This window comes from Streptomyces sp. NPDC050625, from assembly GCF_040654755.1.
GTDB lineage: Bacteria > Actinomycetota > Actinomycetes > Streptomycetales > Streptomycetaceae > Streptomyces.
The window spans coordinates 1-57671 of sequence record NZ_JBFAIQ010000010.1 but is presented as its reverse complement, the minus strand read 5'-3'; the positions used below and the strand labels follow the sequence as shown (position 1 = coordinate 57671).

The 57671-nt window shown below is 72.0% G+C and carries 49 protein-coding genes and 2 pseudogenes (1 of these 51 running past the window's edge); 28 read left to right on the top strand and 23 right to left on the bottom strand.

What is annotated here, in order from left to right; all coding sequences use genetic code 11:
- A protein-coding gene (locus AB0I54_RS23270) for an ROK family transcriptional regulator (protein ID WP_363298021.1) crosses the window boundary here: on the top strand, positions 1-595 show its 3' portion. It extends 566 nt beyond the left edge of the window; only the last 595 of its 1161 coding nucleotides appear in the window; its start codon lies beyond the left edge, outside the window; it ends in the stop codon at positions 593-595.
- Positions 596-695: 100 nt separating this feature from the next.
- Positions 696-881, top strand: a complete 186-nt coding sequence (locus tag AB0I54_RS23265; RefSeq protein WP_363298020.1) for a hypothetical protein — start codon at positions 696-698, stop codon at positions 879-881.
- A 50-nt stretch (positions 882-931) separates the two neighbouring features.
- Here the strand turns inward: AB0I54_RS23265 and AB0I54_RS23260 are convergent, their stop codons facing one another.
- From AB0I54_RS23260 to AB0I54_RS23250, 3 genes are all read right to left on the bottom strand, one after another.
- Positions 932-1618: a class I SAM-dependent methyltransferase gene (locus tag AB0I54_RS23260; RefSeq protein WP_363298019.1), complete on the bottom strand. Its 687-nt coding sequence runs from the start codon at positions 1616-1618 to the stop codon at positions 932-934.
- Between the two features lie 127 nt (positions 1619-1745).
- Positions 1746-3128 (bottom strand): S1 family peptidase, encoded by a 1383-nt coding sequence (locus tag AB0I54_RS23255; protein WP_363298018.1) that lies wholly within the window; start codon positions 3126-3128, stop codon positions 1746-1748.
- A 117-nt stretch (positions 3129-3245) separates the two neighbouring features.
- Positions 3246-4076, bottom strand: a complete 831-nt coding sequence (locus AB0I54_RS23250) for an SAM-dependent methyltransferase (RefSeq protein WP_363298017.1) — start codon at positions 4074-4076, stop codon at positions 3246-3248.
- Positions 4077-4264: 188 nt separating this feature from the next.
- Between AB0I54_RS23250 and AB0I54_RS23245 the strand changes: the two genes are divergently transcribed.
- Genes AB0I54_RS23245 through AB0I54_RS23235 form a run of 3 tightly spaced genes read left to right on the top strand, consistent with a single transcriptional unit; the run spans position 4265 to position 6648 of the window.
- A complete protein-coding gene (locus AB0I54_RS23245; protein WP_363298016.1) occupies positions 4265-5443 on the top strand; it encodes an aminotransferase class I/II-fold pyridoxal phosphate-dependent enzyme in 1179 nt (392 codons plus the stop codon).
- A 49-nt stretch (positions 5444-5492) separates the two neighbouring features.
- Positions 5493-6251 carry a type 1 glutamine amidotransferase domain-containing protein gene (locus tag AB0I54_RS23240; RefSeq protein ID WP_363298015.1) on the top strand — a complete coding sequence of 253 codons (759 nt, stop codon included), beginning with the start codon at positions 5493-5495 and terminating at the stop codon, positions 6249-6251.
- 10 nt (positions 6252-6261) lie between these two features.
- Positions 6262-6648: a PPOX class F420-dependent oxidoreductase gene (locus AB0I54_RS23235; RefSeq protein WP_363298013.1), complete on the top strand. Its 387-nt coding sequence runs from the start codon at positions 6262-6264 to the stop codon at positions 6646-6648.
- 77 nt (positions 6649-6725) lie between these two features.
- Here AB0I54_RS23235 and AB0I54_RS23230 read toward each other — a convergent pair whose 3' ends face one another.
- The 5 genes from AB0I54_RS23230 to AB0I54_RS23210 form a co-directional block, all read right to left on the bottom strand.
- Positions 6726-9488 carry a hypothetical protein gene (locus AB0I54_RS23230; protein WP_363298012.1) on the bottom strand — a complete coding sequence of 921 codons (2763 nt, stop codon included), beginning with the start codon at positions 9486-9488 and terminating at the stop codon, positions 6726-6728.
- Between the two features lie 218 nt (positions 9489-9706).
- Positions 9707-10129: a zinc ribbon domain-containing protein gene (locus AB0I54_RS23225; RefSeq protein WP_363298203.1), complete on the bottom strand. Its 423-nt coding sequence runs from the start codon at positions 10127-10129 to the stop codon at positions 9707-9709.
- A 143-nt stretch (positions 10130-10272) separates the two neighbouring features.
- Complete coding sequence (locus tag AB0I54_RS23220) at positions 10273-11037, bottom strand: TetR family transcriptional regulator (protein WP_363298011.1); 765 nt, start codon at positions 11035-11037, stop codon at positions 10273-10275.
- A gap of 75 nt (positions 11038-11112) precedes the next feature.
- On the bottom strand, positions 11113-12399 hold the full coding sequence (locus AB0I54_RS23215) for a cytochrome P450 (RefSeq protein ID WP_363298010.1): 1287 nt from the start codon (positions 12397-12399) through the stop codon (positions 11113-11115).
- A gap of 113 nt (positions 12400-12512) precedes the next feature.
- Positions 12513-13862, bottom strand: a complete 1350-nt coding sequence (locus AB0I54_RS23210) for a glutamine synthetase family protein (RefSeq protein WP_363298009.1) — start codon at positions 13860-13862, stop codon at positions 12513-12515.
- A 369-nt stretch (positions 13863-14231) separates the two neighbouring features.
- Between AB0I54_RS23210 and AB0I54_RS23205 the strand changes: the two genes are divergently transcribed.
- The 10 genes from AB0I54_RS23205 (at position 14232) to AB0I54_RS23160 (ending at position 24330) form a co-directional block, all read left to right on the top strand.
- A complete protein-coding gene (locus tag AB0I54_RS23205; RefSeq protein ID WP_363298008.1) occupies positions 14232-14420 on the top strand; it encodes a ferredoxin in 189 nt (62 codons plus the stop codon).
- A 3-nt stretch (positions 14421-14423) separates the two neighbouring features.
- Positions 14424-15632, top strand: coding sequence for an FAD-dependent oxidoreductase (locus tag AB0I54_RS23200; RefSeq protein WP_363298007.1), 1209 nt, complete (start codon positions 14424-14426; stop codon positions 15630-15632).
- A gap of 10 nt (positions 15633-15642) precedes the next feature.
- Positions 15643-16455 (top strand): acetoacetate decarboxylase family protein, encoded by an 813-nt coding sequence (locus AB0I54_RS23195; protein ID WP_363298006.1) that lies wholly within the window; start codon positions 15643-15645, stop codon positions 16453-16455.
- 121 nt (positions 16456-16576) lie between these two features.
- Positions 16577-18037: an aldehyde dehydrogenase gene (locus AB0I54_RS23190; RefSeq protein ID WP_363298005.1), complete on the top strand. Its 1461-nt coding sequence runs from the start codon at positions 16577-16579 to the stop codon at positions 18035-18037.
- Positions 18030-18965 carry a 3,4-dihydroxyphenylacetate 2,3-dioxygenase gene (locus AB0I54_RS23185; RefSeq protein ID WP_363298004.1) on the top strand — a complete coding sequence of 312 codons (936 nt, stop codon included), beginning with the start codon at positions 18030-18032 and terminating at the stop codon, positions 18963-18965. Before AB0I54_RS23190 ends, AB0I54_RS23185 begins: the two co-directional genes overlap by 8 nt.
- A gap of 11 nt (positions 18966-18976) precedes the next feature.
- Positions 18977-19822: a fumarylacetoacetate hydrolase family protein gene (locus AB0I54_RS23180; RefSeq protein WP_363298003.1), complete on the top strand. Its 846-nt coding sequence runs from the start codon at positions 18977-18979 to the stop codon at positions 19820-19822.
- A 28-nt stretch (positions 19823-19850) separates the two neighbouring features.
- Positions 19851-20462: a TetR family transcriptional regulator gene (locus AB0I54_RS23175; RefSeq protein WP_363298002.1), complete on the top strand. Its 612-nt coding sequence runs from the start codon at positions 19851-19853 to the stop codon at positions 20460-20462.
- Positions 20463-20613: 151 nt separating this feature from the next.
- Positions 20614-22080, top strand: coding sequence for an APC family permease (locus AB0I54_RS23170; RefSeq protein ID WP_363298001.1), 1467 nt, complete (start codon positions 20614-20616; stop codon positions 22078-22080).
- Between the two features lie 61 nt (positions 22081-22141).
- Positions 22142-23632, top strand: a complete 1491-nt coding sequence (locus AB0I54_RS23165) for an aldehyde dehydrogenase (RefSeq protein WP_363298000.1) — start codon at positions 22142-22144, stop codon at positions 23630-23632.
- Positions 23629-24330: a gamma-glutamyl-gamma-aminobutyrate hydrolase family protein gene (locus AB0I54_RS23160; RefSeq protein WP_363297999.1), complete on the top strand. Its 702-nt coding sequence runs from the start codon at positions 23629-23631 to the stop codon at positions 24328-24330. The genes AB0I54_RS23165 and AB0I54_RS23160 overlap by 4 nt, the downstream gene beginning before the upstream one ends.
- Positions 24331-24353: 23 nt before the next feature.
- Here the strand turns inward: AB0I54_RS23160 and AB0I54_RS23155 are convergent, their stop codons facing one another.
- Positions 24354-24926, bottom strand: coding sequence for a MarR family transcriptional regulator (locus AB0I54_RS23155; RefSeq protein ID WP_363297998.1), 573 nt, complete (start codon positions 24924-24926; stop codon positions 24354-24356).
- Between the two features lie 186 nt (positions 24927-25112).
- Between AB0I54_RS23155 and AB0I54_RS23150 the strand changes: the two genes are divergently transcribed.
- Together AB0I54_RS23150 and AB0I54_RS23145 are read left to right on the top strand one after the other, a co-directional pair.
- Entirely contained in the window at positions 25113-25961 is an 849-nt protein-coding gene (locus AB0I54_RS23150) for a hypothetical protein (protein ID WP_363297997.1), read from the top strand.
- A 54-nt stretch (positions 25962-26015) separates the two neighbouring features.
- Complete coding sequence (locus tag AB0I54_RS23145; RefSeq protein WP_363297996.1) at positions 26016-26717, top strand: peptidoglycan-binding domain-containing protein; 702 nt, start codon at positions 26016-26018, stop codon at positions 26715-26717.
- A gap of 343 nt (positions 26718-27060) precedes the next feature.
- Here AB0I54_RS23145 and AB0I54_RS23140 read toward each other — a convergent pair.
- The 6 genes and pseudogenes from AB0I54_RS23140 to AB0I54_RS23115 form a co-directional block, all read right to left on the bottom strand.
- A pseudogene (locus tag AB0I54_RS23140) lies at positions 27061-27708 on the bottom strand (PP2C family protein-serine/threonine phosphatase); the annotation flags it as partial.
- A gap of 153 nt (positions 27709-27861) precedes the next feature.
- A complete protein-coding gene (locus AB0I54_RS23135; RefSeq protein WP_363297995.1) occupies positions 27862-28245 on the bottom strand; it encodes a hypothetical protein in 384 nt (127 codons plus the stop codon).
- Positions 28246-28647: 402 nt separating this feature from the next.
- Positions 28648-29571 carry a MurR/RpiR family transcriptional regulator gene (locus AB0I54_RS23130; RefSeq protein WP_363297994.1) on the bottom strand — a complete coding sequence of 308 codons (924 nt, stop codon included), beginning with the start codon at positions 29569-29571 and terminating at the stop codon, positions 28648-28650.
- A gap of 130 nt (positions 29572-29701) precedes the next feature.
- The gene (locus tag AB0I54_RS23125; protein ID WP_363298202.1) at positions 29702-31417 is read right to left on the bottom strand and encodes a phospholipid carrier-dependent glycosyltransferase; all 1716 of its coding nucleotides are present in this window, start codon (positions 31415-31417) and stop codon (positions 29702-29704) included.
- Positions 31418-31509: 92 nt separating this feature from the next.
- On the bottom strand, positions 31510-33444 hold the full coding sequence (locus tag AB0I54_RS23120) for a phosphatase PAP2 family protein (RefSeq protein WP_363297993.1): 1935 nt from the start codon (positions 33442-33444) through the stop codon (positions 31510-31512).
- A gap of 199 nt (positions 33445-33643) precedes the next feature.
- The gene (locus AB0I54_RS23115; protein ID WP_363297992.1) at positions 33644-34552 is read right to left on the bottom strand and encodes a BadF/BadG/BcrA/BcrD ATPase family protein; all 909 of its coding nucleotides are present in this window, start codon (positions 34550-34552) and stop codon (positions 33644-33646) included.
- A gap of 261 nt (positions 34553-34813) precedes the next feature.
- Here AB0I54_RS23115 and AB0I54_RS23110 point away from each other — a divergent pair, with 261 nt between their 5' ends.
- From AB0I54_RS23110 to AB0I54_RS23090, 5 genes are all read left to right on the top strand, one after another.
- Positions 34814-35944, top strand: coding sequence for an ROK family protein (locus AB0I54_RS23110; protein WP_363297991.1), 1131 nt, complete (start codon positions 34814-34816; stop codon positions 35942-35944).
- A 271-nt stretch (positions 35945-36215) separates the two neighbouring features.
- A complete protein-coding gene (locus AB0I54_RS23105; RefSeq protein ID WP_363297990.1) occupies positions 36216-37547 on the top strand; it encodes an extracellular solute-binding protein in 1332 nt (443 codons plus the stop codon).
- Between the two features lie 157 nt (positions 37548-37704).
- Positions 37705-38682: a sugar ABC transporter permease gene (locus AB0I54_RS23100; RefSeq protein ID WP_363297989.1), complete on the top strand. Its 978-nt coding sequence runs from the start codon at positions 37705-37707 to the stop codon at positions 38680-38682.
- Between the two features lie 15 nt (positions 38683-38697).
- Entirely contained in the window at positions 38698-39576 is an 879-nt protein-coding gene (locus AB0I54_RS23095) for a carbohydrate ABC transporter permease (RefSeq protein ID WP_363297988.1), read from the top strand.
- Positions 39577-39594: 18 nt separating this feature from the next.
- Positions 39595-41442: a hypothetical protein gene (locus tag AB0I54_RS23090; protein WP_363298201.1), complete on the top strand. Its 1848-nt coding sequence runs from the start codon at positions 39595-39597 to the stop codon at positions 41440-41442.
- A 6-nt stretch (positions 41443-41448) separates the two neighbouring features.
- Here the strand turns inward: AB0I54_RS23090 and AB0I54_RS23085 are convergent, their stop codons facing one another.
- Entirely contained in the window at positions 41449-42114 is a 666-nt protein-coding gene (locus AB0I54_RS23085) for a nucleoside/nucleotide kinase family protein (RefSeq protein ID WP_363297987.1), read from the bottom strand.
- A gap of 94 nt (positions 42115-42208) precedes the next feature.
- On the opposite strand from AB0I54_RS23085, the gene AB0I54_RS23080 reads away from it, so the two are divergent.
- Both AB0I54_RS23080 and AB0I54_RS23075 read left to right on the top strand, forming a co-directional pair.
- Positions 42209-42949 (top strand): beta-phosphoglucomutase family hydrolase, encoded by a 741-nt coding sequence (locus AB0I54_RS23080; protein ID WP_363297986.1) that lies wholly within the window; start codon positions 42209-42211, stop codon positions 42947-42949.
- Positions 42946-45288 (top strand): glycosyl hydrolase family 65 protein, encoded by a 2343-nt coding sequence (locus AB0I54_RS23075; RefSeq protein WP_363297985.1) that lies wholly within the window; start codon positions 42946-42948, stop codon positions 45286-45288. Before AB0I54_RS23080 ends, AB0I54_RS23075 begins: the two co-directional genes overlap by 4 nt.
- A gap of 41 nt (positions 45289-45329) precedes the next feature.
- Here the strand turns inward: AB0I54_RS23075 and AB0I54_RS23070 are convergent, their stop codons facing one another.
- Together AB0I54_RS23070 and AB0I54_RS23065 are read right to left on the bottom strand one after the other, a co-directional pair.
- Positions 45330-46223: a M48 family metalloprotease gene (locus tag AB0I54_RS23070; RefSeq protein ID WP_363297984.1), complete on the bottom strand. Its 894-nt coding sequence runs from the start codon at positions 46221-46223 to the stop codon at positions 45330-45332.
- On the bottom strand, positions 46220-46603 hold the full coding sequence (locus AB0I54_RS23065; protein ID WP_363297983.1) for a BlaI/MecI/CopY family transcriptional regulator: 384 nt from the start codon (positions 46601-46603) through the stop codon (positions 46220-46222). The genes AB0I54_RS23070 and AB0I54_RS23065 overlap by 4 nt, the downstream gene beginning before the upstream one ends.
- A gap of 214 nt (positions 46604-46817) precedes the next feature.
- On the opposite strand from AB0I54_RS23065, the gene AB0I54_RS23060 reads away from it, so the two are divergent.
- Positions 46818-48305: a hypothetical protein gene (locus tag AB0I54_RS23060; RefSeq protein ID WP_363297982.1), complete on the top strand. Its 1488-nt coding sequence runs from the start codon at positions 46818-46820 to the stop codon at positions 48303-48305.
- The gene (locus tag AB0I54_RS23055; protein WP_363297981.1) at positions 48302-49249 is read left to right on the top strand and encodes a lysylphosphatidylglycerol synthase domain-containing protein; all 948 of its coding nucleotides are present in this window, start codon (positions 48302-48304) and stop codon (positions 49247-49249) included. The genes AB0I54_RS23060 and AB0I54_RS23055 overlap by 4 nt, the downstream gene beginning before the upstream one ends.
- Before the next feature lie 3 nt (positions 49250-49252).
- On the opposite strand, the gene AB0I54_RS23050 is transcribed toward AB0I54_RS23055, so the two are convergent.
- The 3 genes from AB0I54_RS23050 to AB0I54_RS23040 all read right to left on the bottom strand — a co-directional run bounded on the left by AB0I54_RS23050 (position 49253) and on the right by AB0I54_RS23040 (position 52215).
- A complete protein-coding gene (locus AB0I54_RS23050) occupies positions 49253-50467 on the bottom strand; it encodes a protein kinase (RefSeq protein ID WP_363297980.1) in 1215 nt (404 codons plus the stop codon).
- Between the two features lie 272 nt (positions 50468-50739).
- Entirely contained in the window at positions 50740-51480 is a 741-nt protein-coding gene (locus AB0I54_RS23045) for a phosphatase PAP2 family protein (RefSeq protein WP_363297979.1), read from the bottom strand.
- Between the two features lie 72 nt (positions 51481-51552).
- On the bottom strand, positions 51553-52215 hold the full coding sequence (locus AB0I54_RS23040; RefSeq protein ID WP_363297978.1) for a DedA family protein: 663 nt from the start codon (positions 52213-52215) through the stop codon (positions 51553-51555).
- Positions 52216-52466: 251 nt separating this feature from the next.
- On the opposite strand from AB0I54_RS23040, the gene efeU reads away from it, so the two are divergent.
- Positions 52467-54776: an iron uptake transporter permease EfeU gene (gene efeU, locus AB0I54_RS23035; protein ID WP_363297977.1), complete on the top strand. Its 2310-nt coding sequence runs from the start codon at positions 52467-52469 to the stop codon at positions 54774-54776.
- Between the two features lie 65 nt (positions 54777-54841).
- Positions 54842-56113: an iron uptake transporter deferrochelatase/peroxidase subunit gene (efeB, locus tag AB0I54_RS23030; RefSeq protein WP_363298200.1), complete on the top strand. Its 1272-nt coding sequence runs from the start codon at positions 54842-54844 to the stop codon at positions 56111-56113.
- A 224-nt stretch (positions 56114-56337) separates the two neighbouring features.
- Here the strand turns inward: efeB and AB0I54_RS23025 are convergent, their stop codons facing one another.
- Both AB0I54_RS23025 and AB0I54_RS23020 read right to left on the bottom strand, forming a co-directional pair.
- Entirely contained in the window at positions 56338-57297 is a 960-nt protein-coding gene (locus AB0I54_RS23025; RefSeq protein WP_363297976.1) for a hypothetical protein, read from the bottom strand.
- 11 nt (positions 57298-57308) lie between these two features.
- Positions 57309-57671 (bottom strand): annotated as a pseudogene (locus tag AB0I54_RS23020) (APC family permease); the annotation flags it as partial.

Here is a 57671-nt window from a genome sequence, read left to right as displayed (position 1 = left end):
CGTCGCCGCCCTGGTCGAGGCCGAGACCTGGTTCGGCGCCGGGCGTGGGCTCGACCGCTTCGCCGTGCTGACCGTCGGGGCGGGCATCGGATACGGGCTGGTGCTGGGCGGCAGACGGGTGCCGTTCGCCGAACAGGACCGTGGCTTCGCCCACCACTGGATCATCGACCCGAGCGGCCCCCTGACCCCCGACGGTGAACGCGGCAGCGCCGTGTCGCTCCTCGCGATCCCCAGCATCCGCTATCAGGTCCGGGCCGCCACCGGCCGCGACGCGTCGTACGAGGAGATTCTCGCGGCCGCCGCCGCGGGCGAGCCCATGGCCTCCCGGGTGATCGACGAGGCGGCGCGGGCGCTGGGCACGCTGGTCGCCCAGATCGCCAACTTCGCGATGCCGCAGCGCATCCTGCTCGCCGGGGAGGGGGTCGGCCTGATGAGTGTGGCCGGCGCCGTCGTGGACGAGGCCGTGCGGGCCCGCCGCCATCCGCTGGCCGCGCCGGTCGACCTGGAGACCAAGGTCTCCGACTTCCACGACTGGGCCCGCGGGGCGGCCGTACTCGCCATCCAGGTCCTGGTGCTCGGTTCAGCCGAGGGGTGAACTCACCTGTGCTCCTTGACAGATGGACGTGATGAGCAACACGGTCTGAAATGTCCGGATAGCTCGTACTTACTCACATCGCCTTCACGTTCACCGGCATATGCTTCACATCATGTCCACCACTGTTGAAGCCGCCTCCGAGCGATCGGCCGCGGAGGTCAACGAGGAGATCAGAGCCCTGTGGCTCCGGTCGGGCGGGACACTGACCGTCGAGCAGCGCGAGGAGTACCGGCGCCTGGTCCTGGAGTGGTCCGCAGCGGCCCCGTCCCCGTCGCGGGCGGCCTGAGCGCCGCCCCTTCCCGCTGCCGGGGCGCTCGGGGGCTCCGATCTGCTTCGTCACCCGTGTTGCCTCCGTTTGCAGCGCAGGAAGATCTGCTCCTCGGGCTGCACGTCCCCGCTCGCCGGCGCGTAGCTGTACGAGGTCTCCCCGACGATCTCGAAGCCCGCCGTCACGACCACCTCGCGCAGTTCCTCCCGCAGATAGCCGGACACCCGGATGGTGCTCCCGATGAACGGGATCGTGAAGTCGTCCACGTCCGCCTCCACCATCGACAACGCCAGGAGCCCGCCGGGAGCCAGCAGATGGTGGATGGTCCGCAGTGCGAGGGGGATCTCCGCGCGCGGCAGCATGAGCAGGGAGAAGAAGGCCGCGACCGCGTCGAAGCGGCCGAGGTCGCGGGGGCCGCCGGGCCGCAGGTCCGCGAGGTCGAGCTGGTGGAACCGAGCCTCGGGCACGTTCCGGCGGGCCAGGTCGAGCATCCCCGCCGACAGGTCGACGCCGACGACCTCCAAGCCGGCGCCCACCAGTTGACCCGCGGTGGGAAGCCCGGTGCCGCAGCCCAGGTCCAGCGTGCGGGACCCGGCCGGCAGGGACTCGATGAGCCACTCGGTGGCGGCGATCTGTCCGTCCTTGTGCGGGAACGCCTCGTCGTAGCGGTTGCCGATGGCGTCGAAGGCCTCTGCCTGACCCGTGCGGTCGACGTCTATGTCCGCGTAACCGTGCTCGTCGGTGGGGCTGTTCACGAATAATCTCCCCTTTGGGGACCTCTTGAGATGATTTTTCACAAGTCGCAGGGCCGTGAAACGTCTGACCCGGCCGGAGCGGCTCGTGCCGGAGCGATCACCAAGAGTATTAGCCCGCCGGGGTGGATCAACCCCAGGTCGCCGAGTAATACCGCTGATACGCCCGGCGGTCCGCCTCCGCGCGGAAGTACCGGGTCGCCACCAGGGCGATCAGACTGCCCGCGATGACCAGCAGACCGGGACCGACGTTGCGGGTGTCGGTGAGCCGGGACAGCAGCGTCGCGCCGTCCGTGGTGCCGGTGACCGGGGCCGCGGACCCCGGTGAGGCCGCGCTGGGCGCCACCGAGCCCTGGCCGGCCGCGGTGGACGGCGCGCCGGACGGTGCGGCGTTCTGGCCGCCGTTGGCGTTCTGCTTGGAGACGATCAGCTGGACGCCGAGCGCGGACATCGCCTTCGTCACCGGCTGGAAGAACGTCGTACCGCCGGTGGTGCAGTCGCCGCTGCCGCCCGAGGTCACACCGAGCGCGATGCCCTCGGAGAAGAGCGGGCCGCCGCTGTCGCCCGGCTCCGCGCACACGTTGGTCTGGATGAGTCCGGTGACCGTGCCCTCGGGATAGTTCACGGTCGCGTTGAGCGCGGTCACCTGGCCGTCGTGCAGCCCGCTGGTGCTTCCGCTGCGGAACACCCGCTGGCCGACCGTCGGATCGGCCGCCCCGGTGATCAGCACGCCCTTCCCGCCGCCGACGGCGACCACGTCGGCCCCCTGGCCGGCCTTGCCGGACGCGTACTGGATGAGCGAGAAGTCGCTGCCCGGGAAATTGGTGTTGACCGTCGTGCCCAGCTGCTGGTTGCCCTGGTTGTCCCCGAACCAGATGGTGTTGGGGGGACCGCAGTGCCCGGCGGTGAGGATGAAGTCGCTGCGCCCGTTGGTGACATTGAAGCCCAGGGAACAGCGCCCACCGGTCGACAGGATGGGCTGCGCCCCGTTCAGGCGCGTGGTGAACCTGCCCTCGGTGCGGTTCATCTCCACGAAGCTGCCGATGCCCGTGGCGACCCGGGTCATCCGGGACCAGTCCGCGGCGGAGACGGTCCGGTCCGCCTCGACCACCACCCGGTTCGTCCGGTAGTCCACCGCCCAGGCCGTGCCCGCCACCCGGGGCGCCGAACGCAGCGTGGCGGTGGCCGACTTGAGCTCGTTCATGCTGTGCGACACGATCTTCGCCTCGGCCCCCGCCCGCTTCACCTCCGCCGCCGCCCGCTCGTCGGTGACCGCGACGACCGGGCGGCCGTCGGCGCCGACCCAGCTGCCCGCCGTACGGGCGGTGCCCAGCCTGGACACCAGGGCGGCGCCGGTGTTCCCGGCCGTATCGGCCGAGCTGAGCGGGAGGGCGGACGTACCGGGAGTCTCGCTCGCCATGGCCGTGGTGACCATCGCGCCTCCCAGAAGGAGTCCGCCGACCGCCGCCAGCTGCGTCACCCGCCGGACGACCCGTCGTCGTGCGTGCCTCATGCATGGCTCCCGAACCGTGAACGCGCGGTGTCAACACCGCGGGGCCCTCCGGTCGTTGAGCGCCCTTCCATGCATACGTGGCCCGGCGCGACGGTGTTCACCCCATGGGTGATCTTCTCAGGCCTTGCGGGCCACCCCGCTGAACATGGCCACTTCCTCCGGCTCGGTACCGTCCGTGTTCTCAGGCCGCCAGCGCGAGCAGGACACCACGCCCGGCTCCAGCAGTTCGAGGCCGTCGAAGAACCGGGCGACGTCCTCGGGGGTGCGCTGGGTGAGCTTGGGCGTGCCGTGCTCGTTCCAGAACTTGACCGCCTCGTCCACGTCCGGCATCGACGGGCTGGTGATGGTGTGCGACAGCACGAGGTGGCTGCCGGACGGCAGCCGGTCCACCAGCCCGCGCACCAGGCCGTACGGGTCCTCGTCGTCGCCGACGAAGATGACCACGCCGAGCAGCATCAGCGCGACGGGCTTGCTGAAGTCCAGCGTGCTGGACGCGTGCTCCAGGATCGCGTCGACATTGCGGAGGTCCTCGTCCAGGTAGTCGGTACGGCCCTCGGGCGTGCTGGTGAGCAGGGCACGCGCATGGGCGAGGACGAGCGGGTCGTTGTCGACGTACACGATCCGGGACTCCGGGGCGACGCTCTGGGCGACCTCGTGCGTGTTGTCGGCGGTGGGCAGCCCGGTGCCGATGTCGAGGAACTGGCGTATGCCGACGTCGCCGACCAGATGCCGCACGGCGCGCCCGAGGAAGAGCCGGTCCGCGCGGGCGTACTCGCCGATGCCGGGGTGCAGCTGACGGATCTGGTCGCCGGCCGCGCGGTCGACCTCGTAGTTGTCCTTGCCGCCGAGCCAGTAGTTCCAGATCCGGGCGGTGTGCGGCTGGTCGGTGTGGATGCGGGCGCGCAGCGAGGCGGCGACTTCGTTCGTGGCTGCCGGGTTGTCGGTCACGGGGTCAGCTCCTGGGGCCTGGTGCGAGTACAGCGTCAACACGCAATCTAGACGCCCGAGTTGATCTCCGTCGTACGTCCGGGGTTTTCCACCCTCGGCAGGGGGCCGCGCGGAGCGGCGCCGCGGCCGGCCGCGGCGGGCTGTGCGCCCGATTCCGGCTCACCCCGCAGCCCCCTATCTTGAGCCCCATGACCAGCATCCCGCACGAGACGACAGGTGAACCGAATCCCCTGCGCGCACTGACCCTCGACCGCCTCCGACGTCGTACGAGCATGAAATGGCGCACCTACCCCGAGGACGTGCTGCCGCTGTGGGTCGCCGAGATGGACGTGCCGCTCGCCGCACCCGTCGTCCGCGCGCTCACCGAAGCGCTGGAACTCGGGGACACCGGCTACCCGGCGGGCACCGCCTACGCCGAGGCGCTGGCCGCCTTCGCCGCCAAACGGTGGGGCTGGGACGGTCTGGCCGTGGAGCGCACCGCGATCGTGCCGGACGTGATGCTGGGCGTCGTCGAGATGCTCAGGCTGGTCACCGGGCCAGGCGACCCGGTGGTCGTCAACTCGCCGGTCTATCCGCCGTTCTTCCAGTTCGTCGAGCACATGGACCGGCAAGTCCTTCAGGCCCCGCTCGGCGCCGACCTGCGCATCGACCTCGACGGGCTGGAGGAGGCGTTCCGGCGGGCCGTCGCCGGGGGCGGGCGGGCCGCGTATCTGCTGTGCAGCCCGCACAACCCGACCGGAACCGTGCACACCGCCGATGAGCTGGCCGCCGTCGCCGCCCTCGCCGAACACCACGGTGTGCGCGTCGTGGCGGACGAGATCCACGCCCCGCTGACCGCCGCGGGCGCCGCCTTCGTGCCGTATCTGAGCGTGCCGGGCGGCGAGAGCGGTCTGTCACTGATGTCGGCGTCGAAGGCCTGGAACCTGGCCGGCCTGAAGGCCGCGCTCGCGATCGCCGGACCCCGGGCCGCCGCCGATCTGGCCCGGCTGCCCGAGGAGGTGAGCCATGGCCCCAGTCATCTCGGCATCATCGCCCACACCGCCGCACTGGCCGAGGGTGGCGCCTGGCTGGACGCGCTGCTGGCCGGCCTCGACGACAACCGGCGGCTGCTCGCCGCGTTGCTGGCCGAGCACCTGCCCGCCGTCCGCCACCGCCCGGCTCAGGCCACCTACCTCGCCTGGCTCGACTGCCGGGCACTCGGTCTGGGCGACGATCCGGCCGAGGTCTTCCTGGAGCGCGGCCGGGTCGCCCTCACCTCCGGGATCCCGTTCGGCACCGGCGGCGCCGGACACGTACGCCTGAATCTGGCCACATCGCCGGAGCTGATCACGGACGGCGTGCGCAGGATGGCGGCCGCCCTCCGGTGAGACCGACCGGCGTGTCATCGACACCTGGCGCGGCTGCCATCATGGGCGCATGCGCGTGCTGATGCCGGTCCCCGACCGGGACTTCGACGTGACCGAGGTGGCCGTGCCCTGGCGGCTGCTCACCGAGGCGGGACACGAAGTGGTCCTCGCCACCGAACACGCCGGGACCCGGCCCGCCGCCGATCCCCGGCTGCTCACCGGAGTCCTCTTCGGACAGCTCGGAGCGGCCGACGAGCCCAAGCGGTGGTACGAACAGCTCACCGCGGCACCGGAGTTCACGGCCACGGCCGCCTGGGCCGAGGTGACGGTGGACGACTTCGACGGGCTGCTGCTGCCGGGCGGACACGCGCCCGGTATGCGGCAGTACCTCGGTTCGCCCGAACTCCAGCGGCAGGTGGCCCGGTTCTGGGCGCTCGGCAGACCCGTCGGCGCCATCTGCCACGGGGTGCTGGTCCTGGCCCGGGCCCAGGACCCGGCCACCGGCCGCAGCGTGCTGGCCGGGCGCCGTACGACCTGTCTGCCCAAGTACATGGAACGCAGCGCCTATCTGACCACCGCCTGGCGCCTCGGCCGCTACTACCGCACCTACCCGGCGTACGTGGAGGACGAGGTGCGCTCCGCGCTCGCCGACCCGGGCACCCAGTTCGAGCGGGGGCCCAGAGTGCTCACCCGACGGGGAACCGCCGCCGACGACACGCACGCCTTCGTCGTCCAGGACGGCACCTATCTGTCGGCACGCTGGCCGGGAGACGCCTATCTCTTCGCCCGGCGCTATCTCGAACTCCTCGGCCGGCGGGCCTCCGCCTAGACTGCCGCCCATGGACGACACGTCGCTGGACCGGCTCGCCTCGGGCAAGTACCTGCTGGTCACCAGTTACCGCAAGGACGGAACACCGGTCGCCACCCCGGTCTGGGTGGTGCGGGACGGGGATGCGCTCGGCGTGTGGACGGCGGCCGGTTCCTGGAAGGTCAAGCGGATCCGCCGCCGCGCGGACGTCCTCGTCGGGGCCTGCGACGTGCGCGGGAACCCGAGCGGGGAGCAGCTCCCCGCGACCGCCGAGATCGGCGACGCGGCCATGACCGACCGCTATCGCGACCTCATCGCCCGCAAGTACGGCGTCATCGGCCGCCTCACCCTGCTGGGCAGCCGGCTGCGCAACGGGCGGGAAGGCACCGTCGGGATCCGGGTGACCCTGACACCCTGAGGGAGCTTCGGCTCCCTCAGGGCGGGGGGCTGCCAGGACTGTCAGAACTGCCAGAACTGCCAAGACCGCTAGGACTGCTAGGACGCGTTCAGCACCGTCCCGTTCAGCGTCACCCCGTCGGGCAGCGGCGTGCCGCTGTCGTCCATCTGCTTCAGGCTCACGGACTCATCGGGCTCGGTGACCCGGTCCTTGATCGTGGGCAGGTCGACCTCGGTGCTGGTCCGGCCTGCCGGGACGTTCACCCACAGATAGACGGACGCCTTGGACAGCGGGCGTTCCGGGTCGGGATCCGCGACGGAGGCCTCCGCGAGCCAGTGCGGGTCCACGTCCTTGGTGGACAGCTCCGTTCCGGTGACCGGGACCGCGGTGAACACCGTCGAGAGGTCGACGTCGGCGGCCTCGGACAGCGACAGCCGCCACTTCAGGGTCTTGCCCTCCTTCACCTTGTCGGCGACCGGGGTCACGGTGACCTTGGGCGCGGGGTCGTCGTTGCGCACGGTGATCCCGCCCCGGTAGGAGCCGACGACCGCACTGTGGATCGCCTTCACCACGATGTCGTGCTGGACGTCCGCGCCGTAGCGCGTGTCGCCCTTCACCTCGACCGGTACGTCGATGTCGTGGCCGCCGGGCCGCACGGTCACGACCCGGTTCTTGGCGGTGCCGGTCGCGGGGTCGAAGACATACACCCGGACCTGGCCGCTGCCCTGCCCGGACACCTGGACCGGCACCCGGTAGGTACGGACGCCCGAGTCACCCTCGTCCACCGTCGCACGGCCCACGTCGACGCGCGGCAGCGCGGCCGTCCGTACCGCGGGAGTGCCGGGGCGCCAGCCCCAGGCGTCCATCAGCCAGGCCTGCCCCTTGCGTGAACGCGCCGTCAGCTCCATCGACTTGATGTGCCGCAGATCGAGCCCGGCCCGGGTGGCCGCCGTGAGCGGCACCCGCACCTCGCGGGCCCAGTACGACGCGGTCCTCTCGCTGCCCGGCAGGCCGTCCGCATGGGCGCGGCCGAGCGTCGCCCGGCGGCCGTTGGTGTCGGTGACGGACACGTCCAGCTGCGTCCCGGTGGAGTTCGGCGGCACGAACAGCCGCAGCGCCAGCGCCTTGGATCCGCTGAGGGACAGCGGCTCGGCCGTCTTCACCCGCGCGACGGAACCGGCGGACGTCCAGCGCAGCGCGATCGCGTGCCGCCCTGCCTCCTTGTCCGTCTCCCACATCGCGAAGTGCGGCGAGGCACCCTTGGCGCCCCGGCCCAGGCAGGCCACGGCCGGGCTGGGATCGACCGCGGAGCACAGTTTGCCGCCGGTCACGGACACCTTGCCGTCCGGGAGGAACCCGGCACCCCGGTGGGCGCCGACCGCGTGGCTGAGGACCCGCGCGGGATCCGCGGACGGGGCCCGCCGTCCCGAGCCGTCGAGCAGCGGACGCACCCGGTCGTCACCGGCTACGAACAGCCGGGCCGCGGCCGCGATGTACGTGGCACCGGCCTTGTGCTGCTGGTCGGGGGTCAGCCGGGTGGCGGCGCGCTTCGAGCACACCGGGTCCCGGTGGTCCGGGTCGTCCCAGAAGTCGTCCTCCGCGGGGGCCTGTGCCTTGCCCGGAGTCCACTCGGTGTTGAAGTAGTTGTGGTTGGCGCCGATGACATAGACCGCGCTGTGCAGGGCGGTGCCGCTGCTGACCGCGCGGGTGCCGTCGACGTACACCTCGCCCTGAAGGTCGGAGACATCGCCGTCACAGCCCGGCAGGATCGTCGTCGACGGCACGTCGGGCACCGGGTTCTGGCCGAAGACGGTGGGGCCGATGAGGACGGTGCCGCTGATGTGCCAGCGCACCTTGCCGTGGTAGCCGTCCTGGTCGGCGGGCGGCGGGTACAGGCTGTCCAGCGCGGCCCGGTTCACGCCCTCGCCGCCGCGGGAGTGCCCGATCAGCAGCACCCGGGACAGGTCGGCGCGCGGCGCGTTCCGTACGACGGCCGGTGCCGCTTCGGGGTGGTCGGCCCAGTTCGCCCACTGGGCCAGGTGCAGCCGCACCAGCGACGAACGGGCCTGCGCTCCGCCGTCCTCGGCGGCGAAGTCCTGGCCGTTGATGCCGTTGGCCGCGATCGACACCGTCACATAGCCCTGCGAGGCCAGCAGCTTCTGGTCGCTCAGATAGCCGCGGTGGCTCGGCACCGGCTTGCTGCCTCGCGGGCAGGGCCACTCGCCGGTGACCTCGCCGTGCGGGACGTAGCAGGTGGAGTGGCGGCCGTGCAGGAACAGCGCGAGCGGGCGGCGGCCGGTGGCACCGGTCGGCGCCACCACCACGGCACGCATCTCGACCGGGGCCGAAAACCCGGGCAGGCGCACGGACTTGAGGCTGTACTCACCGGTCGCCGTACGGTACGAACCCGGCTTGCCGGGGTCCACGGCATTGGCGGGCAACGGGGCGGGAGGCCTCGCCGCCGACCGGGCACTGCTTGCTCCGGTGGCTCCCGCGGCGTCCAGCCGCCGTCCGCCGGACCAGACTTCGAGGCTCTTCAGATCGGCCGGCCGGACGCCGTCGATGCCGAGCCGGAACGTGTGCTCGTCCTTCCCCGGTGCCGGGACTCCCAACAACCGGCCTCCGGAACGGAATTCCACCCGGGCGTCGCCCATCGGCACCGGAGCCGAGGACCGCCACACCAACTGGGGTGCCGTGGGCTTCCCTGCGATGCGCCAGCCGGGGGGCAGACTCCCGTCGGTCACGGCCGCCAGGGGCTTGCTCTCAGGCGGCTGTTGAGCCTGCGCCGACCATCCCGAGGATCCTCCTGCCACCGCGAGCACCGCGGCGGCGGTGACCCATATTCGCCGGGCACGGACCACTGTTTCCCCTCCTCGCACGGCGAGTTCGGACGCCCCGGCCGTCCCGGGGGTCCCTCGCGCCCCGGAGGACGGAGAGGAGAGGCTGTGGGTTGCCTGTGCGGAGAGGGTGATCGCGACAATGGCCGAGACTGGTGGGGAGCCGGTGCGCAGCCCGGGGCGAGAGCCTTCGGGAAGCGGCCCTCACGCGCCTCGCATGCCAGGCGTCGCCCGCCCGGCCGTCAGGTCCAGGCGCGGTACGGCTCGTCGAGGAGCTGGAAGACCGGCTCGCCGCGGACGGGATCCTTGGCCGTGGACAGCCGGACGCGGTCCCCGCTGTGTATGCCCACCGGATGACCCATGACCCGGCCCCGAACGACGAACCCCTCGGCCATCTCGATCAGCGACACATTGCGCGCGGCGGGCGTGTTGCGGTGCACCACCGTGGAGTGCCGGACCGTGCCCGCGCCCTCGCTGCGCTCGGTACGCAGCTCGCTGCCCTGGCACACCGGACACAGCAGCCGTTGGTACATCGCGGTGCCGCACCAGGTGCAGCGCTGGTAGACGAGGGCGTCCGTGGTGTCGGCGGACGCGGATGCGGGGTCGAGGACGCTCGTCGCGGAGCCGGCCGCCGGATGAAAGACGCTTCCTGAGTGGTGGTACACGCTGGTCAACTCCCTGCGCTCGGCCGGAATCCCGCGTGCCGGCGCGGACCGTGCACGCATGTGCGCGGCTCACCGTGCCACCGTGCACGCCCACAGAGTATGGCACTGAGTGTCACTCGTAAAGGTACTCGGTACCCAGAATTTCAGTCGCGGCCCAGGGCCGACTCGATTTCCTGCACCATGCGCCACAGCGGGGCCCCGCGCCGGGAGACGAGCACGACCACGTCCTCGGGACTCCCGGAGCGCTCCGCCCGCACGGAAACGACAGGGCGTTCCTGACGTACCGGGAGCTTCTCGTCGGACTCCGCCGCACCCGGCCGGACGAAGGCGGACTGCACATAGCCGAGCGCGTGGTCCACCGTGGCACCGGGGTCGTCCTGGCCGTCCGAACGCAGCCAGGAGCGCAGTGCGTTGTTGTGCGCGGCGACCACCGCGGCCGCGATCACGTCGGCCTGGAGGGTCCCGCCGGGCCGCCCTGCGAAGCGCCCGCGGAGGTACTCCGCGAGCGCCCGCTCGTAGCGCCACACCACCGACAGCTCATAGGCCCGCAGTCCCGGCACCTTCTTGGTGAGCCGGTAGCGCTGCACGGAGAAGGTGGGGTTCTCGGCGTACATCCGCAGCACCACCCGGGCCGCGTCGCAGACCCGCCGCACCGGCTCCGCGTCCGCCTCGCTCCCGGCGAGAAACGCGGTCATGTCGGCCAGGCAGCGCTCGTGGTCGGGGAAGACCACGTCCTCCTTGGAGGGGAAGTAGCGGAAGAACGAGCGCCGGCCCACTCCGGCGAGTGCCACGATGTCGTCGATGGTGGTCTGCTCGTACCCGCGTTCCAGGAACAGCTGGAAGGCCGCCGCGACCAGGGCGTCCCGCATGGGCGGCTTCGCGGACGCTGCCGCGCTGCTGGAGCTCATGGACGCGAACGTAGCACTCGCTCGCAGCATATGGCACTCAGTGCAGGCTGGAGGGGGAACTGAGTGTCGGACGACTCAGGCCAGGGTCACCTCCACCGGCAGCTTCTTGATGCCGTTCACGAAGTTCGAGCGGACCCGCGGCACCTCACCGGTGAGACGGATGCCCGCGAGCCGGGGGATGAGCTCTTCGAACATGATGCGGATCTCGGTGCGGGCGAGCAGATTGCCCAGGCACAGATGGGGGCTGCCCTTGCCGAAGGTGACGTGGTCGTTGTGCTGCCGGGCGACGTCGAAGTCGTACGGATTGCCGAACACCTCCTCGTCCCGGTTGCCGGAGGCGTACCACATGACGACCTTGTCGCCCTCCTTGATCCGTTTGCCACCGAGCTCGACGTCGCGGGTCGCGGTGCGGCGGAAGTGGTAGACGGGGGAGGCCCAGCGCAGGAACTCCTCCACGGCGGTGGGGATCAGGGAGGGGTCCTCCTGGAGGCGGGCGAGCTGCTCGGGGTGCTGGAGCAGGGCCAGCATGGAGTGGGTGATGGTGTGCCGGGTGGTCTCGTTGCCGGCGACCACCAGCAGCAGGAAGTAGTTGTCGAAGTCCCGCGCGGAGAGCGGGACACCGTCGCGCGGGGTGGTGTTGACCAGCTTCGACACCAGGTCCGTGCCGTCCTTGCCGCGCCGCTGCCGGGCCAGCTCCCGCCCGTAGGCGAACACCTCCAGCGAGGCGGGGGAGCGGAACGGCAGGTCGCGGTACTGCTCGCTCTCCTCGCTGTGCAGCAGTACGTCCGCGTACTCCGGGTCGGTGTTGCCGATGATCCGGTTGCCCCAGTCGATGAGCTGCTGGTTGTCCTCCGGCGGCACGTCCAGCAACCGCGCCAGCACATTGATGGGGAAGTCGGCCGAGATCTCCTTGACGAAGTCGAAGCGGCCCTTGGCGAGGGCGGCGTCCAGCGTGGTCGCGGTCAGACCGCGCAGGAAGTCCGTGTAGCTGCTGATCACGCTCGCGCCGAACTGGCGCTGGATCACGCTGCGCAGCGCGCGGTGGCGGACGCCGTCGAGCTCCAGGATGGAGGCGCGCTTCTTGATCTGGTCGTCGTCGAGCTCCTCCAGGTTGACGAACCGGGACGAGGTGAACGTCTCGGCGTCCCGGTCGACCCGGGCGATGTCCGCGTGCCGGGTGACCGCCCAGAAGCCGGAGCCGGGCGCCTCCTCCGGCTGCCAGTGCACCGGGTCCTCGTGGCGCAGCGTGTGGAACATCCGCCAGGGGGTGACCCCGTCGGTGAAGTTGTCGAGGTCGGCGAGGTCGACGTCCGACAGGGGCATCGGGTCGCTCGCGGCGGCGGTCGGGGTCTCGATGGTCATGAAATGGCTCCTCGGCGTCGGGGACGGCGGCACGGACGGCGGCACGGACGGCGGCACGGACGGCGACGCGGGCGGTGCCGCGGAAGGTGTCACGGACGGCGTCGCGGGCGGTGTCACAGGTGGTAGGCGTACTCGGTGAACTCCCAGTCGGTGACGTGTCGTTGGAAGCGTTCGACCTCGTCGCGCTTGTAGGAGAGGAAGGACGTGGTGAAGTCCTTGCCGAGGACGTCGGCCAGGGCGGTGTCCGCCTCCAGCGCGTCCAGGGCGGCGGACAGGGTCGTCGGCAGCATGGCCGACCTGGCGGTGTCGTAGCCGTATCCCTCCAGCGGGGCCGGGGGTTCCTCGCCCGCCAGCACGCCGAGCAGCGTGGCGGCCGCGGTCCCGGCGATGGCGAGGTACGGATTGGCGCTCGCGTCGCCCAGCCGCAGCTCGAAGCGGGCGCCGGAACCGCGCTCCGGCGGGATGCGGACCATGGCGCTGCGGTTGTCCAGGCCCCAGTCGATCAGCCAGGGGGCGAGGGTGTCGGGCCCGAACCGCTTGTACGAGTTCACCGTCGGGTTGAGCAGCGCGGCCAGCGCCGGAGCGTGTGCGAGGACGCCGGCGACCGCGTGGCGAGCGGTGCGCGAGAGGCCGTACGCCCCCGTCTCGTCGTCGAACGCGTTGCGGTCGTCGGGGCCGTCGCAGGACAGGTGCAGATGGAAGCCGGAGCCGCCGCAGTCGTTGAACGGCTTGGCCATGAAGGTGGCGAGCCTGCCCTCGCGGCGGGCCAGCTCCTTGATCGCGGCCTTGAAACGGAAGGAGCGGTCGGCGGCCGACAGCGCGTCCGAGTGATCGAGGTTGATCTCGAACTGCCCGCCGTCGAACTCGTGGTTGCCGCTGATCACGCCGATGCCGAGGTCGCGCGCCTGGCGCAGGGTGCGCAGCAGGTGGTTGTCGGGGTCGGCGCGCAGTCCGGCGGTGTAGACGACCCCCGGATTCCGGGCGTACCGGCGCCAGCCGCCGGCCGGGTCCGGTTCGCACAGGTAGTACTCCAGCTCCGGCCCGACGACCGGGTGCAGCCCGTGCTCGGCACAGCGGTCGAGGACCGTGCGCAGCAGGTCGCGGGGGGATTCGGGCGCCGGTGACCCGGTGGCCGGGTCGACGACCTCGGCGAGACAGGAGGCGACTCCGGGCTCCCAGGGCAGCGCGACCAGGGTGTCGAGGTCGGGTCGTACGGCGATGTCGGGCAGCCCGGCGTCCAGGCCGCCGCTGACCGGGACCACATCGCCCTGGGGGCTGGTGTGGTACACGGCCCGGCAGAAGGCGAGGCCGTGCTCCATGGCCCGGGGGAGTTCCTCGACCAGGAGGTCGCGCGCCCGGTCGGTGCCGAGCAGGTCGGGATAGGTCACCCGGACCACGTCGGTGCCGTCGGCGGCGAGCCGTTCCATGTGGCGGCGGACTACCTGGATGTCGTGAGCGCTCACCGTTGTCTCCTGGGGCGGACGTCGGGCACCTCCGGGACATGCGGTCCGGGAGGTGGGTGGCGTGTGGCGGCAGGGTCGGGGCGCGGTGGGGGAGAGTTGGCTCCCAGGCGGCTCCCGGCATGCCGTTTGAAGCCAAACGGTATGGAGGGGCGGTCCGCGCCGCAAGGGGTTCGGGCCAAGAATTTATCCATCCGGATAGGTATTGACCAGGGGGTGGCGGCTCCCTACCTTGTTTGAAGCCAAACGAGTTCGGGGCGCGGTCACCGCACCCCGTTGGCAGGGGCCCCTCCTGAGCCGGAGGGGCCCCACCCCCTTCCCTTGCTTTTCCTTCACCCCGCTCCGACGCCCTCACCCTCAGGAGGACCGGCCATGAAGGTCGTCGTCGACATGAACAAGTGCCAGGACCACGGCCAGTGCGTCTTCGCCGCGCCCGACGTCTTCCGGCTCGACGCCGACGGACACCTCGGCTACGTCGCCGACCCCGACGACGCCCTGCGCGACGAGGTCGAAGAGGCCGCCGACGTCTGCCCGCTGCAGGCCATCCGGATCGAGGACTGACCCATGAGCGGTCGCATCGTCGTCGCCGGCGCCTCCATGGCCGGCCTGCGTGCCGCCGAACAACTGCGTGCCGCGGGCTGGACCGGAGCCGTCACCGTCATCGGGGACGAGCCCCACATGCCGTACAACCGCCCTCCGCTCTCCAAGGAGGTCCTCGCCGGAAAGGCGCCCTTCGCGTCTCTGGCTCTCCGCCCCCGCGCGAGCGTCGCCGACGTGGAGTGGCGCCTCGGCCGCGGGGTCGTCGCGGCCCGGCTCGCCGAACACACCGTCGAACTCGACGGCGGCGAGGTGCTCCCGTACGACGGTCTCGTCGTCGCCACCGGTATGCGGCCCCGGCGGCTGCGCTGCCCCGGTCCGCTCGCGGGCCGGCACACGGTCCGCACCCTCGCTGACGCCCAGGGCCTGCGCGAGGCGCTGACCCGGCCCGGCGCACGGGTGGTCGTGGTCGGCGCCGGCTTCATCGGCTGCGAGGTCGCCGCCACCGCCGTGGGACTCGGCGCCGCCGAGGTGACCGTCGTGGATCCGCTGCCCCTGCCGATGGTGGGCCCGCTCGGCGACCTCCTCGCCCGCGCGCTGCTCGCGCGCCACGAGGAGCGCGGGGTGCGCTTCGCGCTCGGCACGGGCGTCGCGGGCTTCGAGGGCGACGACCGGGTCACCGGTGTCGTGCTGAGCGACGGCTCGGTCCGGCCGGCCGACGTGGTGGTCGAATCGGTCGGTTCGGTCGCCAACACCGAGTGGCTGGACGGCAACGGCCTCGACCTCACCGACGGCGTCCTCACCGACGAACTGCTGCGGGTCGGCGGCCGCCCGGAGGTCGTCGCGGTCGGCGACGTCGCCCGCTTCCCCAACGCCCGCTACGACGGCGTGCCCCGCCGGGTGGAGCACTGGTCCATCCCCACCGACACCGCGAAGCAGGCCGCGAAGGCCCTCGTCGCCCATCTCGTCGACGGTGAGCCGGAGCCGGCGCCGTTCGCGCCGCTGCCCACCTTCTGGAGCGACCAGCACGACTTCCGCCTCCAGTCCTTCGGCGCGCCCGCGCTCGGCCTCGCCGACGTCCGGGTCCTCGACGGCGCCACCGACGGCGACCTCCTCGCCGGCTACCACCGCGACGGCCGCCTGGTCGGCGTCGTCGCGCTCGGCGGACCCGGCGTCGCGTCCGCCGCCGCCCGCTACCGCGCCGAACTGCTGAAGCAGCCCGCCCTCACCGCGTAAGGAGCCTCAAGTGACCAGTGTCCGCGGTTACTTCCACCCCAAGACGGCGACGGGTGCCTCCTCGCTGATCCCCTCGCCGCCCTGGCACTACTCCGGCGACCTGCTCACCGTCGAATACCGCACGGATCCCTCGCGGGTGCGTGAACTGCTCCCCGAACCACTGGAGTTGGCCGACGAGGACCCCGGTGCGGTCGCCCTGATCTGGGCCGACTGGCAGTCCTGCTCCCAGTCGGGCGCGGAGCTGCTCGATCCGGTGCTGTCGCAGTACAAGGAGGCCTTCGCGGTCGTCCGGTGCAAGTACCGGGGGCAGACGTACTCGCGGTGCGTGTACATCTGGGTGGACAAGGACTTCGCGATCGCGCGGGGGCTGCACCAGGGGTATCCGAAGAAGCTCGGGTCCATCCACCAGACACGGCCGCATCCGTACGGGCCCGCTCCGCGGATCGAGGCGGGGGCGCGGTTCGGGGCGACGCTCGCGGCTGCCGACCGGCGGTTGGCTCAGGTGGTTGTGACCCTGAGGGAGCCTGCCGACACCAACGGGTTCGTCAACGGGCACCCCATGGCCCACCATCGCTGGCTGCCCTCGATCGAGAAGGGCAAGGGGCTTGCACTGGATGAGCTGATCGAGTCGGGGGCGGATTCCTTCCAGGGGGGTCAACCGTGGGTCGGTGACGCCGAGTTGGAGTTGTTCGCGGCGCCGACCGAGGAGTTGGCGCGGCTGGAGGTTCGTGAGCCGATCGCCGCGTACTACCGGCAGGTGGGCGTCGTATGGGACGGCGGGCGCTTGCTGGAGTCGGGGACGTCGGGATCGTCTGCCGAGTGAGGTCCGTGGCCGGCTGCGGGTCGTCGGTGGCTGGTCGCGCCCACGCGGCGGAGCCGCATATCGATACAGCCCCGCGCCCCTAGGTACGTCATCCCTCCCTTGTCCCCAAGGAGCCCTTCTCATGTCTGACAAAGTCACCGTCGCCGGAGTCACCGTCGACACCCGGCACTGGATCGGCGGCCGGCGCGTCGCCTCCGAAGACACCTTCACCGACCACTCGCCCATCGACGGAACCGCCCTCGGCCGGATCGCCCGCGGCGGTCCCGCCGAGGCCGAAGCCGCCGTCGCCGCCGCCAAGGCCGCCTTCCCCGCCTGGGCCGCCACCCCCCGCGCCGAACGCGCCCGCGTCCTGCACGCCATCGCCGACGGTGTCGAGAAGCGGATCGAGGACCTCGCGATCGTCGAGACCACGGACAACGGGGCCCTGCTCCGCTCGCACCGGCGCGGTGTGATGCCCCGCGTCGCCCACAACTTCCGCTTCTTCGCCGACTGGCTGCTCCAGCTCGACCACGAGGACTTCGAGACGCGCGGCCACACCAACCACGTCAGCTGGGACCCGGCCGGGCCGTGCGTGCTGATCACCCCGTGGAACGCGCCGCTGATGCTGGCCACCTGGAAGGTCGCCCCGGCCCTCGCCGCGGGGAACACCGTGGTTCTCAAGCCCGCCGAGTGGTCCCCGCTGACCGCCTCGCTGCTGGCCGACATCGCCGCCGAGGCCGGACTGCCCGCCGGTGTCCTGAACGTCGTGCAGGGCTATGGTGCCGAGATCGGCGACGCCCTCACCGCGCACCCGGACGTCCGCCGCATCAGCTTCACCGGCTCGGTGCCGACCGCCCGGCGCATCGCCGCCTCGGCCGCCGCCCACCTCACCCCGCTGAGCCTCGAACTGGGCGGCAAGTCACCGCTGCTGGTCTTCGCCGACGCCGACCTGGATCTGGCCGTCGACCTCGCGGTGGAGCAGTACGACAACGCCGGTCAGGTGTGTCTGGCGGCCACCCGCATCCTGGTCGAGGAGTCGATCGCCGGCGAGTTCACCCGGCGCTTCACCGAGAAGGCCGCGCGGCTGAGGCAGGGCGACCCGCGCGACGAGGCCACCGACATCGGCCCGAACATCCACCCCCGTCAGCTGGAGAAGATCGACGGGTTCGTGCGGCGCGCGATCGAGGCGGGCGCCCGTGCCGTCATCGGCGGCCACCCCAAGGACGGTCAGTACTACGCGCCGACGCTCCTCGCCGATGTCGCCCAGGACTCGGAGATCGTCCAGGAGGAGGTCTTCGGCCCGGTCCTCACCCTGCAGACCTTCGCCACCGAGGAGGAGGCCGTCCGCCTCGCCGACGACACCCGCTTCGGACTGGCCGCCACCGTCGCCACCGGCGACCGCGCACGCGCCGAACGCGTCACCGCGAGGCTGGTCGCGGGCACCGTCTGGGTCAACTGCTTCTTCGTACGCGACCTTCAGGCACCCTTCGGCGGCTCCCGCCTCTCCGGCGTCGGCCGCGAGGGCGGCACCTGGAGCTTCGACTTCTACTGCGACCTGAAGAACACCGTCATCGCCCCGAAGGGATGGAAGGACCATGGGTGAGATCGTCGGGGCGGGACTGCTCGCCCATGTGCCCACCATCGTGCTGCCCGAGGCCGACCGGCTGGAGCTCAACGGGGGCAAGGAGATCACCCTCGTCACCGGCCTCGAGCAGCTGCGCCGGGACGTCTTCGCACGGGACGACTACGACACCGTCGTCGTCCTCGACTCCCACTGGGCGACCACCGTCGAGTTCGTCGTCACCGCCCAGCACCGGCGCGCGGGCCTGTTCACCTCCGAGGAACTGCCGCGCGGCATGTGCCGGATGCCGTACGACTTCCCCGGCGACCCCGAACTCGCCCACAACGTGGCGCAGTTCGCCGACAAGCACGGCACCTGGATCACCCCGATCGACGACGACTACCTGCCGATCTACTACGCCACCATCAACCTCTGGAAGTTCCTCGGCGAGGGCCTCGCGGACAAGCGGTGGGTGACCATCGGCGTCTGCCAGACCGGCGACATGGAGGACCATCTGCGCCTCGGCCGGGCCCTCGCGGACGGCATCGCCGCCACCCCGGGGCGCCGGGTGCTGCTGATCGCCTCCGGTGCGCTCTCGCACACCTTCTGGCCCCTGCGGGAGCTGCGCGACCACGAGGCCAGCGACCCCGTCCACATCTTCACGCCCGAGGCGCGCGCGGCGGACGAGGAGCGGATCGCCTGGTTCAAGGAGGGCCGCCACGACAAGGTCCTCGACACCATGGACGAGTTCTGGAGGTTCAGGCCGGAGGCGAAGTTCTTCCACTACCTGATGATGGCGGGCGCGCTCGGCGAGCAGGCCTGCGTGGCCAGGGCCCGTCAGTACGGCGCGTACGAGAACTCCGTCGGCACCGGCCAGGTGCACCTCTGGTTCGACCGCCCCGCCGAGGGCTGGACCGGCACCGGTCCGTCCGTGCCGCCGTCCCCCCGCACCCCGCACAGCCGCGTCTGAGGAGCCCGACCATGCCCGAATACCGCCGCATCCTCCTCGACGGCGCCGCCGTCGAGGTCACCGTCGACGGCGAGGAACTCGTCGCCGGGGACGGCCGCCGCGTCAAGGCCGAGGACGCCCGGCACCTTCCCCCGGTCGTTCCGTCCAAGGTGATCGCCGTCCACCTCAACCACCGCAGCCGGGTCGAGGAGTTCCGGATCGACCTCCCGGACACCCCGACCTACTTCCACAAGCCGACCTCGTCCCTCAACTCCCACCGGGGCGCGATCGTCCGGCCCGAGGGCTGCAAGTGGCTGAACTACGAGGGCGAGGTCGCCATCGTCATCGGGCGGACCGCGCGGAACGTCTCCCCGGCCGAGGCGGGCGAGTACATCGCCGGCTACACCGTCGCCAACGACTACGGACTGCACGACTTCCGCGACACCGACGCCGGCTCGATGCTCCGGGTCAAGGGCTCCGACACCCTGTGCCCGCTCGGCCCTGGCCTGGTCACCGACTGGGACTTCCACGGCAAGCGGCTGCGCACCTATGTCAACGGCGAGGTGGTGCAGGACGGTTCCACCGACGAGATGAAGTGGGACATGCACTATCTCGTCGCCGACATCGCCCGGACGATCACCCTGTACCCCGGTGACGTGCTGCTGTCCGGCACCCCGGCCAACTCCCGCCCCGTCCGGCCGGGCGACGTGGTGGAGGTGGAGGTCGAGGGCCTGGGCAGGCTCACCAACCACGTCGTCACCGGGCCCACCCCGGTCCGCTCCGACGTCGGCGCCCAGCCCACCGAGTCCGAGGAAGTGCTGTCCACGGCGCTCGGCGGGGACTGGGAGTTCCGCGGCATCCGGCCGCCGCGGCGATGAGGTGAACGGCGCGGGTAGGGTCACGTCCATGAGCGAGCCCGCCCGTGAGCAGCGCCCCCGCAAGCGCGTGAGGAACTACGGAGCCGGCCGGGAGGCCCTGCTCGACGCCGCCGTGCGCGTGGTGGCCCGGGGCGGGCTGCGCAGGCTGACGTACCGGGCCGTCGCGGAGGAGGCCGGGGTCACCCACGGGCTCGTCGTGCACCACTTCGGTTCCCGGGACGCGTTGATCGAGGAGGCGCTGGCACACGCCGTGCGCTCCTCCCTGAGCAGCAGCGCCCTCGAACCCGGCACGGGTGAGATCGCCGACTTCTCCGTCGGCCTGGCGGACATGGTGGAGTCCGGTCCCGACCTCCAGGCGTTCCAGTACGAGCTGCTGCTGGAGGCGCGCCGCCGCCCGGAGCTGCTGCCGCATCTGCGGGGCCTGTACGAGGAGTACTTCGAGGCCACCCGGCGCGAGCTGTCCCAGATGCTGGCCCGGCCGGTCGAGCGGGGTCTGTCCCGGCTGGTCTTCGCCGCGCTGGAGGGCCTGGTGCTGCACCAGCTCGTCTTCGGCGAGCGGGACGTCACCGAGGAGGCCCTGGCCGAGCTGCGCGCCCTGCTGCGTGACCTGGGCGAACGGTCGTCCGGGGCCGACGGCTGAGAGTGGTCCGGCAGGGAACCCCCGTCGCGCCCGCGGCGGGGGTCTCCGCTGCGTAAATTCCTCCCTCGACCCCTTGCCATATGGATAGTTCCAGCCCAACATGAGGCAACTCGTTTGGCTCAAAACGAAACCTCCCTCCCCTCCTCAGCAGGTGATCCGAGTGGACAGTCAGACGGTCGACGCAGCACCCCGGGCCAAAGAGGCCTCCCAGGCAACGGGCACACTCAAGCGCAACGCCCTGGGAGTCCTGGGCATCCTCTTCTTCGTCCTCTCCGCCCAGGCGCCGCTCACCGGCATCGCGGGCGCCGTCCCGATCGCCGTCGCGGTCGGCAACGGCCCCGGGGCCCCGGCCGCCTACGCCGTCGCCGGCGCGGTGATCCTGCTGTTCTCCGTGGGCTTCGTGGCCATGGGCCGGCACGTGGTGAACGCGGGCGCCTTCTACACCTACATCGGCAAGGGCCTCGGCCGGACCACGGGCAGCGGCAGCGCCGCCGTGGCCCTGTTCGCCTACTGCACGGTCCAGGCCGCGATGTACGGCCTGTACGGCTTCACGGTCGGCGGCCTGGTCCAGCACTACGGCGGGGTGCAGATCTCCTGGTGGGTGTGGGCCCTCGTGACCATGGTCGTCGTGCAGGCGCTGGGCGCCGCGGGCATCGAGATCGGCGCCAAGGTGCTCGCCGTGTTCGTCCTGGCCGAGTTCAGCATCCTGCTCGCCTTCGCCGTGGTCACCCTGGTCAAGGGCGGCGGCCCCGAGGGCCTCGGCGTCGCCCACACCTTCTCACCGGGTGCCGTACTGCAGGGCGCCCCGGGCGTGGCGCTGATGTTCGCCGTCGCGTCGATGTTCGGCTTCGAGGCCACCGCCATCTACGGCGAGGAGGCACGCGAACCGCACCGGACCGTGCCCCGGGCCACCTATCTCTCGGTCGCCGTGGTCACCGGCTTCTTCGCCTTCACCTCCTGGATGCTCGTCTCCTCCTACGGCCCCTCGAAGGTCACCGAGGCCGCGGGCAAGGCGCTGGCGGGCGGCGACTCCACGGTGTTCGTCTTCGCGCCCATCGCCGACCAGTTCGGCGGCTGGGTCAACGACGTGCTGCCCGTCCTGCTGGCCACCTCGCTGTTCGCCGGCATCCTCGCCTTCCACAACTCCGCCAACCGCTATCTGTTCTCCCTGAGCCGCGAGGGCCTGCTGCCCGGCCGGCTGCGCTCCCTCAACCAGCGCCACTCGCCAGGGGCCGCGGGCGCGGTGCAGACCGCGATCGCGGTGCTGCTGGTCATGCCGTTCGCCGTCGCGGGCAAGGACCCGGTCCTCACCCTCTTCTCCTGGTTCAGCGGGGTCGGGGTCCTCGCCTGCATGCTCCTGTACTTCCTGACCTCGGTCTCCGTGATCGTCTTCTTCCGCCGTGAGCGCCTCGACACCCGGCGCTGGAACACCCTGATCGCGCCCGCCCTCGGCGCCTTCGGCATCGCCGCCGTGATCTGGGTGGTCCTGGCGAACTTCACCACCCTCATCGGCGGCGACGCCACCACGGCCACCTGGCTCGTCCTCGCCGTACCCGCGGTGCTGCTCCTGGGCGCCGCCGCCGCGCGCCTGGTCCACGCCCGGACCGCCGGCCACTGACGCACCCCCGCCGGGCCCGGCTCCCCCGGGAGCCGGGCCCCCTATCCCCGAACGGAACACCATGCTGGACGTCACCCATGACGAACTGCTGCGCCGGGCCAAGGCACTCGACCTGCCCGCGCGGCACCACATCGACGGGAGGGACGAAGCCGGGTCGGGGGTGACGTTCGCGGTCGTCTCGCCCCGCGACGGGCAGATCCTCACCCATGTCCCCGACGCGGGGACGGCCGAGGTCGACCACGCCGTCGCCGCCGCCCGCCGGGCCTTCGACTCAGGCCCCTGGCCGCACCTCGCCCCCGCCGAGCGCGGCCGGGTGCTGCTCCGGATCGCCGAACTCCTCGAAGAGCAGCGGGAGAGGCTCGCACTCACCGTCAGCCTGGAGATGGGTAAGCCGATCACCGACGCGTACGACATCGAACTGCGCGCCGCCATCACCACCTTCCGCTGGTACGGCCAGCTCGCCGACAAGCTCACCGACGAGTCCCCGCACACCGCCCCCGACGCCCTCGCCCTCGTCACCCGCGAGCCTGCCGGAGTCGTCGGCGCCGTCGTCCCCTGGAACTTCCCCCTCACCCTGGCGAGCTGGAAGGTCGCCCCGGCCCTCGCCGCCGGCTGCACCGTCGTACTGAAGCCGTCCGAGTCCTCCCCGCTGTCCGCCCTGCTGCTCGGCCGGATCGGCACTCAGGCCGGTCTGCCGCCGGGCGTGCTCAACGTCGTCACCGGCGACGGCCCCACCGCGGGCCGGGCGATCGGCCTGCACCCCGACGTGGACGTCCTCGCCTTCACCGGCTCCACCGCCGTGGGCCGCCACTTCCTGCGCTACTCCGCCGACTCCAACCTCAAGCGCGTCTGGCTCGAACTCGGCGGCAAGTCACCGAACATCGTCCTGCCCGACGCCCCCGACCTGGACCGGGCCGCCGCCACCGCCGCCTGGGGCATCTTCTTCAACCAGGGCGAGATGTGCACGGCACCCTCCCGGCTCCTGGTCCACTCCTCGATCGCCGAACGCGTCACCGAGGCCGTCGTACGAAGGGCCCGGGAACTGCGCGTCGGCGACCCGCTCGACCCGGCCACCGAGATGGGAGCCCTGGTCGGCGAGGCCCACCTGGGCCGCGTCCTCGACCACATCGCCACCGCCGAGAGCGAGGGCGCCCGGCTGCGCACCGGCGGCGAGCGCACCCTGACCGGGACCGGCGGCAGCTACCTCGGCCCCACCGTCTTCGACGCGGTCACCCCCGGGATGCGCCTGGCCCGCGAGGAGGTCTTCGGCCCGGTGCTGTCGGTCCTCGCCTTCGACGACCTCGACGAGGCGGTACGGCTCGCCAACGCGACCGAGTACGGACTCGCGGCCGGCCTGTGGACCTCCGACCTGTCCACCGCGCACCGGGTCTCGCGGCAGCTGAAGGCGGGCACGGTCTGGGTCAACTGCTACGAGGAGGGTGACCTGACCGTTCCCTTCGGCGGCATGAAGCAGTCCGGCAACGGCCGGGACAAGTCCGTCCACGCCCTGGAGAAGTACACCGAGCTCAAGACGACCTGGATCCAGCTGTGACCCGCCCCCTGATCGCGATCCCCGCCCGCTTCAGCGCGACCACCTCCGCCCTGCGGTACGCGGCCGAGGTCAACGCCCGCGCCCTGATCGAGGCCGTGTGGCGGGCCGGCGGCGAACCCCTGAGCCTGCACCCCGCGGACACCGGCGTGGCCGACCGGCTCGCCCGCTTCGACGGCGTCCTGCTCCCCGGCGGCGGCGACCTCGCCCCGCACCGCTACGGCGCGACCGACACCCACGACACCGTCTACGACGTCGACGACCTCCAGGACGCCTTCGACCTCGAACTCGCCCGCCACGCGCTGGAGTCGGGCCTGCCCCTGCTCGCCGTCTGCCGCGGTCTGCAGGCGGTCAACGTGGCCCTCGGCGGCAGCCTGGAGCAGGACATGGGCGGCCCGGACCGGGAGCACCGCCACCTCGCCCACCCGGTACGGATACGGTGCGGCACCCTGCTGGAGCGGGCCACCGGCGCGGAGAAGGCAGACGCGTCCTGCTACCACCACCAGCGTGTCGACCGGCTCGGCACGGGACTGACGGTCACGGCCACCGCCGAGGACGGAACCGTCGAGGGCCTCGAACTCCCGGCTGCCCCGGGCTGGTTCACGGCCGTGCAGTGGCACCCGGAGGACACGGCGCACCGGGACCCGGCCCAGCAGGCACTCTTCGACGCCCTGGTACGAGCCGCCCGGAGCCGCGCCTGAGCACGGCCCCCGAGTTCACGAGCTCACGCCTTGGGGCGCCGCCCGCTGCGCCGGGGCGCGGGCTCGGCACCGTCCAGCAGCTGCCGGCGCCGCTCCTCGCCGTGCTCCTCCACCTGGAGGACGACCTGCCGCAGCCCCTCTGCGAGGCTGCGGCACCCGTCGGCGTCCAGCCGCGCGGTGACGAACGCCTCCTCGTCGTTGAACTCCGGGAACACCCGCCGCATCAGGTCCTCGCCCTTGTCGGTCAGGCTCAGCAGGACCAGCCGGCCGTCCTGCGGATGCCCGGCCCGGCGCAGCAGCCCGCGCGACTCCAGGGTGCGCGCCACGCCCGTGAGCGTGCCCTTGGAGATCCCGGCCTCCTCCGCCACGTGCCGGGTCTCCGACTCGCCCCACACCCAGACCACCCACAGGACCACGAACGCCGTCCAGGTCAGGTCCGAGCCGCGCAGCACGGAGTTCTCCAGGTGCTGGCGCACCGCCGAGGCGGCCCGGTAGATGTTGGCCACGGCCGCCATCTGTTCCCGGCGGATCGGGATGCCGCCGAGCTTCTCCGAGACGAGCCTCTCGGCTTCGGTGATGGATCGCTGGCCGGGCACGGGCGCTCCTTCGCGTCGCTGAGCGGACACCGCACGGCCGGAACCGGCCGTGGATGATCGTTCGGACTCAAATTGTACGGATCTCTCCCGCGTGGCCAATGCCCCGGGGCCAGGGCCGGAGCCGCCCGCGCGGCAACGTACCCTTTCGGCACCTGCCCGCCCCATGCCCATGCCCGAGGAGCCCCCATGCCCGCCGCCGGCCCCCGTCTCCTCTACGTCACCGACCTGGCGTACCCGGCCCGCGGGCGGCGCTACTGCGACGAGGACATCTTCCTGACCTCCCGGCTGCGCGAGCACTTCGACCTGGCGCTCTGCCATCCGCTCGACGCGGCGGCGCTGATGGACGGCTTCGACGCCGTGGTGATCCGCAACAGCGGTCCGGTCCTCGGGTACCAGGAGGCGTACGACGCCTTCCGCGCGCGGGCGCTGAGCGAGGGGACACGGGTCTACAACCCGCTCACCGGCCGGGCGGACATGGCGGGAAAGCAGTATCTGCTCGAGCTCACCGCGGCCGGCTTCCCCGTCATCCCCACCGTGGACCGGGCCGAGGACCTGCACCTGCTGCCGGCCGCCGAACGCTATGTGGTCAAGCCCAGGCTCGGCGCGGACTCGATAGGCCTGGAGATCGTCCCCGCCGACCGGCTGCGCGACCTGGCCGACGGGACCGTGCTCGTCCAGCCGTGCGTGGACTTCGCCTACGAGGTGTCGTTCTACTTCGTCGACCACGACTTCCAGTACGCCCTGTACGCGCCGGACGCCACGCAGCGCTGGCGGCTGGAGCCCTACGAACCCACGCCCGAGGACCTGGAGTTCGCCCGGCGCTTCATCGACTGGAACGGCCTCGAACACGGCATCCAGCGCGTCGACGCCTGCCGCGCCCCGGACGGCGGTCTCCTGCTGGTCGAGCTGGAGGACCTCAACCCGTATCTGTCCCTGGACGCCCTCACGGACGGCACCCGGGAGGCCTTCGTCGCCGCGATGACGAAGTCCCTGCGCCGCTTCGTCGGGAGCGGGCCCGGCCCGGCCCGGGACTGAACCGGCGCGCCGCCCCTTCCGTATCTCCTCACGGGGATCGCGGAAGGAGAGAGTGTGTCGACACCGCCCGACCCTGAACAGCCGCCCCACGGCCCGGTCCTGGAACCCGTCCGCGTCCTGCGCCTGCGGCGCTTCGACGCCCTCGCGGAGCTGATGCGGGAGATGCGGCAAGACGCTGAGGACGCTGCGGGCGCGCAGGGCGCCGAGAGCTACGAAGCCGTCGCGAACCCGCGGTGGCGCAACGTCGCCGAGGACGAGACCCAGGAACTGCCGCCCCTCGGCGACGCGCGGCACGCGACACCGGTCGGCGGCCGTTTCGGCTTCGGCACCGGTCTGCGCCGGGCCGGCGTCGTGGTCGCTGTGTCCGCGGCCGCACTGGTCGGCTTCGGCTGCGCGTTGCTGCTGCCCGGCCGAGGAGACGCGGCCACCGCCGCACCGCCCACGACAGCACCCGCCGCACCCAGTACCGCCACGGCCACCGCCACCGCCACCGCCACCTCGGCCACCGACCCGGACGGTCCGGGCACTCTGCGCCAGGGCGACAGCGGCCCCGAGGTCACCGAACTCCAGCAGCGCCTGCTGGCCGTCCCGGACGTCTACCGCGGCGGCTCCACCGACGGCCACTACGACACCGTCCTCACCGAGGCCGTGGCCCGCTTCCAGCTCTGGTACGGCATCTCCGGGGACGAGACCGGGGTCTACGGCAACGACACCCGCCGGGCGCTGGAGTCCCGCACGAGCCTCGACGGCGGCTGACGGGCGGACGAGGGCGTCGTACCGGGTCACCCGGTGGAATGACATCACCGCCGGATACTCGAACGCCCGGCAACGACTGCGGAAAACCGCGGTGACCGAAATCCCCCTGTACGTCACCATGGGGCACCTGACGTACGGCTTTCTGCCGCCCTGATCCGAAGGCGTCCCCGATGAGCGGCTCCCGCATCCCGGGCCTCGTGCTGCCCGCCGTTTTCCTGATCGCCCTCGTGGTGGGCCTGTGCTGGTACTGGTGGCACCGCGACGAGGACTGACGACCGCGCCTACGTCTCCGCCGGAGGCACCCGGATGTCCAGGAGCGGGCCAGGCCCGTGTCGAGATGCTAGCCCGGCCGCTCGACCAGACCGTCGGCGAACAGCAGCAGCCGGTCCCCGGGTTCCAGACGGCACTCCGCGGCATCGAACTCCGGGGACGTGCTCGCCCCGAGCAGAATGCCGTCGGGCCGGTCCAGACAGCGCGCTTCGCCCCGGCGCACGAGCAGCGGCGGCAGGCGCCCCGCCTGAGCCCACTTCAGCCGGTGCTCCTCCGGTGCGTACCGGGCGAGGACCATGGTGGCGGTCGTGTCGCTGGCCCTGGAGTGCAGCAGCAGGGCGTTCAGCCGGGCGAGCGCCCCGGTCAGCGAGGAGCCCGTGATGACCATGCCTTTGGCGGTGAAGCGGAGCTGGGCCATGGTGGCCACGGCGTCGATGCCGTGGCCCGTCACGTCGCCGATCACGAACAGCGCGTCCTCGTCGGGCAGTTCGATGGCGCTGAACCAGTCGCCGCCGACATGGATCTCCGACTGCGCGGACAGACAGGCGACTTCGACGCGCAGTCCCGCCAGTCGCACGGGTGCCTTCGGCAGCGGCAGCAGCGCGTGCTGGAGCCGTGTGGCCGGCGCCCGTTCGGCGTGCAGGATCCCGCGCTGCACCAGGATGGCCCGCTCGCTCTCCACCAGCGCGAGTTCGGCGCTGCGCTGCGCGGTGAGGCCCTGTCGCGGTGTCCGGGGAGCGGCCCGTCATGGCCATCAGCGCACCCTTGGCGCGCTCCGGTACCGCCGAGGTCGCCGTCTGCTCCCGCGGCAGGTCCATCTCGGCCCGCCGTCTGGCCGGCATCCGGCTTCGCGCCGCCGCCCGGTGACGGCAGGTCAGCGGCCGGTGCTGTGGCCGACGAGGGCCTCGGTGACCGCCCGGACGCTGCGCGCGATGTGCTGCAGTTGCATGACCTCGGCCGCGTACAGCTTGATCGTGTGCTCGATGACCGACTCGGGTATCCCCAGCACGGGCAGCTCGGCCCGCGCGGTCTGCAGCGCCGTCCGTGCCACCCGGATCTCGTGCTGGACCTGGATCTGCGCGTGCCGGGCGAGCAGTACGGGATGACGGATGAGCGCCGGATAGCTGGCGTAGCGGGCCGGTACCAGCTCGCGCAGCCACTTGGCAGCCGAGCGCTCCCAGTCATAGCTGCCGGGGGTCTTGACCTGGCAGGGCCAGTCCTGGCTGATGCGCGTGGTGGTCGTCAGGGTCATGATCATCGCTTCCGGGTGTGCGGTGTGCGGCGTCGTGAGGGGTGGTCCGACGGATTCTGGGGCGGCCCCGGTCTAGGGGATGACCGGGGCCGCCACCACGGGCGAGCCGCGCAGGCGTCGCCCGACCGAACACCCCTGGCACCGACGTGGGTAGGGACGGCGGCTGAGGGTGTCCGTTCTGGGGCCCCGGGCGTCGGGCGCCGGCGCGGCGGGTGGTGCTGCGTGCGCATGGGCGGTCCGTCGGCTTTCTCGGGGCGGGTGCGATCCGTGAGCAGTATTTATATATGCCGTCGCCTTTGCAAGACGTATGAAAACATTCATGCGCGATATGAGGTGAATGATCCCCGTACAAGGCCTTGTGGGCGAAAGGGGAGGGGAACCGCCGGGTCGGTGGCGGTCGGACCGGTGTCAGTCCTTGAGGAAGAACTGGTGCTGCTCGGCGACCTGCTCGTAGTCCTCCAGGCGGGCCTGGGTGCGCTCCGGGTCGGCGTCGGTCATGGCCTGGAGCAGCGCGGCGGACATCACGTTGGGTGCCGCATACGAGTCGAAGACCAGGCGGGAGCCGGTGCCGGTGGTGAAGGTGACGTCGGCCTCGTCGGCCAGCGGCCCGAGCGCCAGGTCGGTGATCAGGGCGACCCGCAGGCCCGCGCCGCGCGCGACCTGGATCGCGGTCAGCGTCTCCTGCGCGTGCCGCGGCATCCCGAACGCCAGCACCCAGGTGCCGCCCGCCTCGCGCGACTGCAGCAGCGCGTCGTAGGCGACGGTGCCGCCCCGGGTCACCAGCCGTACGTCGGGGTGGATGCGGCGGGCGGCGTAGGCGAAGTACTCGGCCAGCGACACGGAGATGCGCAGCCCGAGCACGGTCAGCGGGGTCGACCGGGACAGCTCGCGGCCGAGCCAGATGACCCGGTCGGGGTCGGCGAAGTCGCGCCGCAGGTTCTCCAGGTTCTGGATCTCGGCGTCGACGGCGGCCTGGAGTTCGTTGCTGCGGTCCTCGTCGGCCGTGCCGGGGCCGCCGGCCAGGGTGCGCAGGGCGATCGACTGGAGCTTCTCCCGTAGCGCGGGGTAACCGCTGAAGCCGACCGCGGCGGCGAACCGGGTCACCGACGGCTGGCTGACGCCCACCCGCTCGGCGAGATCGGTGATCGACAGGAACGCGGCCTCGGTGATGTGCTCGATCAGGTACTGGGCGATACGGCGCTGCCCCGGGGACAGCCGTGGGCCGTCGAAGAGCTCCCTGAGCTGGGAGGTCGGTGCAGCTACCGCCTCCGGAACGGTCTTGCCCGAGGTGATCGCGGACGCCTGCGCGCGTGCCTGCTGCGGCGATGACACCGGTGCGCCTCCTTTGTCTCCCACGAAACCTCAACATAGCTCACGGACCGTGGTGACCAGGGGTTGTGCGAGAGCTCAGGATCGGCTCCGAGTAGGACGCACACGGTGCGGGTGCGGACCTGCCCCCGGGTCAGCGTCGGTAGATCGTGATCGAGTGACCGACTTCGTCGATCGGATGAGCAGTCTTGATCAATTCGGCCAGTTTTCCGTGTGCCTTGGCGACCGATGAGTCCGACACCACCAGCAGTCCGTGCACGTCGTCCTCCGGCACCTTGCGCGGATCGGCCGCGTGGACACCGTAGTACGACGGCACGGCACTGCCCTTGTACACGAGCCAGACCCGCTCGCCCCGGTACCGCCGCTCCAGCCGGTCGGCGAGCCGGCCCAGGTCCTGGCCCCAGTCCACATTGGAATCGTGCAGCCGCAGATGGGTCTTCGCCGGTCCGCCGAAGGCCTCGTTGGAGTACGGCAGGTAATACGGGTACGTGCGCAGCGAACTGACGGCGACGAAGGCCACCAGCGCCCCGGCCGCCACCGGCGCCCACCGCCACCGCACCGCGAACACGCAGCCGCCCGCGACCGCGAGGAACATCGGCATGAACAGCGCGTACCGCGTGCCGAAGTCCCGCGACCCGGTCATCGCCGCGGCCAGCAGCACGGCGGGCGGGACGAGCAGATACGGTGCGGCGGGCCGCAGCCGCCGTACCGCGACGACCACCACGGCGCCCGCCGCCCACAGCGCGAGCATGCCCAGCGGGGTCTTCACCAGCAGGGCGGCCGGGAGGTAGTACCAGAGCGAGCCGGTGTAGAGACGGCCGAACAGATAGCCCTGCCAAGGAAGGTTCTCCAGGCCGAACTGGGCACGCATCCCGGCCCGGAACGCCCCCGGGAACGGCATGAGTTCGACCAGGCGCTCGTGCAGCCCGCGGATGACCGGCACCGGCTCGGCGGGGGAGAACCGCAGTCGCGGGTCGACCGCGAGATACGTCGCCCATACGACGGCGACCGCGGTCAGCGCCACCACGGCAGCGCCCGCCAGACCGAGTGCGAGAGCCCTGCGGCGCTCGGCACGACCCTGCGGACGGCGGGCGTGCCGCACGGACACGACGGCCAGTGCCATCAGCACCGGGATCGCGGGCAGCGCGCTCATCTTGGTGGCCACCGCCGCTCCGAGCGCCGCACCCGCGAGCGGCAGACACGGTCCGGGTCCGCGGCGGGCCCGCCACACCAGCCACGCCGACGTCAGCACGAACCCGGCTGTGGGCACGTCCAGCGTGGCCAGCGAACCGTGCGCGACGACATCGGGGGAGAAGGCGTACAGGGCCAGGGCCGTCAGCCCGGCCGCCGTACCGGCGACCTCGCGCGCGAACGCCAGGACGACCAGTCCGAACAGCAGGGTCAGCGCGATCACCGGCAGCCGGGCCCACAGCATCAGCCGCCACGGGTCGTTCCCCGACTCGTACAGCAGATGCCGCCCCACCTGCCCCTGACTGCCGGGGAACGAGGCGTCGTAATGCGGGTCGGCGACCGCCACCCCCGCCATGATCACGAGCTTGCCGAGCGGCGGGTGCTCGGGGTTGTAGCGCAGCCGATGCTCGTGCAGATAGTCGGTGGCCGTGGCGACGTACACCGGTTCGTCGATCGTCGGCGTCTGCTGCGCCGCCGCGGTCACCATCGCCACGGCCATCTGGGTGAGCATCAGCACCACGAGGAGCGGCACCAGCCACCGCCGGCGCCGCCGCAGGCCGTCGTACAGGCGGGCGGGCGCGGTCGCCCACTGTGCCTGCTGTCCACCGCCGTCACGGACCTCGGGTTCGAGGACCGGTTGCTGTTCCCGCGCCATCATCCGCCCTGTGCCGACAGCCACCGCAAGGTGGCGGGAGCGATCAGTCGCCGTGTCATGGCCTCACTGTCGCAGTGCTCCCGCCACCAGGCGCGTCACCGCTTCACGAGTCGTACCGACAGACCATCTGCCGTATAGACCGGTACGGCCCGGAGCCGGTCGGAGTTCACCTCGACGCGGTCGAACTGACCGCGCAGCAGCGGAACGTCCACGACCGGCAGCGTGCTGCCCGCGGCCGGCGGGCGCTCGGCGTCGAGGCGCAGCGACAGCACGGTGCCCCGGCCCAGCACCGCCCGGTGCCTGACCACTAGGGGCGCCTTGCGGCCGGCGCGCAGCGTCAGCTCCAGCGTGCCGGAGTCCTGCGTGTACACACCGCGCACCCGCACGCGCTCGTCCACCCGCAGCGTTCCGCCCGAGACCCGCACGTCACCGTGGCCCAGCGCGTCCTCCGCCCCCGCCACCAGCATGCCCGCGGCCAGCACGGTCCCGCCCGTGTACCGGTTGCGGCCGGTCAGCGTCAGCGTGCCGGAGCCCCGCTTGGTCAGGGCGCCGCACCCGTCGATGTCGTTGCGCCAGCTGTCGGCGGCGGCGAAGCCCCCGGCGGCCGCGTCCAGCGTGACGGTGACGTCGGAGTCGAAGGCGCCGTAACCGTCCGCCGCCGCGAAGAGGTTGAGCCGGCCCCACTGCTCGGCGCCGTCGAGCAGCACGTACCCGGAGGGCAGCCCGGTGGTGCGCAGCACCTCGCGCCGCTGCGCCGCGTCGAGGTACGGCAGCCGCGTCTCCAGCAGCACCTCGGCACCCTTGGGCACGGTCAGGGGCAGGTCGCGGCCGTGCCGGGTCAGCACATAGGTCAGCCGGGGCGTGGCGGCCTCGGCGTTGGCCTCGCGGTCGGCGTACGGGTCGCTGTCCGGGCCGGCCGAGTGCGCATAGGCGTACAGGGTGTCGTCCGTCGTCCCCGTCCGCTGCTCGAAGTAGGCGAGGGCCTGGGCCCGCGCCGCCGCCTTGAGGCCGGCGTTGGCCGGGTCGGCGAGCGTCGCGGCGGCCAGCGCCGTGGCCATCACCCGGCCGCCGATCACATCCACGGTGTTGTGCATACCGGCCACGATCCGGGTGTGGCTGAGCTCCAGGGCCCGGGTCACCAGCTCCTGGAACCGCTCGGGGACCGCGTACGCGTACGCCAGCCCCGCCAGGTGGAAGGCGTTGGTGTGCCCGCTCGGGAAACCGCCGTCGTCGGTGGGGGACGTGCTGCGCTGGCGCAGCAGCTGCGGGGCGACCACCACGTCCGACTCGTAGACCGGGTACCCGAGGGCGTCGGTCCTCCCGGTGTCGACGACCTCGCTGTCCTCGTTCATCCGCCACGGACGCGGGTACTGGTAGGCGTACTTGGCTGGGTTGCCGGAGGCGTACGGGCCGCGCACCGTGTCGACCAGTTCGGCCACCTTGCCCAGCGCGGAGTCGTGCGCGCCGGCGCCGAGCGCCGAACCCGCCGGGGCGTCGGCCGGTACCGCGTCGCTGATCGTGGTCGCGGGAGTGCCGTCGGGTGCGCTCGTGATGGACGTGACCGCCTTGGCGCCCGCCTTGTACAGATCGGCCAGCGGGCCCAGGCCGGCGATCATGGCGTAGCTCTGGTGCTGCCGGTCGTAGACGAAGGACTCCTTCGCCTGGGCGTCCGTGCGCCGGCGCGTGACCCGGGCGCAGTAGCGCATGTTGGCGCGCAGCACCTCGGGCCGCAGCGCAGTGCCGGTGTTCCACGCGGAACCGGTCTTCCACACCTGGGCGAAGCCGCCGAGGACGCGCACCACCGCGTTGGTCTCGGGCGTCAGGTTGGCGATGACGTTGGTCTTGTAGTCGTCGACGAACGCGGCGGCGGTGGTCGCGGCCTTGGCGTCGGCGGCGGACAGCCAGCCGACGAAGGTCGGGGCCGCGAGCACCCCGGCGGAGGCGCCCAGCGAGGTCCTGAGGAAACCGCGCCGGTTCACGGCGAGTCCACGGGACGACGCGTCGGAGCGGTGCCCGGCTGATGACGGCATGCGTGTGCCTCTCTTGAGTTCTTCGGCCGTGCGGCCGGGGGAGACCCACGTGAGCGACGGGGGTGGGAGGTGCTGTTCGGGTTTTGTCGGTCCCGTGGGAAAGAAGTTGAACGAGCGAATATCTAGGGGCGGTTCGTGTCCTGTCGGCCAGGGACCGGTGACCGGGGCGTGACCCGCGCGTGAACGGCGGCCCCGCGCTTCACAGAAACGCACGTGCCAGTGCCAACGCGCCCTCCACCGGCGGCACTTGCAGGGGCCGCGGCCGGGCGCCCGGCAGGGCTTCGGCGAGCGCGGTGGCGAAGGCGTCGTACAGGCGCGGCTGGGTGAGGACGGTGCTGCCCGCGACCACCACGTCGTCGACGGCGAGTCCGCGTTCGGCCAGCCGCACGACGAGCGCGGCGAGCGAGCGGCCCCCGGCGGCTATCACATCGCGGGCGAGGAGCGAGCCCGCCTCGGCGGCCGCGAAGACGACCGGGGCGTGTCGGCCCCACTCCGCGGACACGTCGGCGGCGCTCTCCAACGCCGCACCGAGCGCGGGGACTTCGGCCACGTCGAACGCGGCGACAAGACCCGCAGCCAGCGCGTCGGGTGCCTCCCCGCGGTCGTGGGCGGCCCAGACGGCCCGCGCGGCCTCCCGGACGAGTCCGGCCGCGCCGCCCTCGTCGCCGAGGACCGCGCCCCAGCCGCCCACCTGCACGGCGAGGCCGTCCGCGCGCCGGCCCACGGCCACCGAGCCGGTGCCGGCGACCAGGCCCACGCCCTTGGTCAGGCCGGCCGCGGGGACGAGGAGTTCGGCGTCTCCCACGACCGTGACGGGAACGTCCAGGAGATCCCGCAGCGCGGTACGGATCGCCGCACACTGGCGGGGGGTCTCGCAGGCGTGCCCGCCTATGGCGAGGGCGGCGGGGCGGGTGCCCGCGGGCAGCGCCTCCCGGACCAGCGCGGCCAGCCAGCCGGCGGCGGCCCCGGGGTGGTGCGGCCGCCAGCCGCCGCTCGTACGGACGTGGTCGGCGACCGTGCGGTCCCCGGCCACGGCACGGAGATGGGTCTTGGTGCCGCCCACGTCGATACCGACCACGAGGGGGCACGAGGGGAGTGCGTCCTGCACGGATCCTCTTTCGTCGGTGCAGTAGCCGCGACGGCGGGCGAGCCAAGTCCGGACAGGGGAGGGCGATCAACTAGGGAAGCCCCGGGACGGGCCTCTTACGGAACACGGCAGGCGAGTACCGTGAAGTTCGTTAGGAAACTAACTAACGAAGTATGGTGCGTCAAGAGGCAGTCCATCGCCGCATTCCCGGAGCGGATCGAACCGATCGACCGACCGGGGAGCGCGGCACTCGACCCGTGTGGGGGAACTGTGGAACAAGACGTGGCGGACGCCCCCCGCCTGACCGAGAGCGCGAGCTCGGTCTTCTCCGTGCTGGCCCAGGTGGGCAGCGCGACCCGGCCACAGCTCGCGAGCCTGGCGGGCCTGTCCAAACCGACGGTGTCCACCGCCGTCTCGGAGCTGGAGGGTGCCCGGCTCGCCGCCCACTTCGGGACCGCGTCCAGCGGCACCGGCCGTACCGCCGCCGTCTACCGGCTCGGTCCGGCCGCCGGAGCCGTCCTCGCCGTCGACCTCGGCCCGGCCCTCACCCGGGTCCGCGGCTGCGCCCTGGACGGCACCCTGCTGGCCGAGGCCGCCGGTCCCCGGCCGGACGCGGCCGATGTCGTCCGCGAGACCCTCGTCGCGCTGCCCGCCGGCACCCCGCTGCGCACCATCGTCGTCGCCGTCGGCGACGTCACCACGCAGGGGGAGGGCATCCGGGTGCGCCCCGCGACCGCCAAGGCCGGGCCCGTCTTCGACGCCATGGCCGTGGCGCTGCCGCCGGGCGTCCCCGTCCACCTGGAGAACAACGTCAACTGCGCCGCGCTCGCGGAGCTGCACGAGGGCGCCGCCCGCGGCCGTCACAGCTTCGGCTATCTGCGGATCGGCGTGGGCATCGGCCTCGGCATCGTCGTCGGGAGCCGGGTGCTGCGCGGGGCCAACGGCGCCGCCGGCGAGCTGGCCCGGCTGCCCTATCCCTGGGCCGAGGGCCGCGAGCCGCGCCAGGAGGCCCTGGAGGAGTACATCGGCGCACGCTCCCTCCTGCGCCGGGCCGCCGAGGCCTGGCAGGACGACGAAGGACCGTGCCCGGACACCGCCGAGCGGCTGTTCGCGCTGGCCGGGCAGGGCCGGGCCACCGCCCGCGCCGTCGTCGCCCGCCATGCCGCGGACATCGGCCGGCTCGCCGCCGCCGTGGTCGCCGTGCTGGACCCGGGACTGATCGTGCTCGGCGGCAGCACCGGCGCGGACCCGCAGCTCCTGCCCGGTGTACGGGCCGAGTTGGCGCGGCTGAGCTGGCCCACCGAGGTGGTCAGCAGCACGGTCGGGGACCTCGGCACCGTCGTGGGCGCCGCCCGGCTCGCGGTCGCCCGGGGAGTCCAAACCGTGACCGAGGCCGCGCACACGAAGGATTGACGGCCTCCGACTCGGTCTGCCAATGTCCGGACAAGCGCTTTCTAAGTCGGCCGGGACGCCGACTCGGGGTGAGCGTTCCCGCCCGTACGAGACGTACGGCAGCCGCGCGAGGGCGTGCTCGCACGGCGACGGCCACGGTGGCCGGGGATCCCACCCGCCAAGGCGGTGCGGCCGGGCGAGGCCGTGCCCCGGAAGGCACATCCCATGAAACTCGCACCCGTGCCGCAGCGACCGGCCGGGAAATCCGTCACGCACCTCCAGGGAGGACCCGGTGGGTCACCAGATCTCACGCAGAACCCTCTTCCGCACCGCGAGCGGACTCGCTGCCGCCGGCGCGCTCGGCGGCACCCTCGGCGCCTGCTCCGGCGGCACCGGAGCCGGCAGCACCAACAGCAAGCTGACCATGATCTGGTGGGGCAGCGACGAGCGGCACGCGGCGTACAAGAAGGCGCTGACCTACTTCCAGCAGAAGAACCCGAAGATCAAGATCCAGGAGACCTACTCCGGCTACGACGGGTACTTCGACAAGTTCAACACCAACATCGCCGGCGGCTCCGCCCCCGACCTGCTCCAGATGGACACCGCGCTGGTCGCCCAGTACGCCCGCAAGGGCGTCCTCGCCCCGATCGACGAGTACGTCGGCAAGACCCTCGACCTCACCGGCTTCTCCAAGACTCTGCTCGCGGCCGGCACGGTCGACGGCAAGCTGTACGGCGTTCCGTCCGGCATCGGCGTCAACCAGCTCACCGTCAACCGCACCGGCCTGGAGAAGCTGGGCCTGAAGCTGCCGGACCGCGAATGGACCTGGGCCGACCTGAAGAAGATCGCCCAGGACGTCTACAAGAAGAGCGGCGGCAAGACCTACGGCGTCGACGACGGCGGCGGCTCCACCCTCCAGTGCTTCGAGATCTTCGCCCGGGAGAAGGGCCAGCAGTTCTTCTCCGACGACGGCAAGAAGCTCGGCTTCACCTCCGACACCCTCCAGGAGTGGTGGGAGTACTGGGCCGAGATGCGCAAGACCCATGCTTCCCCGCCGCCGGCCGTCACCTCCGCCGCGCACAACGACCTCACCAAGAACGCGGTCGTCATCGGCAAGGCCCTGTTCACCTTCGACTCCGGTGTCTACGGCGCGGGCGGCTCCATCACCAACGCCCAGCTGGACTTCCTGCCCACCCCGCAGGGCGACTTCTCCGGCGCCCGCGAGGGCAACTTCGTCAACGGCGGTGTGCTGCTGAGCGCCACCAAGGCCAGCAAGAAGGTCGCCGACGCCGTGAAGATCATGTCGTTCTTCGCGCAGGACGCCACGGCGATCAAGGACATGCAGCTGCTGCGCGGCATCCCGCCGACCGCGAAGGCCCGCGACCTGATCGCCTCGGGCCTGACCGAGACCGACAAGCTGAACATGGCGAACGCCGACTACATCTCCCAGCGCGTCTCGAAGGCGTCCAACGCCCTGCCCGCTCCGGTGCCGCCGCCGCAGGGCGCCGACCAGATCTGGGACCTGCTGTTCCAGTCCAACCTCGCCATCGCCTTCGGCAAGAAGACGATCAAGGCACAACTGGGCGAGTTCTTCGACCAGGCGGCGGGAATCCTGGGGGGCTAGCGGCTCCGCCGGAATTGCCGCGAAAGGCCGGTGCCGCGAGGTGCCGGCGAGCTGCTGACGGCATCGTCGTGGCTGGTCGCGCAGTTCCCCGCGCCCCTTCGGGGGCGCGGCAGTGCACCGAATGAATGAAGTACCCGGAGGGCCAGGGAGAATGAGAATGACCACCGCGCAGACCGACGCGGTCGTGAAGGAGCCGTCGGGTTCCGCGACCCCGTCCGACCAGCGGGAGCGCGACCGTATGCGCCGTCGCCTCGCCAGACGGCGGGGCGGAGGGTGGTGGCCGTATCTCTTCCTGGCCCCCTGGTTCATCGGGCTGTTCGGCCTGACGATCTACCCGATGCTCGACTCGCTGTACCTCTCCTTCACCGACTTCGACCTGCTGACACCCGCGCGGTGGGTCGGCCTGGACAACTACCGGCACATGTTCGCCGACGACCCGGTCTTCTGGGACTCGGTGCGCGCCACCCTCCTGTACGTCGTCGTCTCCGTGCCGCTCAAGCTCGCGCTCGCCCTCGGCGTGGCGATGCTGCTCAACCGCGACCTGAAGGGGATCGGCCTGTACCGGGCCGCCTTCTACCTCCCCTCGCTGCTCGGCGGTGCGGTGGCCATCGCCATCGTGTGGCGTCAGGTCTTCGGCGGTGACGGTCTGTTCAACGACTTCCTCGGCTGGTTCGGCATCGAGGGCCAGGACTGGATCTCCAGCCCCGACAGCGCGCTCTACACGCTCGTCCTGCTGGCCGTCTGGCAGTTCGGCACGCCGATGGTCATCTTCCTCGCCGGCCTCAAGCAGCTGCCGAAGGACGTCTACGAGGCCGCCGCGATCGACGGCGCCAGGCCCGTCACCCGGTTCTTCCGCATCACCCTGCCGCTGCTGACGCCGATCGTCTTCTTCAACGTGGTCCTGCAGATCATCGACGCGTTCAAGACGTTCACCCCCGCCTTCGTGATCAGCAACGGCTCGGGCGGACCGCTCAACTCGACGATGCTCTACTCCCTCTACCTGTACAAGAAGGGCTTCACCGACCTCCAGATGGGCTACGCCTCGGCGCTCGCCTGGGTGCTGTTCCTGGTCATCGCGGGCTTCACGGCGGTCAACTTCATCGCCGGCCGCTACTGGGTCCACTACGACGACTGAGCGAGGAGTTCTTCGATGTCCGCCCTGACCCCGAACGCATCGCCGCTGCACAGGCTCCGCTCGGCGACCGGCGCCCGCCGCGTCTTCATCCACACGGTCCTCATCGGCGTGGCGATCGTCATGCTGTACCCGCTGCTGTGGATGCTCAGCAGCTCCCTCAAGCCCGACACCGAGATCTTCACCCACCCCGGCCTCATCCCGAACGCGCTGCGCCCGGCGAACTACTCCGAGGGCTGGAGCGGCTCCGGCAACTCCTTCTCCCTCTACATCACCAACTCGCTGATCGTCACGATCGGCGCGGTGATCGGCAATGTGATCTCCTGCTCGTTGGCCGCCTACGCCTTCGCGCGCTTCGAGTTCCGCGGCAAGAAGCTCTGGTTCGGCCTGATGCTCGGCACGCTCATGCTGCCCACGCAGGCCGTCCTGATCCCGCAGTACACGATCTTCTACAACCTGACCTGGATCAACACCTATCTGCCGCTGATCGTCCCGAAGTTCCTCGCGGTGGACGCCTTCTTCATCTTCCTGATGGTCCAGTTCATCCGCTCCATCCCGCGCGAGCTGGACCAGGCGGCCATGATGGACGGTGCCAACCCCCTGCAGATCTACTGGAAGATCATCCTGCCGCTGATGAAGCCGGCCCTGGTCACCACCACGATCTTCACCTTCATCTGGACCTACGACGACTTCCTGCACCAGCTCGTCTACCTCCAGCAGAACGACCGCTTCACCGTCCCCCTCGGCCTGACCCTGTTCCTGGACAAGACCAGCGGCTCCTCCTACGGCGCGATGTTCGCCATGTCGACCCTCGCGCTGCTGCCCACCCTGATCTGCTTCCTGATCTTCCAGAAACGGATGGTGGAAGGCCTCGCGACCAGCGGAATGAAGGGCTGAGACCACGTGAGCACTCCGGTGCGCCTGCCGCGTCAGCGCGGCCCGCTGCACGACCTGCCGGACACCCCCGAGGCGTACGACGCCGTCCTCGCCGACGTCGCCGAGCAGGCCCTGGCCCGCCTCACCCCGGACGGCAGCCTCGAACACCCCGGCGCCCTCGACGACATCGGCGACACCTCGCTCGGGATCACCTCGCTGCTGGCCCTGGCCTGGCAGCGGGGCGGGGACCCACGACTGCCGGAGGCCGTACGGCGCAGCCTCGCCTTCCATCTGCGCGAGCGGGTGTACACCGAGGACAACCCCGGCTATCCGAACCTGAGGATCCGCGACTCCCGTCTCCCGTACGCCCGTTACGTCCTGGAGACGGGCGCGCACCCCGTCGGGGACTGGCCCAGCACGGTGTGGGCCCTGCTCCAGCTCGTCAACCTCCTGGACACCGGCGAGGGCCTCATCGAGGACGAACAGCGCCGTGAACTGGTCGAGTTGGGCCGGGGATACTGGCGATGGCTCACCGAGGCCACCTTCTTCAACCCGCAGGAGGCCGGCAACCAGGCGATCGGCTGTGTGGTCGGCGGACTGATGCTGGCCCGGCAACTCCCTCCGGAGGAAGGGGAGTTGGTGCGGGCACGGGCACTCGCCCTGTACACCGCCGAGATCCGCGCCCACCGGGTGCACGACCGCGGCGCCCTGCTGCCACCCGAGCACGGCGGGGCGTACGACAACAACTACGGTCCGATCTCCCTCTCCTTCCTCGCCCAGGCCCACCGCGTCAGCGGCGAGGAGGTCTTCGCCGAGGACGGCGACGCCCTGGCCCGCTACATCGACGCCCGGCTGCCCGGCGGCGGCTTCGACAACGGCGGCCCCCGCTACAGCGAGCAGCACTCCGGTTTCGAGTCGGTCCTCGGCCTGCGCTACTTCAGCGGCCGCATCGGCTCCGACCTCGGCCGCTACCGGGGCGACACCCGCTGGGGCCGGCACGCGGTCCAGCCGGACGGGGGAGTGGACGGCCACTTCGCGTGGATGCTGGTCTGGCAGATCCAGGACACCTCGCGCTGGCACCGTACGCCGTCCTCCTCGACCCATCGGCACCAACTGCGCGCGGGCACCGTCTCGGTGGCCTTCGACGGCCGGATGACGCCGTCGCTGATCGAGGCGGCCGGGACGTACTACCTGCCCGCGGCGGTCCACAGGCAGCACGGCTTCGGCCCCGTCACCGACGGTTTCCTGCTGTGCCGCCCCATGGGCGAGGTCCGCGTCCGGGACGTACGCGCCGACGGGCTGACGGCCAAGCTGGTCACCAAGCCGGTCGTCGGCCGCGACCACGTGCTGCGCCATGTGCGCTCCCTGTACGTCACGGACGGCACGAGCCTGTGGGTGACCGTGGCCGTCGAGCGGCTCGACGGGGCGTCGTATCTGCTGGCCGGGCTGCCGTACGCGGCGGACGACGGCGACCGGGTGCGCCGGGTCGCCGAGGGTGAGGTGACCTCGGCGGGCGCGCTGCGTCTGACGCACCCCGAGGCGCGGGGCGTGGACCACTTCGACGCCCGCGCCGACAGCACCCAGGAGCAGGCGGCGTTCGCGCTGGCCGCCGACCCGCGCGGTTACGGCAACCCCGACGAGGGCTGGCGGCATCTGGTGAGCTCGACGGCCCTGGAGGCGGGCCCGGCGCCGGGCGGTCCGGAGGACCTGCACGTCTTCGCCGTACGGTACGGACCCGGTGACACCTTCGTGCCCGCCTTCGAAGCCGGGGAACAGGGCCTGACCGTCCGTACCGAGGCCTTCACCGCGTTGATCGGCGAGGCGGCGGGCGACGCCCACGGCGAGCCCGAACTGACCCTCCAAGGGAGTTCGCCCAACCCGTGGTGACCCCGGTCAGGGTTGTTCCGCCCCGTGCGGCGCGGGCAGCGCGGACCGCGGCACCACCAGGTCGGCACGGTTCCGTGTCGTCGCGATCAGGTCCGCGTTGCGCTGGTCCGTGCCCCGTACCCAGGCCACGGCGGCCTCGTGCTCCTTGCCGAACTCCTCGTGCCGGGCGACCAGTCGGCGGATCCGCTCGTCCTCGTCGATCTCGCAGAACCACACCTCGTCCAGGCACGACCGCACCCGAGCCCAGGAACCCGCCTCCAGCAGCAGGTAGTTGCCCTCCGTCACCACCAGCCGGGCCGTGGGCGGCACCGGGATCGCGCCCGCGATCGGCTGCTCCAGCACCCGCTCGAATCCCGGCGCGTACACCACCTCGTCGGTCTCCTCGCGCAGCCGCCGCAGCAGCGCCGCGTATCCCGCCGCGTCGAAGGTGTCCGGTGCGCCCTTGCGGTCGCGGCGGCCCAGCCGGTCCAGTTCGACGTCGGCGAGGTGGAAGCCGTCCATGGGGACCTGCGCCACCCAGGGTTTGCCGGTGCCGTTGAGTTCGCGGACCAGGTGCTCGGCGAGGTTCGTCTTGCCCGCGCCGGGGCTGCCCGCGATGCCGAGGAGCGCGCGTGGTCCGCGCTCTGCGAGGCGGCGGGCGCGGGTGAGCAGATCGTCGAAAGTCAAGGACACGCAGGAGAGTGTCGCACCGCGGCCCGTCCCCGGTTCCCGCCGTGTGGCCTTCGCCACCCACTGGAAGCCGCCCGTCGGGGGAAGGGTGCTGGGTATGACTGAGCTCGGTCTGCCCGACACCATCCTGGCCTGTCTCTTCGACCTCGACGGGGTCGTCACCAAGACGGCCGTCGTCCACGCGGCCGCCTGGAAGGAGGCGTTCGACGAGTTCCTGCGCGACTACGAGGGCGAGCAGGGCCGGCCGTTCGACGCCGACGCGGAGTACGACGAGTACGTCGACGGACGTCCACGCGCCGACGGGGTGCGGACCTTTCTCGACTCCCGCGGCATCGCACTGCCCGAGGGCGCCCCCGACGACCCGCCGGACGCGCATACCGTCCACGGCCTCGGCAACCGCAAGAACGACCTGCTCCTCGCGAAGATCCGCACCTTCGGTGTCGAGGCCTACGAGGGCACCCTGCGCTACGTCGAGGCCGTCCGCGCCCACGGGCTGCGCACCGCGATCGTCTCCTCCAGCGCCAACTGCCGTGACGTACTGCGCTCCGTCGGCGCCGAGCACCTCTTCGACGTACGGATCGACGGGATCGTCGCGAGCGAACGGAAGCTGCCCGGCAAACCGCACCCGGACACCTTCCTGGCCGCCGCCCGCGACCTCGGTGTCGAGCCCTCCGCGGCAGCCGTCTTCGAGGACGCGCTGGCCGGCATGGACGCGGGCCGCGCCGGCGGCTTCGGATACGTGGTCGGTGTCGACCGCGTCGGACAGGCCGCCGCGCTGTACGCGCACGGCGCGGACGTCGTCGTCGAGGACCTCGCCGAGCTGGGAGGCAAGCGGTGATCACCCACCGGGCGTACACGGTCGAACCGTGGGCCGTGCGCGAGACCGACCTCAACCTGGACGTCCTCGCGCAGAGCGAGTCCGTGTTCGCGCTGTCCAACGGCCATGTCGGCTGGCGCGGAAACCTCGACGAGGGCGAGCCGCACGGCCTGCCCGGCAGCTATCTCAACGGTGTGCACGAGGTGCATCCGCTGCCGTACGCCGAGGCGGGCTACGGCTATCCGGAGTCGGGCCAGACGGTCATCAACGTCACCAACGGCAAGATCCTGCGGCTGCTCGTCGACGACGAACCGTTCGACCTGCGCTACGGCCGGCTCGTCGCCCACGAACGCACGCTGGACCTGCGCCGGGGCGTACTGGAGCGGACCTGCGAGTGGACCTCCCCGGCGGGCTCGATGGTCCGGGTGCGCTCCACGCGGCTGGTGTCGCTCACCCAGCGGGCGGTGGCGGCCGTGGCGTACGAGGTGGAGGCCGTCGGCGCGCGCTCCCGGGTGGTGATCCAGTCGGAACTGGTCGCCAACGAGCAGCTGCCCGGGTCCAACGGCGATCCGCGCGCGGCGGTCGCGCTCCACTCGCCGCTGGAGCAGGAGGACCACTTCGCCTCCGGCCGCCGGCTGCGGCTGGTGCACCGCACCCGGCGCAGCGGTCTGCGGGTGGCGGCGGCCGCCGACCATGTCGTCACCGGCCCCGAGCGGACCACGACCCGGAGCGAGAGCGACACGGACGTGGCCCGGCTGACCGTCACCGCCGTACTGGAGCCGGGACAACGGCTGCGCGTGGAGAAGTTCGTCGCCCACGGCTGGTCCGGCAACCGCTCCCTGCCCGCCATGGCCGACCAGGTGGACGCCGCCCTCGCCGCCGCCGCGCACGACGGCTGGCAGGGGCTGCTGGACGAACAGCACGCCTTTCTGGACGACTTCTGGGCCCGCGCGGACATCGAGGTGGACGGCGACGAGGAGATCCAGCAGGCCGTCCGCTTCGCCCTGTTCCACGTCCTGCAGGCAGGGGCCCGCGCCGAGCAGCGAGCGATCCCCGCCAAGGGCCTGACCGGCTCCGGATACGACGGGCACGCCTTCTGGGACACCGAGATGTTCGTGCTGCCCGTCCTCACCTACACCGCCCCGTCGACCGTCGCCGAGGCGCTGCGCTGGCGGCACAACACGCTGCCCGCGGCCCGGGAGCGGGCGACCCAGCTCGGCCTGGACGGCGCCGCGTTCCCCTGGCGGACCATCGAGGGCTCCGAGGGCTCGGCGTACTGGCCGGCCGGCACCGCGGCGTTCCATGTGAACGCCGACATAGCCGACGCCGTCATCCGTTACGTCGAGGCCACGGGGGACACGGCCTTCGAGCGGGAGACCGGTGTCGAACTGCTGGTGGAGACGGCCCGGCTGTGGCGGTCGCTGGGCCATCACGACCCGCACGGTGTCTTCCACATCGACGGCGTCACCGGCCCCGACGAGTACAGCGCGGTCGCCGACGACAACACGTACACGAATCTGATGGCGCGCGCGAACCTGCTCGCCGCGGCCGACGTCGTCGCCCGGTATCCGCAGGAGGCGGAGCGGCTCGGCGTCGACGAGGAGGAGAGCGCCGCCTGGCGGGACGCCGCCGAGGCCGTGCACCTGCCCTACAACCGCGAGCTGGGTGTCCACGAACAGCACGCCGGGTTCACCCGCTACCAGCGCTGGGACTTCGCCGGCACCCGCCCCGACCAGTACCCGCTGCTGCTGAACTTCCCGTACTTCGACCTCTACCGCAAGCAGGTCGTCAAACAGGCCGACCTGGTGCTGGCCATGTACACCTGCGGCGCGTTCTTCGACGACGACCACATCGCCCGCAACTTCGCCTACTACGAGCCGCTGACCGTACGGGACTCCTCGCTGTCCGCGTGCTGCCAGGGGGTCATCGCCGCGCAGGCGGGCCATCTGCGGCTCGCCTACGACTACGCGGCCGAGGCCGCCCTGATGGACCTGGAGGACCTGGAGCACAACACCCGGGACGGACTGCACATCGCGTCCCTGGCCGGTACCTGGATGGTGCTGGTGGCGGGGTTCGGCGGGCTGCGCCGGTCCGGCGACGGACTGCGGTTCGCCCCGCGACTGCCGGAGAGGTTCCGTCGGCTGGCCTTCGGCCTGCAGTTCCTCGGCCGTCGGCTGCGGGTGGAGATCGAGGCCGACAAGGCCGTCTACACACTCCTGGACGGTGACCCGCTGACGATCCACCACCATGGCGAGCCGCTCACCCTCGACACCGACGGCCCGACCGTGCGCCCGGTACCCGCGACACCGCTGCGCCCGGCCCCCGAACAGCCACCGCACCGCGGCCCGAACAGCGGCTGAGCGGGATCGCCGCGACAGCCGCTCCGCTCCGGTGCACGAGGTCAGGTCAGTACGCTTGCCAGCAGGCCGTACAGGTCGCCCGTCGCGTCGGCGGCCAGGAGGGCCGGGAGGGCGCCCAGGGCGAGCACGGCCGCGGCGGCCGACAGCATGCGGGGCGGTGGGGCCGTCTGGAGGGCCGCGATACGGCGGGTGACGGCGCGGTCGGTGAAGTTCAGCGTGCACGTGGGCCAGACCCGGCCCGCGGTGAGGGCGGCGCGGGCCAGGGCGCGGGCGGTGGCCGCGCGGTCCCCGACGGCGTCCGCCGCCCGCTCGTCCGCCCCGCGTTCCACGAGGAAGGCCACGGCGTCACGGACCGGTGTGAGCAGGGGGTTCGCCGCGGCGGCGAGCGTGGCCGCGGTCACCAGCAGGCCGTGCCGGTCCGTCAGATGGGCACGTTCGTGGGCGAGCAGGACCCGGCGCTCCGCGGGTTCGAGCGCGCACAGCATGGCGGAGGTGACCAGGATCCGGCCCGGACGACCGGGGATCGCGAAGGCCTGCGGCACGGCAGACGCGGCGACGATCAACTCGGTGTCCGCCGGCTGCCCTTCGCACAGCCGTCGCAGTGCCCGGCGCGTGGAGCGCTCCGTCCGCAGGGCCCGGTGCACGCGCCAGGCGACGACGGCCAGGGCCAGACACGCGGCGACCCCGATCACCTCGGGCACCGGATCGGCGATACGGTGCCCGTCCTCGCGGGCCTCCCGGACGACCGGCGGCGCGTCCCCGAGCAGCGCGGTGGCGAGCAGGACCAGGGACCAGGTGGTGGCCGCCGCGGTCAGGACGGCCGCGGAGACCAGGACGCGGGCGGCGAGCGCGGGGGCGACCCGTCTGCCGATCACCGGGCTGACGGCGGGGAGCAGCAGCGCCAGCAGCAGCGGGGTGTAGACGTCGAACCTCATGCGGCGCCTCCGCCGAGCAGTTCGCGCAGTGCCCGTTCCTCCTCGGTGCTCAGTCCGGACACGAACTGCTGCAGCGCGGCGATCGGGTCGGGGCCGCGGTCCAGGGCCTCGTGCATCGCCTCGGCGGTCAGCTCGGCCGCGTTCTTCGCGGGCCGGTACGCGCCGCGCCGCCCGTCCGCGTCACGCAGGACGAGCCCCTTGTCGTACAGCCGCTTGAGGATGGTGTGCACCGTGTTGTAGGCGAGCCCGCCGTCGAGGTCCGCCTGGATCTCGGCCGGCGTCAGCGGCCGCTCGGTGGCCCACAGCGTGGCCAGGACCTCGCTCTCCAACTCCCCGGCGCTGCGCCTCTCCACCCTGCCCCGGGACCCTGTGCCAGCCATGTCCCAACCTTACAGCGCGTAGGGCCGTCATTCGTATGGCCGTACCCCTGCTGCACATTCCTCCGATGCGGGCTAGTTTGACCATGATTCTCGCGAATCCCGTATTTCTCATTTCTCTGTTTTCTCTGTTATCTCTGTGATTTCCACCCTTGGCCACTACAGGCTGTAGGGTGTGATGGGGCTCCTACGAGCTGTAGGGGCAGAGGGGTGGACGATGGCCGGCAGCACGAACGCCATGCTCGACGGGGCGCGACGCGGCCGAGCCGGGGACATGCCCGACGGCGGCCGAGGCGCCCGCGCCACACGCCCCCTCGCCGCCGTGGCGGCCGCCTTCACGCTCGCCCAGCTCCTCATCGTGCACCCCGGGATGGGCCTCGGCTGGGACGAGACGGTGTACGTCAGCCAGTTCAGCTCACAGGCCCCGGCGGCCTACTTCAGCGCACCCCGCGCCCGTGGCATCTCGCTGCTCGTGGCGCCGATCTCCGCCTGGTCGTCGTCCACCGCACTGCTGCGGATCTACCTCGCTCTGCTGTCCGGCCTCGCCCTGTTCCTGGCGCTGGGCGCATGGCGAGGACTCTTCCCGGTCCGCGTACTGGCCCTGGCCGGCGGCCTGTTCGCCTCGCTCTGGGTGACGCTCTTCTACGGCCCACAGGCCATGCCCAACTACTGGGTCGCCGTCGGCGCACTCGCCGCTGCCGCCTGCTTACTGCGCGCCCGCGCCGACCGCAGCGACCGCGCCGCCCTGTGGGGCCTGGCCGCGAGCGGGGCGCTGATGGCGTGGATGCGGCCCACCGACGCGGTCTGGGCGACCCTGCCCCTGGTCGCCCTCGCGCTGTACCGCCGGCTGTGGCGGCCGCTCGCCTTCCTGCTGGCCGGGCTCGCGTCCGGGGCCGCGGAGTGGGTGATCGAGGCGTACGTCGATTACGGCGGCCTCGCGCAGCGGCTCTCGGACGGCTCCGCGATCCAGGGCGGCCTCGGCTGGCACGTCGCCGTCGCCGACCAACTGCGCAGCCTGGGCGGGCGGGCCCTGTGCCGCCCGTGCACGGGAGCCATGCCCGCCCCGGTGATCACCGTCTGGTGGCTCGTCCTGCCCCTGTTCGCCGTGTTGGGCCTGGTCGTCGCCGTCCGGGCGCGCCGCACCGTCGCCACCCTCGTGCCGCTGGCCTGCGGCGCCACCGCCGCGTTCCCGTACCTGTTCATGATCGGATACGCGGCACCCCGCTTCCTGCTGCCCGCCTACGCCCTGCTCGCCCTCCCCGTCGCCGCTGCGCTCGTCCACCTGATGACCGCGCCCGGCGGAGCCTGGCGGCCGGTGGCCGTGACCCTGGTCGCGCTCGGTCTCGCCGGTCATCTGGCGGTGCAGTACGCCGTCCTGGAGCACACCGTCGGCAGGAACACCCAGGCCCGTCGCGGCTGGGCCCGCACCGCCGCCGAACTGCACCACCTGGGCGTCAGCCCGCCCTGCCTCGTCACCGGGCACGACGCGATCCCCATCGCCTTCTACGCCGGCTGCTCCTCCGCCGCGACCGCGGGCCACAACGCCAACAGCACGGCGGCGGTCATCGCCGGGACCGCACGCCGTATGCCCGTCGCCACGCTCGTCGCCACGGACAAGCGCCCGCCCGCCTACGCCCGCGACTGGCAGTTCGTGCCCGTGGGCGCGCTCCGCCTCTACTACGCCGGTCCGGCAGCCGGCTCATGACCTCCTCGACGAGCATCGCGCCCGCCCTCGGCCGCCGACGGGCCTACTGGCAGGCCGCCGCCTGTCTCGCCGTCCTGATGTGCGCGGCCTACTTGGCGCTGCGGCACTGGCCCGCGCTCCACACCGGGGCCCTGCGGCTGGCCGTCGCCGACCAGGGATGGCTGCTGGTGGGCGCCACGGCCGCGGCCGCGACCTGGGTGTCCTCGGCACTCGCCCAGCAGGGCGCGGTCACCCGGCCACTGCCCGGCGGACGCCTGGTCGCCGCCCAGTTCGCCGCCTCGGCCGCCAACCACGTCCTGCCCGCCGGTCTCGGAGCGGGCGCGGTCAACGTGCGGTTCCTGATGCGCTGCGGACTTCCGGCGGGCCGCGCGGCCAGCGCCCTCGCGGTCAAGGCGACGGCCGGAGCGGTGGCCCGCGGCGCCCTGATCGCGGCGCTCGCCCCGGCCTGCCCCGGCCTGCTGCGCATCCCGGACATCCCCCTGGCCGCGCTCGTCGCCGTACCCGCCGCGGCCGCCCTCGTGGTCCTCCTGCTCAACAGCCCCCTGTGGCCCCGGTGCCAGTGCGCCCTGGCGGCCGTACTCGCCGACATCCGCGCCGTGCACGCCGATCCGCGGCGCGCGGCCGCGCTGTGGGGCGGCTCGCTCGGCTTCGCCGCCCTGCACTCCCTGGTGCTGATCGCGGTCACCCGGGCCGTCGCCCTCCCGCTGCCCCCGGTCCGGGTGGCGCTGCTGTACCTCGCCGCCAGCAGTGCCGCCGCCCTGCTGCCCACCCCGGGCGGCCTCGGCTCCCTCGACGCGGCGCTCGCCCTCGCGCTCACCTCCTCCGGAGCCCCCGGTGCCACGGCGGCGTCCGTGGTGCTCGGCTACCGCCTCCTGACCGTCTGGCTGCCCCTGGTGCCGGGCCTGCTGGTGCTCGCCCTGCTGATCCGACGCAAGTCGCTGTAGCCCTCAGCCGTCGGAGTTCCTGTCCTTTCCGTGCTTGCCCCTGCCGTGCCCGCCGTTGCCCTGGTCGCCCTTGTGATCCCCTCCTTGCGGCTCCGTGGGGGACGGGGCGGCCGAAGTCGCCTCGGGGCTCGGGGTCTCGTCGACAGGTGCGGACTCGACGGTCACCGGGGTGGGCGAAGTCGGCGACGACGGGCCGTTGTCGCCCGAGCCGAGCGAGGCGCCGAGGGCGACGGCCGCGCCGAACACGGCGATGGCCGCACCGCCCAGAACGGCCCGCGAGGACAGTGTCCGTGAGCCGCGCCGCCGGGAGTGCGGGGCGTCGGCGACGGCGGTCTGCGGGGGCACGGACGACGGGACGATCGGAACGGGCATGGCAGCGGTGTCGGCCGGTTCCACGGCGGATGGCTTCCACTCCTGCGTGGCAAGCCAGTTGGCCGCCTGCCCTGCGGTCGGCCGGTGGGCCGGGTCCTTGGCGAGCAGGTGCAGCAGATACTCGGAGAGCAGCGGGGGTATCTCCGGGCGCAGTCGGGCCGGCGCCGGGGGCTGGACGTCGACGTGCTGCTGCACCACGGCCAGCGAGGTCGAGCCGCGGAACGGGGGCCGGCCGGTGAGCAGTTCGTACAGCACGCAGCCGAGCGAGTAGACGTCGGAGGCGGGCTGCGCCGGGCGTCCCAGGGCGCGCTCGGGGGCCAGATAGTCGGCGGTGCCGAGGACCTTGCCGGTGGCGGTGAGCGTGTTGCCGGCGTCGCCGGTGAAGCGGGCGATCCCGAAGTCGGTGATCTTCGCGGCGCGACCGGAGGTCAGCATGACGTTGGCGGGCTTGATGTCCCGGTGGATCACTCCCTCGCGGTGCGCCGCGGACAGGCCCGCGGCCACCTGCGCCGCGACGGCGGCCGCCTCCTGCGGGTCCAGGGCGCCGCGCAGCGAGCGCTCCTGGGCCAGGCTCCAGCCGTCGACGAGCTCCATGACCAGGTACAGCTGACCGTCGTGGGCGCCGAAGTCGTACACGCCCACCACATTGGGGTGGTTGAGGCGGCCCGCGATCTGCGCCTCCATCCGGAACCGCTCGGTGTCCGTCGCCTCTTCCGCCCGCAGGAGCTTGACCGCGACGGGGCGTCCGAGGACCTGGTCGGCAGACCGCCACACCTCGCCCATCGCGCCGCGTCCCAGTAGCTCTTCCAGCTCGTAGCGGTCCGCCAGCAGCACGTGTGCACCCACCCGACTCACGACAACACCTGAACGCCGCAGACCCGAATTATCACGATTGAAGATCATTTGGGCGCGGCGTGCCCAGGTTACCCGGGCCGTCAAGCCGCCCGTGTCCGGGCCCGAAGTTCGCGCCGGGCAGGCAGACGACGGGGGAACGCCTGCCTGCCCGGCGCGTGGTCACTCGTCCATTCGGGGGGAGCGAGCACCACGGCCCCCTCAGGCCATTCCGTACAGCGCAGCGGCACGCCCCGGTGTCACACCGCGGGCCGCGCCGCGGAACGTCACACAGGGCGTGATCGTCCTGGATGCCCCGGATCCCGGGGCGTGTGCTCCTCCGGCGGCCCATCGGCCGTGTCCCGGTGGGAGGCCAGGTCCTCGATGAGCCCCGCGGGGAGCCACCAGGCCGCCGCACACACGCAGACCCCGAGCCAGCCCACGGCGAACAGCCAGCCGCCCAGTACGTCGGTGAACCAGTGCACGCCGAGAAAGACCCGGGTCAGCCCGACCAGTACGCCCCAGCAGCCCACGGCGAGGCACATCGGTGTCCGGCCGCGCGGGGCGCGCATCCATATGGCGAGGATCACCAACCCGGCCGTGACGGCCGACGTGGTGGCATGTCCGGAGGGGAACGCCCAGCCCGAGGCGTGCGTCTGCCAGTCGGCCATCGGCGGGCGGGCCCTGGCGACCAGTTCCATCACGCCGTAGCGCACGGCCTGGGCGGCACCGAGGCAGGCGGCCCCCAGCAGCGCCGCGACCAGCCGCCGGCGCGGCGTGCGGCCCACGAACAGGCCGGCCAGCACCACCAGCGCGTACGGGATGATCCCCGTCCCCGTGGCCGTCACCCCACGGGCCGACGCCACCGCGACGTCCGGCCGATGGGCGAGCGACCAGGACAGCAGATCCCCGTCCAGGAACAGCGGAGCCCCGTGGCCGCCGACCACGACCATGGTCAGCACCACGAACGCCGTCCAGGCACCGAGCCCGACGCTGCCCGCGAGTTCCGCGACGCCCTTGCGGTTCATGACGGCAGCCCCCTGCGGTTCATGACACCGCCGGCTTCGACCCGGCGTCCGCCGATCCCGGGAACGCAAGAATCATCCGCGAGCCTCCTTGGCGGCCTTGCGGGAGCGCAGCACCTCGGTGACGAGCGGGAGCAGCGAGACCAGCACGATCAGCGCGATCACCGGCAGCAGGTACTTGTCGATGCCGGTGATCGAGGAGCCGAGCGCATACCCGGCGAGGGTCAGCCCGATGCTCCACACGAGCCCGCCGGTCACCTGCCACACGGTGAAGGTCCGGGCGGGCACGCCGAGCGCTCCGGCCATCGGGTTCAGCACCGTCCGCACCACCGGCACGAAGCGGGCCAGCACGATCGCCTTCGCGTGGCCGTAGCGCTCCAGCAGTTCCTCGGCGCGTTGCGCGCCCTCGTGCAGCCGGGCCGAGCGGCTGCGCGTGAGCAGGGCTCCGCCCGCCTTGCGGCCCAGCAGATACCCGCACTGCGAGCCGGCCAGTGCGCCCACCGCCGCCGCGACCAGCAGTGGCGCCAGCGACAGCTTCAGGCCCCGGTCGGCCGTGCCGGCACACAGCAGACCCGCCGTGAACAGCAGCGAGTCGCCGGGCAGGAAGAAACCGATCAGCAGCCCCGTCTCGGCGAACATCACCACGCCGACGCCCAGCACGCCGAAGGCGGCCAGCAGTGAGTGGGCGTCCAGCACATTGACGGCGAGCTGCGACGACAGGTGTGGGGGAGTGGTCATCGTCGCCGGCCCTCCGCTTTCGTCTCGTTCGGCAACAGGTCGGTCCTGACTACATTTTTGTAGACGGTCTACGCAACTGTAGACGACCGCCCGAGGGGGATCGTTCCCCTATTGGTTCCCCATGGATTCCCCGTCGGCTCCCGGGCTTTGCCCGCACATTGCCGCTTCATGACCGAGTGGCTACATGCGTGTAGTCATGATGGTCGGCGGAGGTAAGGCATGCCTTCACTAAGTCGGGAGGGTTGCAGGGCATGTGGGACGACGCGTTTCCGAGTTTCCTCATCGGGCTGAGGGAGGGACTCGAAGCCGGACTCATCGTTTCCATCCTGGTGGCCACCCTGGTGCGGGCCGGTGCCGGAAAACGGCTGCCGCAGGTGTGGACGGGCGTGCTGGCCGCCGTCGCCCTGGCGATGAGCTTCGGCGCCGTCCTCACGTTCACCGCGGCCTCCCTGTCCGCCACCGCCCAGGAGGCGTTCGGCGGGACCCTCAGCGTGATCGCCGTCGCGTTCGTCACCACCATGGTGTTCTGGATGCGCCGTTCGGCCCGCAGCCTCTCGGGGGACATCAGGGAGAAGGTGACCGGCGCGCTGGCCATGGGCTCGGGCGTGCTGATCCTCACGTCGTTCCTCGCGGTCGGCCGCGAAGGCCTGGAGACCGCCCTGTTCCTGTGGACCACGGCCCGTGCGGCCGGTGAGTCCGCGGGCCCGCTGACCGGCGCCGCAATCGGGCTCGTCCTCGCGGCGGGTCTGTGCTGGGGCCTGTACCGGCGGGTCCTGAAGATCAACCTCTCGAAGTTCTTCACCGCGACCGGCGCCGTCCTCATCGTCATCGCGGCCGGCGTCCTCGGCTACGGTCTGCGCGACCTCCAGGAGGGCGGGGTACTGCCCGGGAAGGCCTCGTACGCCGTCGACCTGGGCGGCAGTGTGGATGCCGGCTCCTGGTACAGCACCCTGGTGCAGGGCGTGTTCAACCTGACTCCGACCATGACCTGGCTCCAGGTGGTCGGGTACGTCGGCTATCTCGCCGTGGTGATGACCCTGTTCGTGCGCGGGGCGACCGCGCTGACGCCCAGGCCGGCCGCCGCACCGGCTGCCGCAGGGACCGGCACGGCCACGCCCGCCGCCGACGCCGCCGAACGTGCCGCCGCGGCAGCCGAGCGCGCCGCCCACGCGGCGGAACGCGCCGCCGCCGCGGCCGAACGGGCAGCCGCCCGGGCCGAGGGCGCCACACCGGCGACCGAGTCCGCAGACACCGCGTCCGAGTCGGATCCCGCGTCCGAGTCGGCTCCCGCGTCCGAAGAGCCCGCACCCTCCGCCGCCGAATCCCACCCCGACGCCGAGGTGCCTGCATCCCCCGACGCCGAGGAGCCCGCCCCGGAGCCGAGGGCCATCCCCAAGGCCCGCCGCCGTCCCGCCTGGGTCGTTCCCGTTGCAGTCGTCGCCGTGCCCGCAGTGGTGGCCGGCATGGTCGTCGCCCTCGCCCGGCCCAAGCCGGCCGGCGCCCAGACCGTCGCCGTGTCCGAGAGCGAGTGCGGCAGGGGATTCACCGCGCCCGAGCCCGGACGGCAGACCTTCCAGATGCACAACACCGGCGGCAAGACCGCCGAGGTGTACCTGATCGACCCGGCCACCGACGCGGTGTACGGCGAGATCGAGGGCCTGGCCCCCGGCACCACCCGGGACCTGGTCGCCACCGTCGCGGGCGGCACATACGCCTGGCGCTGCGTTCCCACCGGCGGAAGGGCCGTCACCTCCAAGGCCGTCACCGTCAGCGGCACAGGAGCCGCCGAGGCGGTCGTACCGGTGTCGGAGAACGACCTGGCGGCGCCCCTGAAGGCGTACAAGGCGTACGTCGAACAGGGCCTGGCCACGCTCGTCACCCAGACCGGCAAGCTGAACGACGACATCAAGGGCGACCACCTCGACCAGGCCCGTACCGACTGGCTGGCCGCGCACCGCACCTACGCCTCCCTCGGCGCCGCCTACGGCACCTTCGAGGACTTCGACCAGCAGATCAACGGCAGGCCCGACGGACTGCCGGGCGGCGTGGGGGACCAGGGCTTCACCGGCTTCCACCGCATCGAGTACGGGCTGTGGCACGGACAGTCCGCGGACGAGCTCAAGGCGCCCGCGCAGCGGCTCCTCGACGCGGTGAACGGACTCCAGAAGGCCTTCCCCACCCAGGAGTTCGCCCCGGGCGACCTGCCCCTGCGCGCCCACGAGATCCTGGAGAACACGCTCCAGTTCGAACTCACCGGGGACACCGACCAGGGCAGCGGCACCGGACTCGCCACCGCCGACGCCAACCTCGCCGGCACCCGCGAACTGCTCACCGTGCTCCGGCCGTTGCTGACCCCCCGTGCCCCGAAGCTGCTCCCCACGGTCGACGCGGACATCGCCCGGCTCCAGCAGCTCCTGGACGCGGCGCACCACGGCGACCGGTGGACCCCCGTCGGTCAACTCGACGCCGCCGCCCGGGAGCGCGTCAACGGCGCCACCGGCCGGCTCCTCGAAGACCTCGCCCCGGTGCCGGACCTCCTGGAGATCAGGAAGTCGGCCTGATGGACATCGAGCACGGCACCACCCCCAGCACCACCCCCGGCACGTACGAAGAAGGGAACCCTCCGATGTCCTCTGCCGAGATCCCGGCCCACCCGGTCGGCACCGGCCGCCGCTCCTTCGTGCGGAGCGCGCTCGGCGCCGGGGCCGCGGGCGCGGTCCTGGCCGGCGGAGGATTCGCACTCGGGCAGACGGGCGGTACGGCCGAAGCGCAGACCGCCGACGCCACCCGCACCACGAAGGTGCCCTTCCACGGCGCGCACCAGGCAGGAATCGTCACCCCGGCGCCCGCCGCGGCCACGTTCGTCTCGCTCGACGTCATCGCCGACAGCCGCGCCGAACTCACCGACCTGCTGCGGACGATCACCGAGCGGGCCCGGTTCCTCACCGCCGGCGGCACCCCCTCGGACCTGGGTGTCGGCGCCCCTCCCTCCGACAGCGGCATCCTCGGCCCCGAGGTCCCCTCCGACGCGCTGACGGTCACCGTCGGCGTCGGCGCCTCCCTCTTCGACGACCGCTACGGCCTGGCCAAGGCGCGGCCCGCCCGGCTGACACCGATGCGCACCTTCCCGAACGACAGGCTGAATGCGGCCGAGTGCCATGGCGACCTGTCGTTGCAGCTGTGCGCCAACAGCCAGGACACCGTGCTGCACGCGCTGCGCGACATCGCCCGGCACACCCGGGGCGGCATGCAGATCAAGTGGCGCATCGACGGCTTCCAGAACGCCCCGCGCCCGACCGGGGCCCAGCGCAATCTGCTCGGCTTCAAGGACGGCATAGCCAACCCGGACGTCACCTCGGCGCGCGAGACCGACCGTCTGATCTGGGTGGGCGACGGGCAGGGCGAGCCGGCCTGGGCGACCGGCGGCAGCTACCAGGTGATCCGGATCATCCGGATGCTGGTCGAGTTCTGGGACCGGGTCTCCCTGACCGAGCAGGAGAAGATGTTCGGCCGCCGCAAGGACACCGGCGCCCCGCTGGACGGCGCGAAGGAGACCGACATCCCCCAGTACGCCAAGGACCCGCACGGCACGGTGATCCCCCTCGACGCGCACATCCGCCGGGCCAACCCGCGCACCGCGAAGACGGACGGTTCACGCATCCTGCGCCGCGGCTACAACTACGACCGGGGCGTCGACAGCGTCGGCAACCTCGACATGGGACTGGCCTTCTGCTGCTACCAGCAGGACGTCAGGCGGCAGTTCGAAGCCACCCAGACCAGGCTGATCGACGAACCCCTCGTCGACTACATCTCCCCGACGGGCGGCGGCTACTTCTTCGCGCTGCCCGGCGTCAGGGATGCCAAGGACTGGCTGGGCAGGGGCCTGATGGCGGCCTGACTTCTCCGGTCCCGGGCGCTTTTGCGGTCCGTGGCGAAGACCTGTCCGCACATTTACCGGCCATTACTGCAGATTGGTTGCAGGTGCTGAAACATGGCGCAAGGCTGTGGACGGCAGCCGCCCCTGATTCCGCTCCGCCCTCCCCGCACAGGCCGAGGCGAAGCGCCCGGTCTGGCACCGCGTCCGCAGCTCGATGACGCGGCAGGAGTGGATCAGGGTCGGCATCACCCGCGCAGCCGCAGGTCACCCCGCCACTTCACCAGTTGCTTCTCCGGATCCCCGGTGAACGACCACGGAGTACGCGTCACCCGGCGGCCCTGCATACGCAGCAGCGCGGCCGCGATGTCGTTCGCTCCCGCCAGACAGGCCGCATGGGTCAGGTAGTTCAGGTCGCGCAGCTCGCCCGGGGCGACGAGGGTGTCCCCGCGGCCCGTGATCCAGCGCTGCCAGGTGCGGCGTACGTCGCTGACGGCGCCGTCGTGGCTCCAGTGCTGGCCCATCGCCACCGCGGAGTGCTGCCCCTGCGCGCCGTCGAGGACGTACCGGAACTCCTCGACCCGGGCGTACTGCACCAGCACCGGCAGCGCGCAGCCGGCCGGCGCGACCCCGGCCGCGTCGCGGGCGAAGTCGTACATGAGGCCATGGGTGCCGTGCCAGCGTGCCGAGTAGTAGTGCAGCACCTGGAGGTGGCCCTCCACGCTGTACGGGTCGCGTCGGTGCAACTCGTCCCACCAGCGCGCCAGTTCCTGTCGGCGCACTCCTGCCGGATACAGGCGTGCCACCGAGATCAGCGAGATCCAGGGCGTGGGGTCCTCCGGCCACGCCTCGGTGGCCTGCAGACAGGCCAGGACGGCGGTGTCGATACGGTCCCGGTCGATCTGCACCCCCCGGCCCGCGGAGATGGCCAGTGTGAAGGCCCTGGCCGTCTCCGTGGCCGCCCGCAGCACCAGCGCGTCGGCGCTGCGGGGCTCGGCGGCCAGCCAGGACTCCACCGTCGAACTCCCCGCGCAGGCCTGGGCGAGCTGCCGGATCCGGTGCCCCCGGGAGAGCCAGTCGGCGCCGGTGGCCCGCAGCAGTTCGCGCAGGCCCTGCCAGCGGCCGATCACGATGTCGTGGCGTGCCGAGCTGAGGGGCGAGTCCCCGCAGTCGGGATCGAAGTCGGGCGTGAAGCGGTCTCGCGCCATCGGGTTCTCCCTCAGAAGTCGGTGGGGAGACCCTCGTAGGCGCCGGCCCGCGCGGCCGTGCGGTCGTCGGGGACGTAGTCGGCCTCGACCGTGCGCGTCGCGTCGAGCCTGGCGGGCCGGTAGTAGTCGCTGCCCTGCTTCCAGTACCAGAGCATCGGGATCAGTCCGACGGCCAGACCACCGAGGCCGATCGCGATCGCCGCGCCGCTCAGCTCGCCCAGGGACTCGACGAAGATCCAGAACATGAACAGGGCGCCGAACAGCGGCCACAGCCCGCCGAGGAAGAAGTTGCCCACGGACTTCAGCAGCATCTTGCGGTAGGCGACGACCACCGCGAGACCCGCGAGACCGTAGTAGACGGCGATCTGCAGACC

Bases quoted from the DNA above. Each gene is read 5' to 3' on its own strand.
- AB0I54_RS23265 (WP_363298020.1), top strand. From the start codon at position 696: ATGCTTCACATCATGTCCACCACTGTTGAAGCCGCCTCCGAGCGATCG.
- AB0I54_RS23255 (WP_363298018.1), bottom strand. From the start codon at position 3,128: ATGAGGCACGCACGACGACGGGTCGTCCGGCGGGTGACGCAGCTGGCG.
- AB0I54_RS23245 (WP_363298016.1), top strand. From the start codon at position 4,265: ATGACCAGCATCCCGCACGAGACGACAGGTGAACCGAATCCCCTGCGC.
- AB0I54_RS23240 (WP_363298015.1), top strand. From the start codon at position 5,493: ATGCGCGTGCTGATGCCGGTCCCCGACCGGGACTTCGACGTGACCGAG.
- AB0I54_RS23235 (WP_363298013.1), top strand. From the start codon at position 6,262: ATGGACGACACGTCGCTGGACCGGCTCGCCTCGGGCAAGTACCTGCTG.
- AB0I54_RS23220 (WP_363298011.1), bottom strand. From the start codon at position 11,037: ATGAGCTCCAGCAGCGCGGCAGCGTCCGCGAAGCCGCCCATGCGGGAC.
- AB0I54_RS23215 (WP_363298010.1), bottom strand. From the start codon at position 12,399: ATGACCATCGAGACCCCGACCGCCGCCGCGAGCGACCCGATGCCCCTG.
- AB0I54_RS23205 (WP_363298008.1), top strand. From the start codon at position 14,232: ATGAAGGTCGTCGTCGACATGAACAAGTGCCAGGACCACGGCCAGTGC.
- AB0I54_RS23200 (WP_363298007.1), top strand. From the start codon at position 14,424: ATGAGCGGTCGCATCGTCGTCGCCGGCGCCTCCATGGCCGGCCTGCGT.
- AB0I54_RS23190 (WP_363298005.1), top strand. From the start codon at position 16,577: ATGTCTGACAAAGTCACCGTCGCCGGAGTCACCGTCGACACCCGGCAC.
- AB0I54_RS23185 (WP_363298004.1), top strand. From the start codon at position 18,030: ATGGGTGAGATCGTCGGGGCGGGACTGCTCGCCCATGTGCCCACCATC.
- AB0I54_RS23180 (WP_363298003.1), top strand. From the start codon at position 18,977: ATGCCCGAATACCGCCGCATCCTCCTCGACGGCGCCGCCGTCGAGGTC.
- AB0I54_RS23175 (WP_363298002.1), top strand. From the start codon at position 19,851: ATGAGCGAGCCCGCCCGTGAGCAGCGCCCCCGCAAGCGCGTGAGGAAC.
- AB0I54_RS23165 (WP_363298000.1), top strand. From the start codon at position 22,142: ATGCTGGACGTCACCCATGACGAACTGCTGCGCCGGGCCAAGGCACTC.
- AB0I54_RS23150 (WP_363297997.1), top strand. From the start codon at position 25,113: ATGCCCGCCGCCGGCCCCCGTCTCCTCTACGTCACCGACCTGGCGTAC.
- AB0I54_RS23135 (WP_363297995.1), bottom strand. From the start codon at position 28,245: ATGATCATGACCCTGACGACCACCACGCGCATCAGCCAGGACTGGCCC.
- AB0I54_RS23125 (WP_363298202.1), bottom strand. From the start codon at position 31,417: ATGATGGCGCGGGAACAGCAACCGGTCCTCGAACCCGAGGTCCGTGAC.
- AB0I54_RS23120 (WP_363297993.1), bottom strand. From the start codon at position 33,444: ATGCCGTCATCAGCCGGGCACCGCTCCGACGCGTCGTCCCGTGGACTC.
- AB0I54_RS23100 (WP_363297989.1), top strand. From the start codon at position 37,705: ATGACCACCGCGCAGACCGACGCGGTCGTGAAGGAGCCGTCGGGTTCC.
- AB0I54_RS23095 (WP_363297988.1), top strand. From the start codon at position 38,698: ATGTCCGCCCTGACCCCGAACGCATCGCCGCTGCACAGGCTCCGCTCG.
- AB0I54_RS23080 (WP_363297986.1), top strand. From the start codon at position 42,209: ATGACTGAGCTCGGTCTGCCCGACACCATCCTGGCCTGTCTCTTCGAC.
- AB0I54_RS23070 (WP_363297984.1), bottom strand. From the start codon at position 46,223: ATGAGGTTCGACGTCTACACCCCGCTGCTGCTGGCGCTGCTGCTCCCC.
- AB0I54_RS23065 (WP_363297983.1), bottom strand. From the start codon at position 46,603: ATGGCTGGCACAGGGTCCCGGGGCAGGGTGGAGAGGCGCAGCGCCGGG.
- AB0I54_RS23060 (WP_363297982.1), top strand. From the start codon at position 46,818: ATGGCCGGCAGCACGAACGCCATGCTCGACGGGGCGCGACGCGGCCGA.
- AB0I54_RS23055 (WP_363297981.1), top strand. From the start codon at position 48,302: ATGACCTCCTCGACGAGCATCGCGCCCGCCCTCGGCCGCCGACGGGCC.
- AB0I54_RS23045 (WP_363297979.1), bottom strand. From the start codon at position 51,480: ATGAACCGCAAGGGCGTCGCGGAACTCGCGGGCAGCGTCGGGCTCGGT.
- AB0I54_RS23040 (WP_363297978.1), bottom strand. From the start codon at position 52,215: ATGACCACTCCCCCACACCTGTCGTCGCAGCTCGCCGTCAATGTGCTG.
- efeU (WP_363297977.1), top strand. From the start codon at position 52,467: ATGTGGGACGACGCGTTTCCGAGTTTCCTCATCGGGCTGAGGGAGGGA.
- efeB (WP_363298200.1), top strand. From the start codon at position 54,842: ATGTCCTCTGCCGAGATCCCGGCCCACCCGGTCGGCACCGGCCGCCGC.
- AB0I54_RS23025 (WP_363297976.1), bottom strand. From the start codon at position 57,297: ATGGCGCGAGACCGCTTCACGCCCGACTTCGATCCCGACTGCGGGGAC.